The organism is Paenibacillus sp. IHB B 3415, from assembly GCF_000802655.2.
Lineage (GTDB): Bacteria > Bacillota > Bacilli > Paenibacillales > Paenibacillaceae > Paenibacillus_AQ > Paenibacillus_AQ phytohabitans.
Window position 1 is genome coordinate 1 of sequence record NZ_JUEI01000075.1, and the last position, 57,671, is coordinate 57,671.

Annotated in this window: 50 protein-coding genes and 1 riboswitch (1 of these 51 running past the window's edge); of the genes, 36 read left to right on the forward strand and 14 right to left on the reverse strand. The window is 52.4% G+C overall.

Annotation, left to right across the window (positions count from 1 at the left end; all coding sequences use genetic code 11):
• From yunB to QW71_RS28075, 12 genes are all read left to right on the forward strand, one after another.
• The coding region (yunB, locus tag QW71_RS28010; RefSeq protein WP_373604795.1) for a sporulation protein YunB at positions 1 to 959 on the forward strand (959 nt) is incomplete at its 5' end.
• A 597-nt stretch (positions 960 to 1,556) separates the two neighbouring features.
• Positions 1,557 to 3,152 (forward strand): response regulator, encoded by a 1,596-nt coding sequence (locus QW71_RS28015; protein ID WP_039307159.1) that lies wholly within the window; start codon positions 1,557 to 1,559, stop codon positions 3,150 to 3,152.
• Complete coding sequence (locus tag QW71_RS28020; protein WP_039307161.1) at positions 3,149 to 4,915, forward strand: sensor histidine kinase; 1,767 nt, start codon at positions 3,149 to 3,151, stop codon at positions 4,913 to 4,915. The genes QW71_RS28015 and QW71_RS28020 overlap by 4 nt, the downstream gene beginning before the upstream one ends.
• Positions 4,916 to 5,043: 128 nt before the next feature.
• Positions 5,044 to 6,447 (forward strand): sugar ABC transporter substrate-binding protein, encoded by a 1,404-nt coding sequence (locus tag QW71_RS28025; RefSeq protein WP_052770358.1) that lies wholly within the window; start codon positions 5,044 to 5,046, stop codon positions 6,445 to 6,447.
• Positions 6,448 to 6,532: 85 nt separating this feature from the next.
• Entirely contained in the window at positions 6,533 to 7,420 is an 888-nt protein-coding gene (locus tag QW71_RS28030) for a carbohydrate ABC transporter permease (protein ID WP_039307163.1), read from the forward strand.
• A gap of 56 nt (positions 7,421 to 7,476) precedes the next feature.
• Positions 7,477 to 8,247 (forward strand): carbohydrate ABC transporter permease, encoded by a 771-nt coding sequence (locus QW71_RS28035; RefSeq protein WP_052770361.1) that lies wholly within the window; start codon positions 7,477 to 7,479, stop codon positions 8,245 to 8,247.
• 18 nt (positions 8,248 to 8,265) lie between these two features.
• A complete protein-coding gene (locus QW71_RS28040; protein WP_039307167.1) occupies positions 8,266 to 10,107 on the forward strand; it encodes a glycoside hydrolase family 127 protein in 1,842 nt (613 codons plus the stop codon).
• A 33-nt stretch (positions 10,108 to 10,140) separates the two neighbouring features.
• Positions 10,141 to 11,031: a glycoside hydrolase family 43 protein gene (locus QW71_RS28045; protein WP_235441573.1), complete on the forward strand. Its 891-nt coding sequence runs from the start codon at positions 10,141 to 10,143 to the stop codon at positions 11,029 to 11,031.
• 113 nt (positions 11,032 to 11,144) lie between these two features.
• Positions 11,145 to 12,683, forward strand: a complete 1,539-nt coding sequence (locus QW71_RS28050) for a glycosyltransferase family 2 protein (RefSeq protein WP_039307169.1) — start codon at positions 11,145 to 11,147, stop codon at positions 12,681 to 12,683.
• The gene (locus tag QW71_RS28055; protein ID WP_039307171.1) at positions 12,680 to 14,020 is read left to right on the forward strand and encodes a hypothetical protein; all 1,341 of its coding nucleotides are present in this window, start codon (positions 12,680 to 12,682) and stop codon (positions 14,018 to 14,020) included. Before QW71_RS28050 ends, QW71_RS28055 begins: the two co-directional genes overlap by 4 nt.
• Positions 14,001 to 14,735, forward strand: a complete 735-nt coding sequence (locus tag QW71_RS28060) for a glycosyltransferase (RefSeq protein ID WP_235441574.1) — start codon at positions 14,001 to 14,003, stop codon at positions 14,733 to 14,735. The genes QW71_RS28055 and QW71_RS28060 overlap by 20 nt, the downstream gene beginning before the upstream one ends.
• 1,613 nt (positions 14,736 to 16,348) lie before the next feature.
• The gene (locus QW71_RS28075) at positions 16,349 to 17,017 is read left to right on the forward strand and encodes a carboxylesterase (protein ID WP_083442758.1); all 669 of its coding nucleotides are present in this window, start codon (positions 16,349 to 16,351) and stop codon (positions 17,015 to 17,017) included.
• A gap of 342 nt (positions 17,018 to 17,359) precedes the next feature.
• Here QW71_RS28075 and QW71_RS28080 read toward each other — a convergent pair whose 3' ends face one another.
• Positions 17,360 to 18,376 carry a LacI family DNA-binding transcriptional regulator gene (locus QW71_RS28080; protein ID WP_039307178.1) on the reverse strand — a complete coding sequence of 339 codons (1,017 nt, stop codon included), beginning with the start codon at positions 18,374 to 18,376 and terminating at the stop codon, positions 17,360 to 17,362.
• A gap of 118 nt (positions 18,377 to 18,494) precedes the next feature.
• Between QW71_RS28080 and QW71_RS28085 the strand changes: the two genes are divergently transcribed.
• The gene (locus tag QW71_RS28085; RefSeq protein ID WP_039307179.1) at positions 18,495 to 20,195 is read left to right on the forward strand and encodes an alpha amylase N-terminal ig-like domain-containing protein; all 1,701 of its coding nucleotides are present in this window, start codon (positions 18,495 to 18,497) and stop codon (positions 20,193 to 20,195) included.
• Positions 20,196 to 20,220: 25 nt separating this feature from the next.
• Here the strand turns inward: QW71_RS28085 and QW71_RS28090 are convergent, their stop codons facing one another.
• A complete protein-coding gene (locus tag QW71_RS28090) occupies positions 20,221 to 21,336 on the reverse strand; it encodes a M23 family metallopeptidase (protein WP_039307181.1) in 1,116 nt (371 codons plus the stop codon).
• 223 nt (positions 21,337 to 21,559) lie between these two features.
• On the opposite strand from QW71_RS28090, the gene lipA reads away from it, so the two are divergent.
• Together lipA and QW71_RS37390 are read left to right on the forward strand one after the other, a co-directional pair.
• The gene (gene lipA, locus QW71_RS28095) at positions 21,560 to 22,465 is read left to right on the forward strand and encodes a lipoyl synthase (RefSeq protein ID WP_039307183.1); all 906 of its coding nucleotides are present in this window, start codon (positions 21,560 to 21,562) and stop codon (positions 22,463 to 22,465) included.
• Positions 22,466 to 22,798: 333 nt separating this feature from the next.
• On the forward strand, positions 22,799 to 23,575 hold the full coding sequence (locus QW71_RS37390) for a YutD family protein (RefSeq protein WP_152679881.1): 777 nt from the start codon (positions 22,799 to 22,801) through the stop codon (positions 23,573 to 23,575).
• Positions 23,576 to 23,740: 165 nt separating this feature from the next.
• On the opposite strand, the gene QW71_RS28105 is transcribed toward QW71_RS37390, so the two are convergent.
• From QW71_RS28105 to ylbJ, 4 genes are all read right to left on the reverse strand, one after another.
• The gene (locus tag QW71_RS28105) at positions 23,741 to 25,192 is read right to left on the reverse strand and encodes a S41 family peptidase (protein ID WP_039307184.1); all 1,452 of its coding nucleotides are present in this window, start codon (positions 25,190 to 25,192) and stop codon (positions 23,741 to 23,743) included.
• 34 nt (positions 25,193 to 25,226) lie between these two features.
• Positions 25,227 to 26,408, reverse strand: coding sequence for a copper amine oxidase N-terminal domain-containing protein (locus QW71_RS38320; protein WP_083442761.1), 1,182 nt, complete (start codon positions 26,406 to 26,408; stop codon positions 25,227 to 25,229).
• Positions 26,409 to 26,624: 216 nt separating this feature from the next.
• Entirely contained in the window at positions 26,625 to 27,422 is a 798-nt protein-coding gene (locus tag QW71_RS28115) for an NAD kinase (protein WP_039307186.1), read from the reverse strand.
• 79 nt (positions 27,423 to 27,501) lie between these two features.
• Positions 27,502 to 28,752, reverse strand: coding sequence for a sporulation integral membrane protein YlbJ (gene ylbJ / locus QW71_RS28120; protein WP_039307188.1), 1,251 nt, complete (start codon positions 28,750 to 28,752; stop codon positions 27,502 to 27,504).
• Between the two features lie 428 nt (positions 28,753 to 29,180).
• On the opposite strand from ylbJ, the gene QW71_RS28125 reads away from it, so the two are divergent.
• Positions 29,181 to 29,564 (forward strand): globin, encoded by a 384-nt coding sequence (locus QW71_RS28125; RefSeq protein WP_039307190.1) that lies wholly within the window; start codon positions 29,181 to 29,183, stop codon positions 29,562 to 29,564.
• Between the two features lie 27 nt (positions 29,565 to 29,591).
• A complete protein-coding gene (locus QW71_RS28130; RefSeq protein ID WP_039307192.1) occupies positions 29,592 to 30,296 on the forward strand; it encodes a DUF2225 domain-containing protein in 705 nt (234 codons plus the stop codon).
• 122 nt (positions 30,297 to 30,418) lie between these two features.
• Here the strand turns inward: QW71_RS28130 and QW71_RS28135 are convergent, their stop codons facing one another.
• Both QW71_RS28135 and QW71_RS39345 read right to left on the reverse strand, forming a co-directional pair.
• The gene (locus QW71_RS28135; RefSeq protein ID WP_039307194.1) at positions 30,419 to 30,649 is read right to left on the reverse strand and encodes a hypothetical protein; all 231 of its coding nucleotides are present in this window, start codon (positions 30,647 to 30,649) and stop codon (positions 30,419 to 30,421) included.
• The gene (locus QW71_RS39345) at positions 30,646 to 30,801 is read right to left on the reverse strand and encodes a YycC family protein (protein WP_076248154.1); all 156 of its coding nucleotides are present in this window, start codon (positions 30,799 to 30,801) and stop codon (positions 30,646 to 30,648) included. Before QW71_RS39345 ends, QW71_RS28135 begins: the two co-directional genes overlap by 4 nt.
• A gap of 104 nt (positions 30,802 to 30,905) precedes the next feature.
• On the opposite strand from QW71_RS39345, the gene QW71_RS28140 reads away from it, so the two are divergent.
• Together QW71_RS28140 and QW71_RS28145 are read left to right on the forward strand one after the other, a co-directional pair.
• Positions 30,906 to 32,705, forward strand: coding sequence for a M3 family oligoendopeptidase (locus tag QW71_RS28140; protein WP_039307195.1), 1,800 nt, complete (start codon positions 30,906 to 30,908; stop codon positions 32,703 to 32,705).
• Between the two features lie 385 nt (positions 32,706 to 33,090).
• The gene (locus QW71_RS28145; protein ID WP_039307198.1) at positions 33,091 to 33,501 is read left to right on the forward strand and encodes a hypothetical protein; all 411 of its coding nucleotides are present in this window, start codon (positions 33,091 to 33,093) and stop codon (positions 33,499 to 33,501) included.
• Between the two features lie 117 nt (positions 33,502 to 33,618).
• On the opposite strand, the gene QW71_RS28150 is transcribed toward QW71_RS28145, so the two are convergent.
• Positions 33,619 to 33,852: an alpha/beta-type small acid-soluble spore protein gene (locus QW71_RS28150; RefSeq protein ID WP_039307200.1), complete on the reverse strand. Its 234-nt coding sequence runs from the start codon at positions 33,850 to 33,852 to the stop codon at positions 33,619 to 33,621.
• Positions 33,853 to 33,953: 101 nt separating this feature from the next.
• Positions 33,954 to 34,925, reverse strand: a complete 972-nt coding sequence (locus QW71_RS28155; protein ID WP_039307202.1) for an aldose 1-epimerase — start codon at positions 34,923 to 34,925, stop codon at positions 33,954 to 33,956.
• A 441-nt stretch (positions 34,926 to 35,366) separates the two neighbouring features.
• Between QW71_RS28155 and trpS the strand changes: the two genes are divergently transcribed.
• Positions 35,367 to 36,356: a tryptophan--tRNA ligase gene (trpS, locus tag QW71_RS28160; RefSeq protein ID WP_039307203.1), complete on the forward strand. Its 990-nt coding sequence runs from the start codon at positions 35,367 to 35,369 to the stop codon at positions 36,354 to 36,356.
• Here trpS and QW71_RS28165 read toward each other — a convergent pair.
• Positions 36,353 to 36,544, reverse strand: coding sequence for a hypothetical protein (locus QW71_RS28165; RefSeq protein ID WP_039307205.1), 192 nt, complete (start codon positions 36,542 to 36,544; stop codon positions 36,353 to 36,355). The two genes, trpS and QW71_RS28165, sit on opposite strands and share 4 nt — an antisense overlap.
• Before the next feature lie 573 nt (positions 36,545 to 37,117).
• The gene (locus tag QW71_RS28170; RefSeq protein WP_039307207.1) at positions 37,118 to 38,122 is read right to left on the reverse strand and encodes a metal-dependent hydrolase; all 1,005 of its coding nucleotides are present in this window, start codon (positions 38,120 to 38,122) and stop codon (positions 37,118 to 37,120) included.
• 258 nt (positions 38,123 to 38,380) lie between these two features.
• Here QW71_RS28170 and cyoE point away from each other — a divergent pair, with 258 nt between their 5' ends.
• Both cyoE and QW71_RS28180 read left to right on the forward strand, forming a co-directional pair.
• A complete protein-coding gene (cyoE, locus tag QW71_RS28175; protein ID WP_039307208.1) occupies positions 38,381 to 39,313 on the forward strand; it encodes a heme o synthase in 933 nt (310 codons plus the stop codon).
• A 56-nt stretch (positions 39,314 to 39,369) separates the two neighbouring features.
• Complete coding sequence (locus QW71_RS28180) at positions 39,370 to 39,987, forward strand: SCO family protein (RefSeq protein ID WP_152679882.1); 618 nt, start codon at positions 39,370 to 39,372, stop codon at positions 39,985 to 39,987.
• Positions 39,988 to 40,081: 94 nt separating this feature from the next.
• On the opposite strand, the gene QW71_RS28185 is transcribed toward QW71_RS28180, so the two are convergent.
• Positions 40,082 to 40,432, reverse strand: coding sequence for a DNA primase (locus tag QW71_RS28185; protein ID WP_039307212.1), 351 nt, complete (start codon positions 40,430 to 40,432; stop codon positions 40,082 to 40,084).
• Positions 40,433 to 40,613: 181 nt separating this feature from the next.
• Positions 40,614 to 41,789: an MFS transporter gene (locus QW71_RS28190; RefSeq protein WP_039307214.1), complete on the reverse strand. Its 1,176-nt coding sequence runs from the start codon at positions 41,787 to 41,789 to the stop codon at positions 40,614 to 40,616.
• 256 nt (positions 41,790 to 42,045) lie between these two features.
• Between QW71_RS28190 and QW71_RS28195 the strand changes: the two genes are divergently transcribed.
• From QW71_RS28195 to QW71_RS28260, 14 genes are all read left to right on the forward strand, one after another.
• Positions 42,046 to 42,489, forward strand: a complete 444-nt coding sequence (locus QW71_RS28195) for a hypothetical protein (RefSeq protein ID WP_039307216.1) — start codon at positions 42,046 to 42,048, stop codon at positions 42,487 to 42,489.
• Between the two features lie 51 nt (positions 42,490 to 42,540).
• Positions 42,541 to 43,683 carry a transglutaminase domain-containing protein gene (locus tag QW71_RS28200; RefSeq protein ID WP_039307218.1) on the forward strand — a complete coding sequence of 381 codons (1,143 nt, stop codon included), beginning with the start codon at positions 42,541 to 42,543 and terminating at the stop codon, positions 43,681 to 43,683.
• Positions 43,684 to 43,794: 111 nt separating this feature from the next.
• Positions 43,795 to 45,876, forward strand: a complete 2,082-nt coding sequence (locus QW71_RS28205; RefSeq protein WP_039307220.1) for a penicillin-binding protein 2 — start codon at positions 43,795 to 43,797, stop codon at positions 45,874 to 45,876.
• Between the two features lie 92 nt (positions 45,877 to 45,968).
• Positions 45,969 to 48,059, forward strand: coding sequence for a penicillin-binding protein 2 (locus tag QW71_RS28210; protein ID WP_039307222.1), 2,091 nt, complete (start codon positions 45,969 to 45,971; stop codon positions 48,057 to 48,059).
• A 75-nt stretch (positions 48,060 to 48,134) separates the two neighbouring features.
• Positions 48,135 to 48,914, forward strand: a complete 780-nt coding sequence (locus tag QW71_RS28215) for a Cof-type HAD-IIB family hydrolase (protein ID WP_039307224.1) — start codon at positions 48,135 to 48,137, stop codon at positions 48,912 to 48,914.
• Positions 48,915 to 48,951: 37 nt separating this feature from the next.
• Positions 48,952 to 49,437, forward strand: a complete 486-nt coding sequence (locus tag QW71_RS28220; protein WP_039307226.1) for a DUF456 domain-containing protein — start codon at positions 48,952 to 48,954, stop codon at positions 49,435 to 49,437.
• A 26-nt stretch (positions 49,438 to 49,463) separates the two neighbouring features.
• On the forward strand, positions 49,464 to 51,092 hold the full coding sequence (locus tag QW71_RS28225) for a polysaccharide biosynthesis protein (RefSeq protein ID WP_039307228.1): 1,629 nt from the start codon (positions 49,464 to 49,466) through the stop codon (positions 51,090 to 51,092).
• Positions 51,093 to 51,204: 112 nt separating this feature from the next.
• A complete protein-coding gene (locus tag QW71_RS28230) occupies positions 51,205 to 51,549 on the forward strand; it encodes a thioredoxin family protein (RefSeq protein WP_039307230.1) in 345 nt (114 codons plus the stop codon).
• 113 nt (positions 51,550 to 51,662) lie between these two features.
• Positions 51,663 to 52,595, forward strand: coding sequence for a heme A synthase (locus QW71_RS28235; protein ID WP_152679883.1), 933 nt, complete (start codon positions 51,663 to 51,665; stop codon positions 52,593 to 52,595).
• A gap of 56 nt (positions 52,596 to 52,651) precedes the next feature.
• Positions 52,652 to 54,424, forward strand: coding sequence for a UbiD family decarboxylase (locus QW71_RS28240; RefSeq protein WP_039307235.1), 1,773 nt, complete (start codon positions 52,652 to 52,654; stop codon positions 54,422 to 54,424).
• A 27-nt stretch (positions 54,425 to 54,451) separates the two neighbouring features.
• Positions 54,452 to 55,198: a Cthe_2314 family HEPN domain-containing protein gene (locus QW71_RS28245; RefSeq protein ID WP_039307236.1), complete on the forward strand. Its 747-nt coding sequence runs from the start codon at positions 54,452 to 54,454 to the stop codon at positions 55,196 to 55,198.
• A gap of 91 nt (positions 55,199 to 55,289) precedes the next feature.
• A riboswitch (SAM riboswitch) is annotated at positions 55,290 to 55,430 on the forward strand.
• Between the two features lie 98 nt (positions 55,431 to 55,528).
• Positions 55,529 to 56,545, forward strand: coding sequence for a methionine ABC transporter ATP-binding protein (locus QW71_RS28250; protein WP_039307237.1), 1,017 nt, complete (start codon positions 55,529 to 55,531; stop codon positions 56,543 to 56,545).
• Positions 56,545 to 57,213 (forward strand): methionine ABC transporter permease, encoded by a 669-nt coding sequence (locus tag QW71_RS28255; RefSeq protein ID WP_039307238.1) that lies wholly within the window; start codon positions 56,545 to 56,547, stop codon positions 57,211 to 57,213. Before QW71_RS28250 ends, QW71_RS28255 begins: the two co-directional genes overlap by 1 nt.
• Before the next feature lie 57 nt (positions 57,214 to 57,270).
• A protein-coding gene (locus QW71_RS28260; RefSeq protein ID WP_039307239.1) for a MetQ/NlpA family ABC transporter substrate-binding protein crosses the window boundary here: on the forward strand, positions 57,271 to 57,671 show its 5' portion. 478 nt of this gene lie beyond the right edge of the window; 401 of the gene's 879 nt are visible here — the first part of the coding sequence; its start codon is at positions 57,271 to 57,273; the stop codon falls past the right edge of the window.

Consider the following 57,671-nt stretch of genomic DNA (forward strand, 5'->3'; position numbering starts at 1 on the left):
GGGCAGGCACTCCGGGCTACCGTGTCTGGCGCAAAGCCAGCCGGAGCGGGGGATTCAGCCTGTTCCGCGGCCGGGAGCGGAAGAAGCAGGAGGCCGGAACGGGAAAAGGACGGAAGCCGCGCCGCCGGGGCAGATTCTGGATCATCCTGAGCCTGCTGCTGATTCTGGCTGTGCTTCAGGGGCTGCGTTATGTCGAGCAGCATTTGAAGCCGCCGATCCTCCATCTGGCGCAGATCCGGGTGAAGCAAATCGCTACGGAATCCATTAACAAGGCGATTACTTCCCAGGTTGCGGACGGCGGGAACGCGGAAGCGCTGATTGACTGGAAGACGGATAAGAACGGTAAAATATCCGGGTTCATGCTCAACTATAAGGAGCATATGCGGATTACTTCACAGGCGGCCGAAGTCATCCAGTCCACGCTGCAGGAGCTGCATAACCAGACGGAGCATATTCCGCTGGGCCAGGCGCTGGGCAGTCCGCTGATTGCTTCATTTGGGCCGGATATTCCTATCAAAATTGAACCGCAGGGCGCGGTAAAGGTGGAGCTGAACACACGGCAGCAAAATGCCGGCATCAACATGATTCTCGTTGAAGTCTTTATTCATATTGTGACCGAGGTAGCGGTCGTCATTCCGTTTGATATGGAGCCGCAGGTCGTGGATACAGAAATTCCTGTCTCCTACCTGATGGTTGTCGGCGATGTCCCGATGTACTATTACGACAATCAGGGCCAGCCTGTCGGCGAGAACGGCAGCAGCGCGCCGGGAATAGCTATTCCCGCACCTTCACTGAACACGGAGAAGAACGGAACTGGCGTAGACGGCACAGTACCTGATGAAAGCGGCTCAGGCGGAAATACGAACAGCGGAGAGAATAACACACCGGCCGGGAGCGGCAACTCTGCGCCTAGCACAAACGCCGGGAATGCCGGGGCCAATGCGGGCGGCGGAGAGTAACGGGATATATGATGGGTAGAACAAATAAGTGGAAAAACTCCATTTGCTGTTGGCAGAATCTCTGATTCCGGTGACTTAGTTGGAAAAACGGCACTTAATTTCAGCCGGATTCGCTGACGGCGGGGATATAGACAGAATTAAGTGTCATAAATCCAATTAATTTCTGTAAGGCAAGCAAACCGGAATGATTAAGTGGAGGAAATCCAACTGCTGTACCTCGGAGGGTTCAGGGACAGCGATAATGCGGGCCTTCGGGCCGTTGAAGCGATAATGAAAAAGACTATTAACCGCAACCCAAGAAGAAGAGCCGCCACAGAATGGGCGGCTCTTCTGTATTTGCTCGAACAGGAACGTTAGCCTCTCTTAACGTGGCATAGAAACGTGAAACCCTCGTACCACATTGCTGTTTACGTGACAGGAACGTTAGCTGCTCTTAACGTGGCGTAGAAACAGCTTCTCTCCCGGACTCCGTGCACGCTCCCAATAATATTCCACCAAACCAATATTAATGCACTATGAATAAGCCGGAACGGCTTTTATAATTAGGGCAAAGATGCGGCTGATATGTAATTCAAACCAATTCGGGGGCTGAGCATAGTGAGAATATTGATCGTGGATGATGAGCCCAGACATCTCAGAGGGATGGTCAATCTGATTGGGCGGCTGCGTCCGGAGGACCAGGTGGTGGTGGCGAAGGATGGCTTGTCGGCCATGGAACTGGTGAAAGCCCACGGACCGGAAGCCATATTGACGGATATCCGCATGCCTGGCATGGATGGACTTGAATTTCTGGAACGGCTTAAGGTAGAAGGCATTAAAACCAGGGTTGTAATGGTATCCGCTTACAATCTGTTCGAGTATGCGCAGAAGGCGGTTCGTCACGGCGCTTTTGATTACCTGTTGAAGCCGGTGGAGATTGAGAAAATTGCGGATGTCTTAAGCCGGATCGACCTTCAGCTGACAGCGGAAAGGCAGCAGTACCGCGAAGAGGAAGAGCTGCAGCACCGCCTGAAGATGGCTTCTTCCGCCTACCTGAGCCGGTTGATACTGTCCTGGCTGAACGGCAGTGCGGCCCCGGAGGAGCTGGAGGAGCTGAACCGTTATGAGTGGCTGCGGGAGAGCGGTGTGGCTGTGTATTCGGAGCTGCAGCACCGCCGGGACAGCGGGGAACAGCAGGACAGCGGCTCCTTCGTCCGCTCTCTGGAGCAGGCCTGGTCTGAGTGGGGGGAGGCCATAACCGTTCCCTTAAGCGGGATGATGGAGGACGGCGTTCAGGCGGCCGTGACCTTGATCGCGCTGGAAGCGCTTCCTCAAGGCAAGCGGGAGGAGGCCCGCTTCATCGCCCAGTCATTGGCGGCTGAGTGGGCGCATGCGGGACAGCTTGTCCACGGGGTTGGGCCGCAATGCCATTCCCTGCTTACCGAAGCGCCGCGGTCGTATCTTGCAGCCAGGACGGCCAACAGCTACAATTTCTACGATTTCCGGCAGGGATTGCTTTTTGCGGATGAGCTTATTTCAACACCCGGGGCTGGAGCTCCTGACTGGGGCAGGCTGTATGATGCTTTGAAAATGGACGATGCAACCCTTGTTCAGGAGGTCTGCGCTGAGACCGTCTATCAGCTCGCGGATGCCGGACAGGCCAGTCCCATGCTGCTGAAGGAGCAAGCCTCGCTGATGCTGCTGCAGATCCGGAGTGACCATCAGGATATTCTGGACAAAAAGACGGGGCAGATGCTGACCGATACAGCCACGCTGCTGATCCGTTCATGCAGTTCCTATCAGGAATTAATGACCAAACTTAACCATGCTCTCCGGGAAGCGCATCTAGCCCTGGCCTTATCCAGACAGGATAAGAGTGAGGTGGTCATCGCGGAATGCCTGGGCTGGATACAGGGGCATACGAAAGAGAACCTTACACTGGAACGGGCAGCCGAGCATTTCCACTTTAACCCCTCCTATTTCAGTACGCTGATCAAGAGCAGGACGGGAAAGACCTTCTCTGAGCATGTGACGGCGGTCCGTATGAAGCGGGCCAAAGAGCTGCTTGCAGCGGAGCAGTTCAGAGTATACGAAATTTCCCTGGAATGCGGATTTCAGGATACGAAATATTTTTGCCGTGTATTCAAGAAATATCATGGCATGTCGCCAAAAGCTTATAAGCACGCACTTTCGCAAAGGAAACGGGAGGCATGAAGATTACCTTCCGTTACCGGCTGCTGGCAAGCTACATCTTGCTGATCGCGGTTCCCCTACTCGTACTCGGGGCATTGTTCTATCGGACCAGCCTGAAGATTATCACGGAGCAGGCTCAGAAGAATGTGTATGAGATTGTCAAAAAAAACAATGAAGTCATGGACACGAAGCTGCGGATCGTGGACCAGAACAGCATGTCCTTATTTCTCGATAAGGATCTGTTCCGGATTTTTAGCCATTTGGACCCCGCGAACCAAGTGGAGCTTTTTGCAGCTGACCGGCAGGTGACGGCAGTGCTCGGCAAAACCTTTTCCCAGAACCAGGATATCTATGCCTACCAGCTATGGACCTCATACTTTACCTTCGGACAAACGCTGCCGCAAGGAGACCCGGTTCAATCGGATATATACGATCTGGCCCGGCAGGCAGGGGGGAAGCTGGTGTGGATTCCTACCTATGATTTCGTATCTATGTTCAACCAGCCTTATCTGCAGGACGGGAATCTGGAGTTCCGTTATTTGTTCTCCGCCACACGCGTGCTTGATTTCACGTATCTCAGCAATACGAAGCTGGAGAAGATGGATGCCGGGGTGGAACGCCCTGTACTTGCCATTAGCTTCAAATCCGAGGTGCTTAAATCCTTGTATGAGGACAGCATACCGGGAAGCTCGCGCTATATGGTGCTCGATCCGCATGATAAGGTGGTCGCCAGCAGTGAGCCGGGGGCTGTTGCGCAGACCTATAAGGAGGCGTGGCTGGACGAGCTGCAGCAAGAGAAAAGCGGGGCGCGGAGAATGACGCTGGACGGTAAAGCGGTGATCGTCTGCTTTGACCGCTCGGAGGTTACCGGCTGGATGTCTGTCGTGTGGATTCCGGAAGCAGGGCTGGTGAGCAGCTTTTTGCCGGTGATCCGCGCTTCCATTACTGTCATGGCCGTTGTGATGGGGATTGTGGCGCTTATCCTCGCTTTTTTCATTGCCGGCAAAATTACCAAACCGATCAAGCGGCTGTTAAGCGCGATGAGATCGGTGGGCGAAGGAGATTTCCAGACCCGCGTGGATGTGGTGAGCAACGATGAGTTCGGCATTTTGACGCAGCGCTTTAACCGGATGAATGACCGGATCCATCTGCTCGTGACAGAGAATTACGAGACCAAGCTGAAGGAAAAGGAAGCCGAGATTCAGGCGCTGAACATGCAGATGCATCCGCATTTCCTGTACAATACCCTGAATGTGATGAACTGGACGGCGATTGAGAATGATCAGCAGGAGCTCAGCAAGATGCTTGTCTGCCTGTCCAATATGCTGCATTATACTTCGAGGAAGACATGGGGCGCCGTTCCTTTGTCCGAAGAAATGAACTGGATGAATAACTATTTCTATATTATGTCGATCCGGTTCGAGGACAAGTTCACTGTAGAGTATGATATGGACCCGCGGCTCTTCGAATACGATGTGCCACGGCTGCTGTTCCAGCCTTTTGTGGAAAATGCGATTCTTCATGGCTTCGATCAGACCGAATCGGGCGGCATCATCGGGATCCGCGGCTGGATTAACGGCAGAACCCGGCATTATGAGGTGGCCGACAACGGCCGTGGCATGAGCCAGGCGACTGTAAATGCGATTCTGCACCAGAAAGCATCTTCCGTGGGTATCAAGAATACCATTGACCGCATTCAGATGACCTATGGCGGCGAGTACGGAATCTCCATCTTCTCTTCTCCGGGAAAAGGTACAAAGGTGGCCATTACACTGCCGCTGTAAACCCAATCACAGTCCACCAATCCAAAGAGATTAGGGTTATGTAAGCGTTATCCTGTAATTTATAATAAAGGCATCATAGACTGCAGCTATGAACCCGTTGAACTTAGAAATCGAGAGGGGCTCGGAATATGTTGCTACCAAGAAAATCGGTCTTCATTACATTGGCTCTGATTCTGATGCTAGCCGCTGTGCTGTCTGCGTGTTCGAAGTCGGGTACAACAAGCCCTGAGACTTCCGCGCCTTCCGGAAATGCCGGATCGAAGGAGAACATTACGCTGCGGATGACTGTATGGGGATCACCGGAAGAAGTGGCTCCTTACAAAAAAGCCATCCAGAATTTCGAGGCCAAGCATACAAATGTCAAGGTTGAGCTTCAGCATATTGCCGCTGATTATGATACCAAGCTGACGACCATGGTCGCCGGAAATGATGTTCCGGATATCGCCATGATGGAATCGGGTACGATTGCCTTTCCGATGGCGGAGCAGGGCAAATTCTATAATCTCCAGGAATTTCTCGATACGGATGCCGACATCAGTCCGGATACGCTGGTTCCCAATATTACCTATTCACTGGAGCCGGGCAATGTAATTGGAATCGGACCAGGGCCGGAATCCTTCGGACTGTTCTACAATGAGGATATCTTCAAGGAAGCCGGAATAGAGCCTCCCCCGTCGAATGTGGCGGATGCCTGGACCTGGGATGAATTCGTCGAGGTCGCCAAGAAGCTGACTGTGGACACCAATGGCAAAACAGCAGCCGACCCGGACTTCGATCCCAAAAAAATTAAGCAATATGGCGCAAATCTCTCCACCTGGTGGGGGGTATACAGCAACTTTATCTATTCCAACGGCGGGGATTTCATCTCGGCGGATGGCAAGACCTTCGCGCTTAACCAGCCGGAGGCTGTCGAAGCCCTCCAGAAAATAGCCGATCTGATGAATGTGCACCACGTATCCCCTTCACCCGTGCAGTCGAAGAATATTCCGGCAACGAATGTAGCTCTCCAGACCAAGAAAGTAGCGATGACGGTGGACGGGCAATGGGCAAGCGCAGGGCTCGCCCAGTCGAAGTTCAACTTTAACGTCGGGGTCATGCCTGTAATGAAAGAGCCGGTAACCACCGTAGTCTGCGGCATGTTCTCCATCTTCAAATCCACCAAGCATCCACAGGAGACCTGGGAGCTGCTGAAGGCGCTGCTCGATCCTGAGGCTTCCATTGATATGCTTACAGCCGGAACATGGATGCCTTCTCCCAAGGACTGGTACACCGATCCGGCGCTGCTCGCCAAATGGACAGAGAATCTGGATGCCAGACCCTCCGGCTATAAAGAAGCCATCGTCGATGTAATCTTGACCAAAGGGCACCAGACGCCGACCGGCTATGTAAAGAATTTCAACAATATTATGGATCTGGTTAATCCCGCCCTGGATAAGGTATGGCTCGGCCAGCAAACCGCCCAGGAAGCGATGGACTCGATCGCCGTAAAGGCCCAGGCCCAAATTAAGGGACGCCGCGATATCAAGGAATAATCAACTGCGAAACTAGTAGCAGGGAGCGGCGTCCGAACCCTCGTTCGCCGTTCTTTTTGCCGAAATTTCGAGACTGGAGGCCGGTATGCGAAAGGGAATGTTCTATGGGCTGCTGTTCACCGCCCCCGCCATACTTGGGTTTGCCATTTTTACGCTGGGTCCCATGATCGCAAGCCTGGTGCTCAGCCTGACCAACTATAATGTGTTCAAGGATCAGACGTCTTTTGTCGGTCTGGATAATTTCGTGCGGCTGTTCTCAGGTGAGGATGAGCTGTTCTATAAATCGCTGGGAATCACCTTTTATTTCGTCGTGCTGCGTGTGCCTGCAGTTATTCTTATTTCTTTCGGCATCGCGCTTCTGCTCAATCTCAATGTAAAGGGAAGAGCCATCTTCCGTACGATTATCTATCTTCCGAGCATCGTTCCGGCGGTGGCCTCGGCCATGATCTGGATGTGGCTGCTCAATCCCGATCTGGGCCTCATCAATTCGCTGCTCAGCCGGCTGCATCTGCCGACCAGCGACTGGCTGTATGGGGAAAGCAGTGTCATCCCGTCAGTGGTTCTTACCACGCTATGGGGCATCGGCAGCACGGTGATTATTTTTCTCGCCGGACTTTCCGGCATCCCCCGGCAGTATTACGAAGCGATTGAGGTGGATGGAGGCGGCTGGTTCCGCAAGCTGAGCCACGTGACAGTTCCGATGGTCACCCCTACGATCTTTTTCAATACAATCATGACCATAATCGGCTCCTTCCAGGTCTTCAACGAAGCTTATATTCTGACGCAGGGCGGACCGAACAACCGGAGTCTTTTCTATGTATTTTATTTGTGGAGAACGGGCTTCCGGGATGCCGAGATGGGATATGCGTCTGCGCTGGCCTGGATCTTGTTCATCATCATTCTGTTCTTTACCTTTATCGTCTTCAGAACCTCGAAGTCATGGGTGTATTACGAAGGGGGGGACCGTGCTTGAGGCCATCGAAGCTTTCACTTACCGCAAGCTACGGAGCGCTTATCCTGATCTCTGCCATGTTCGTCATTCCGTTTGTCTGGCTGATCCGCAGCTCGCTGATGAATTTATCGCAGATTTTCACCATGCCTCCCGAATGGATACCGAAGCCGTTTCAGTGGAGCAATTTTCATAAGGCGCTTACGGTGCTGCCGTTCGATGTTTTCTTCAAGAACACACTGATCATTGTGGTTACGGTGCTTGTGGGAACCGTAATTACCAGCAGTATCGGGGCCTTCGGATTCTCACGGATTCAGTGGAAGGGCCGGGATACGGTGTTTGCCATCCTGATGACCAGCATGATGCTGCCGGCGGCGGTCACGATTATCCCGAGCTTTCTCGGCTGGCAGCTGATGGGTCTATACGATACGCTGTATCCGCTGATTGTACCCGCTTATTTCGGCGGCGGAATCTTCAATATCTTCCTGCTCCGGCAATTCTATCTGACGATCCCGCGCGATTTTGATGAAGCGGCTTTTGTGGACGGGGCGAATTACTGGCAAATCTATACCCGGCTCATCTTTCCTTTAAGCCGTTCCGCGATCATCGTGGTTGCCTTATTCAGCTTTCTGGCCTCCTGGAACGATTTCATGGGCCCGCTGATTTACCTGAAAAGCGATAGTCTCTTCACCCTTGCCCTGGGTCTGCAAATGTTCCAGGGTACCTACACCGCGCAGTGGGATCTGCTGATGGCGGCCTCGGCCACCGTCGTTCTGCCCTGCGTCATTGTGTTTCTGGCCGGGCAGCGTTACTTTCTGGAGGGCATTACCTTAACAGGATTAAAAGGATAAAGGAGGCGGGGAACGGAAATGGCAGAGCAACAAGCGAAGCTGCATGCCTGGCAGGGTGTGTCTTTTACGAGTATAACAATCAATGACAAGTTCTGGCGGCCGCGTCTGGAGGCGCTCCGGCAGACCACTCTGCTGGACTGCTTGTCCAAATGTGAGGATACGGGGCGCATCGGCAACTTCGCCAGGGCCGGGGGCCTAATGGAAGGGCATTACGAAGGCAAATATTATAATGACTCGGATGTCTACAAGGTGCTTGAAGGCATAGCCTATGCGCTGATGTCCAAGCGGGATGCGGCGCTGGAAGCTGAAGCCGACCGGATTATCGGGCTTATATCGGCAGCGCAGGAAGCGGATGGATACCTAAGTGCTTACTTTACACTGGAGCATCCGCAGGGCAAATGGACGGATATGGAGAAGCACGAGATGTATAACGGCGGCCATTTGATTGAGGCGGCGGTTGCCTATTATGAAGCGACCGGCAAGCGCGGGCTGCTGGAGGTGGCCTGCCGTCTGGCCGATCATTATGATGATGTGTTTGGTCCCGGCAAGCGGCACTGGGTGGAAGGGCATCAGGAGATCGAGCTGGCGCTGGTGAAGCTGTACCGCGTGACCAGGGCCGAGCGCTACTGGAAGCTTGCGCTGTGGCTGCTGGAGGAGCGCGGCCATGGACATGGCGCGGGCGCGATCTGGGACAATCCGGAATGGGGGCCGGCCTATTGCCAGGATGATGTTCCCGTCCGTGAGATTAAGCAGGTGACCGGGCATGCTGTCCGTGCCATGTATATGTACACGGCAATGGCGGATATTGTCCATGCTTCAGGGGATTCCGCTTATGCGGAGGCTCTGCACCGGGTCTGGAGCCACACGGTGGAGCGCAACATGTATGTAACGGGCGGCATTGGGCCATCCAGGCATAATGAAGGCTTCACCTTCGATTATGACCTGCCCAATGAAACAGCCTATTGCGAGACCTGTGCCGCCATTGCCATGGTGTTCTGGAATCACCGGATGAACCTGACGTTCGGAGACGGCAAATACGCCGATGTGGTAGAGCGTGAAATGTACAACGGCGCCTTGTCCGGAATATCCCTGTCCGGGGATAAGTACTTCTATGTCAATCCGCTTGCTTCACAGGGCGGGCATCATCGTGTCCCCTGGTTCGAAACCTCCTGCTGTCCGACCAATCTGGCCCGCTTCCTGCCTTCTCTGGGCCAATACGTCTATGCCATTACTGAAGATGGCCTGGCGGTCAATCAGTATATGAACAGCGAGGCGAAGCTTGTGCTGGGCAGCGGACTGGGTGTCGGTCTGAAGCTGAGCACCCTGTATCCCTGGAATGGCCGGATTGAGCTTGAGGTGAACCCTGCAGCAAGTGCCGGCTTCAGTATCCGGCTGCGTGTGCCGGAATGGTGCAGGGGATACCGGCTGGAGGCCGGCGGCGTCAGCATCAGTGGAGCCGAAGCTTTGACGGATCAGGGGTATCTGGTGCTGAACCGGCACTGGTCGCCGGGAGATACGGTTGTGCTTGAGCTAGATATGCCTGTGAATCTTGTGCGGGCCAAGCCGGAAGTGGAGGCGGACAGAGGGAGGGTTGCCGTTCAGCGGGGACCCGTGGTGTACTGTCTGGAGCAGACGGATCATCCTGGATTGTCCTATGATGCCTGCTCCATTCCGCCCCGGGCGAAGTTCCGGGTGGAACACCTGCCGGGGCTGCTGGGCGGGGTGACGGTGCTGCAGAGCCGGGATGAAGAGGGCAGACCGCTCCGGTTCATTCCCTATTACGCCTGGGACAACAGAGAGTCCGGCTTCATGCAGGTCTGGATCCGGGAACAGGAAGAGAACGGACTATACAGCTGTTAATTTGCAGATTGCGGAGAAAGGAGGGAGGTTCGCTTGCGAGGAATTACGAACCCGATCGTGCCGGGCTGGTATGCAGACCCCGAAGCCAGGACCTATCACGGCAGGCATTATATTTATGCCACCAGATCATTTACGGAATATACACGGCAGATGAATCTGGATGCCTTCAGCTCCGAGGACCTGATCGATTGGAAGGTCCATGAGAGCATTATTGAAATGGATGATTTCCCCTGGATCTGGAGAGCGGTATGGGCTCCGACCCAGATCGAGCATAACGGCCGGTATTATATTGTCTTTGCCTCGAACGATATCCAGAAGGACGGTGAAGCAGGAGGGCTGGAGATTGCCGTTGCGGATGCTCCCGAAGGCCCTTACAGGGGGTACCTCCAAAGGCAGCTGATCGGTGAGTTCATTCACGGCGCCCAGCCCATCGATGCTCATCTGTTCAAGGATGATGACAGTGCAATCTATCTCTATTACGGGGGCTGGGGGCATTGCAACGTGTGCCGGATGAATGAGGAAATGACGGGCTTCGTGCCTTTCCCGGACGGTCAATTGATCCGGTCCGTTACCCCGCCGGGTTATGTGGAGGGACCGTGCATGATCAGGAAGGACGGTCTTTATTATCTGATGTGGTCGCAGGGAGGGTGGACCAACGGGACCTACCGGGTGGCCTACGGTGTAAGCGATAATCCGCTGGGGCCATTCGATAACAAAGGGACCATACTGGAGAGGCAGGAGCCTCTAGCGGAAGGCCCCGGCCATCACGGATATTTACATCTTCCTGACCGTGATGAATGGCTGATCGTCTATCACCGGAGACTTATCGGAGACCCGGAGCCGGGCAACCGTATGTTATGTATTGACCGAATGGAATTCGATGCCGGCGGAATCAGGCCGGTAGTGATGACAGGCGGGTGGTAAGCGCTAGTTAACTTACCATTTGTCCGCTGAATACGGCAGATGCAGGGATACCTGCCCTATCCCGCTCATACACTATAGACAGCGCAGTTATGACTAATGGAGTGTGAGTCTGGATGTCCTATGAAGCGATGGATGCAATCCATACAATTAAAACCATGAATACTGTAAAAGCTGTCAGCTCGGAACGTCTGGCCGGAAGATACAGCTATCTGGAACGGGAAGGGCTGCTTCCGCTGCCGGTGCAGGGAGGAGTTACGCTTGTGGTAGAGCTTCGGCATACGCAGTGGTCGGCAGAGTGCCTGCGGCTGCTGCTCCGGCACTCCGGTTCTTCCGCGCGGCTGATTGCCGTTCCGATGACTGCTGAATTTCCGCTGCAATGGTTGTCAGAGCAGTTCTCAGGGGAGCCGAATCTGGTGTTTCTCCCCTTTGCCGCCGGGAATTATAGGGTGAATGAGGCCTTGGCTTATGCTGAGACCTCTTTTGCCGTTCTGCTGGAGGACCGTGTGATGGTGTCTCCCGGCTGGCTTGGGAATCTGCTATGGCCGCCTATTGATGATCCAGCGGTGGGCGTGGTGGCTCCACGTTCCGCCAGTGAATGGGGCGAGGGGCAGGAACGGCTGCATTTTGCCGGATACTCTGAACTGTCAGCTTATGCAGCCCACATCCTGGACAAACGGCAAGGGGAATGGAGGTATGCGGAGGTACTGGGCGGTTCCTGTCTGCTTATAGCAAGAGAGCTGCTGCTGAGGGTAGGAGGCTTCGATTCATCACTAGTGGAGCGCAGGCTGATCATTGCAGACTGGTGTCTGCGGGCCCGGATGCAGGGGGCAAGTCTTGCACTCAGTGATCCGGTATATGTGCATGTCCTTCACCCGCTGGAGGAAGGCGCTGTGATTAACGCAGGCAATGCGTCCTCTGCAGCGGGGGAGCGGGCATACCGCCGGAAATGGAATCTGCAGGGCAGTCCTGCTGATGCGGTTCTGCTCCAGATTCCCGGTGATCTGTCCGCTTGTCTGCCGCAGCCGGCAATTCCGCTGGGCCGGCATACGGCGGAGACGCCCCTTGTGACCACTGTTGTCTATTTCGAAGAAAACTGGACGGCAGCCGATTCGCGTGAGCGGCAGCAGACGCTGCAGGAAGGCCAAAGCTACAGCAATATCCGCTGGGTATGGGTCCGGGACAGCTGGAGCCAGTCTTTTCCCGAATTCCCGGTGCATGAGCGTGACGCTGTGATCACCGTGCATGGCGAGAAGCCCTGGCTGCATGCGCTGGAGAATATCTCGGCTCTCTATGGCAGCGAAGTCATTGTCTACTTATCCGCCTCTGCGGCATATGACGGCCGTTACATCGAGAAGCTGGTGGAAGTCCTGCAGCATAGCCGGGCGGATATTGTAGTCAGTGCGGACTATGCAGCGGAAGACCCCGGGCAGCGGCCTGGGGCAGGCGGGACAACGCAGCATCTTCCACTTGAACGCATCGCACACAGAAGCGGAATTACGCCCGGTAGGATCATGAAGCGGGAGGGCTTCTTCCGCAGTCTGGCGCTTATTCCTGATCCGGATCTGTCGGTGGGCTATGCTGGTGAGCTGGCAGGCGGCCGGGATAAGCTTCATACGTCAGCCCCCGGCGGGGAGGGGGAGGGACACTTATGAACTATATCGTGCTTAGCCGTGTTTCCTGGGAGGATTATGAGTATAAAAGAATGCTGGAGCTGCTCCCGGACCGTGGTGAAGTCTGTTTTGCCGGGCGGATGACGCCTGCCCAGCAGCGGAGCAGCGGGATCAGGTCGGTAACGCTGGCGGAAATGTACAGTCTGAATGCCGAAGAATATACGCTGCTTGTCTCTTCGCCTTATTGGCTCCCGGATGTGCTGGCGCTGCAGCCTGCTTATACTGTAGCCCTGCTGGAACTTTGTCCGGAAGGGGAGGATAGTATTCTCTGGGACAAATACAGTGCGCTGCTCGCGGCGAAGGCCGATCTGGCGGGAACCACGTCAGAACGGATATATCTGGAGCAGAATCTGCGCCGGAAGGGGATAGTGTATCTCAGCGGAGACCAGCCCTTATCCTACGGACTGCTCCGCCGGGAGGAGCAGTTGTTCTTCCTGTCCGATTACGAAGCGATCTGGAACAGGGCGCTTACGGAATTGTGGCAGCCGTCTGTTGATCCGGAGGAGGAGTCCGGCTGGCTGGATATCCAGCGCAGGCACCGCACCGCATTCTATATATCCATGTGCGCCAAGATGCCTCTCCAGCCTTCGGTGCACTATTTAGCCGCTTCTTATTTATATTTGCGGGGAGATGAGGCCGCTTCGCTGTATCTGGCCCAATCCTTCGAGCTGATGCTGCTGCATGATTATACGGATTGTTTGCATTCGCATTACCGTTTCTTCTCGGCGATCGAAGCGAGGAAAGGCAATCTGGAGCTTGCCGTCCGGCAATACGAAATCACGGCGTTTACGGCCGGGGAAAGGGCGAAGGCTGCGCAGATGAGACAGTGGCTGAGTGGCGGCGAGGCGGAGCATGAGCTGCTCCGGGCAGAGATTTTCACAGTAAATGAGGATGGTGCGGCGGCAAATGAGATTCTAAGCCGGTTATCCGGGCCGGAAGCCCGGCAGCGGCTGCTGCTGAATTATATCGGGACCTTTCAGTGGGAGAAGGCGCTTCAGCTCTATGAGGAAATGGAGGCGGACGGGACGGCCGCTGCAGAGAATACTGGGCTGGGCGGATTTGCAGGAATAGCAGGGACTCCTGAGATTCAGGGGCTTGCAGGGGGCCCCTCTCACGCGTTTGAGGGTGCAGTGCAGCTTCCTGTGATTGAAGGGACACTGCATTTGCTGTATGGCCGGCGGCATGACGCTATTCGAAGCTTCCTTCGTTCGGCGGGAGCGGACCAGGGAGCCAGACAGCTGTTTGCGGAAATGGCCGATATGGAAGAAGCCGTACAAGGCTTGAGAGGGAGGGTAATGGATGGCGAAGAGCATGCATGAACCGCTGCGCAAGACATCCGGCAACCGCCTGACGGCGATGATGCAGGTGCGTAATGAAACCGGCCGTTATCTGGAGCAGGTGCTGGAAGAGCTGAGCGAATTTGTCGACGATATCGTAATAGTGGATGACGGCAGCACGGATGGTACGGTACGGCTGTGCAACTCTTTTGACAAGGTTAGCAAGCTGGTGACATTGGAGCACTCCATCTTCGGCCGTGAATGGGAGCTGCGCAAGACACTCTGGGATCTGGCGGTATCTACCGGCCCGGATTGGCTGCTGTCCATAGATGCGGATGAATTCTATGAAGACCGGGCCAAGCAGGAAATGCGGCGTTTAATCGATCAGGACGCTTACGACTGGGTAGGGTTCAGGCTGTTTGATTTCTGGGGCGGCACGACCCATTACCGGGAAGATGAGCACTGGAATATCCACACGAAGCATACGCGTACGCTGGTCCGCTATCTGCCCGGCTTCTATTATTACACCCCGCGGATGGATCATCATGTCCCCCGGCTGGCGTTGTCCTATGCGGTCCTGCCGGGCTTCCTGGCCGAGCTGCGGGTGAAGCACTATGGCTGGGCACTGGAACCCGAGGAGCTGCGCCGCAAATACGACCGCTACATGGAGCTTGACCCCGAAGGGAAATGGGGAAGCCTTGAACAGTACCGCTCCATTCTGGATGAGCATCCCCGGCTGGTGGAGTGGAGGGAGTAGGGTGGTATAGTCCGGAAGGAAATGGGTAGCTATATAGGAAGCACTAAAGAAACTAACGACAAGCAAAAAGAAGCGAAGGGGAAATTTGGAACTGTAGGAGCGATAGCGACCGCCTTTGTCACCGGATTTCTACCGCGAAAAAGCGGTTATTCAAGAAATCTGGGGACAACAGCGGCCGAAAGTCCAAATGTTCACCGCAGTGACGAATATGCTTCAAGTTCAAATCTAAGGGGAAATTTGGAACTGTAGGAGCGATAGCGACCGCCTTTGTCACCGGATTTCTACCGCGAAAAAGCGGTTATTCAAGAAATCTGGGGACAACAGCGGCCGAAAGTCCAAATGTTCACCGCAGTGACGAATATGCTTCAAGTTCAAATCTTAAGTGCGCCTTATCTAACTGAGGATCTAACTGAAGATCTAACTGTATGCTTAACTGTATATCTATATTGGCTGAACTTAAGGTTTCATCATATATAACTTATCCTTCACCCTGCAAATATCCGGACTTCCGGGCGGCTGCTGTTGCCGCAGGAATTCCCTGATTCATCCGCCCGCTTTCTGTGGCAGAAAGCGGGTGATTTTTTATAAAATCCTGCACATAATACAACATTCCTCCCAGAAAATCGGCCTAAATCCAAAATTGTTGTATAAAATGCAGAATTTTACCTTTTTCAAGCGGCTTAGCAGGATTATTCTTGCATTTCGTACAACAATTCTCCCAAACACCGGGTTATCTATGAATCGAAGTTGCAAAACGTACAACATTTAGGTCTGCGGTGCTTAGTAAGAGGTCTCCATTCTGCCGGAAATGAATTAAATGGTATTTAATTACATATTATGTTCGTCCCACAGTCATTGAGCGGTATTATAAATATATGGTTGGTGACTAAACTGGGGCCGTATATCTAACTTCAAATTTAACTTTACAACCAACCTATATCCGGGGAGTTAGTTCTATGCTTTTACACAAACTTCTTGATGTTACCCTGGGAGCAGCGGGCGGAGGGTGGGAGATAGAAATACCTTGGTTGTGCTGGAAATTGGTTGTGCTGGAAATGGACGATGTGGGGAATCGGCGATAGAAATACCTTTGTTTGCGCTGGAAGTGTGCGGCGGGTGGGAAATGAGTAATATTACCGGGCTTGCTCTCAAATGATGAAATGCATCCATTCTGCTGTATAAAGTGCAAGCAGAATGGATTGAAGCGGCTGATTATCTGATTTCGTTCTATCTGTCAGTTTTGAAATCAGCTGAGGACAGCAAATGTAGAGTAAGATTGAGTTTGCTAAGATCCATATAGTGATACTTGTAAAATATAGAGTTTTGCTGAGAATTATAGAGTGTTACTGAGGCCCATAGAGTATTTACTCCGGCTTTTACCAGAAGTATCATCGTTCCGCCTAACAATGCAATCAGCATCAATGTAACCTCCTCAAGTGCTGCGGTCGGAACCATTATCTCTGCGCTGAGTCTGACCTGGTGGGAGAGATAACCGCTGTTTTGCAGTCGGTTAATAGCAGGAATAGGGAGTAAACCTTGACTTCAGCTCTGTTAAGGTTTATTTTTCTATAAATGGATAAAATGGATATTAATAAGGGGTGAAATGAGGATAAATGATGGATAGCTGCTTGTTTATACACGGCTTCACCGGAGGCGAATATGAGATTGCTCCATTGTCCCAGTTTCTCGGAGCGCATGATTGCCTGTCCAGAACGTTTACGTTACAAGGACACGGGGGCAGCCGGAGTGATCTGCTCCAGTCGGACCGCCAGGGTTGGCGGCAAAGCGCCGAGGATGAGCTGAGTACATTGCTTAACCGGACAGAGGGTGTACATCTGATAGGTTTTTCTACAGGGGCGCTGATTGCTTCCCATCTATCGGTTCAATATAAGGCCAGGATCAAATCACTGACTTTGCTGTCCACCCCTGTGTTTCCGCTGAATCCGGTCCAGATCCTGCGGACGCTGGGGCAGCCGGCGATGATCAGGAATTACATCCGTAAATGGGGCTCCACTCCCGCGAAGGCCACAAGAGAATTTCAGCGTCTGGTCCGCGAGAGCTTTGATATCTATCCGCAGATGGATCTGCCAACCCTGATTGTGCAGGGCAAGCGGGATCATCTGGTGAAATTCAAAAGTGCAGGTTATCTGGAGCAGACCATCCCCTCCGGCCGCAAGCAGGTGCTGATTATGGAAAAGAGCGGGCATATGGTCTGCCACAGCGAGGAGAGTCCGGCGATGATGAGGGAAGTGCTGCAGTTTATCCGCAGCTCCGGTCATTAATTCAGGGAAGGTAGACGGACAAGCCGAAGAGCCCCTTTCACAATTCAGTGGAAGGGGCTCTTCGGCTTGCAGTTCTTATTGTATGATTTCACATTGACATTGCCTATAGCGCGTGTTAATTTCAATTGGACAAGCCGAAGAGCCCCTTTCACAATTCAGTGGAAGGGGCTCTTCGGCTTGCAGTTCTTATTGTATGATTTCACATTGACATTGCCTATAGCGCGTGTTAATTTCAATTCAGGGAAACCGGTTTCCCGTGAGTGTGGCCGGTATAGCCCAGCCAAGTGCAGTCGGGTTATTTATTCGGACGAATTGCCTCATTTAATCAATTCAGTCCGCAGACTACCTACTGCTTCGCAGGGAAGACAACCTTGGAATCAGCACTGGCTCCAGCAGCTGTCCGCTCACGGTATTGACTGGGGTGCCAAGCTTGTCCATTAATAACCGTCCTGCAGAGACCCCCAGCTGGAAGGTATCCATATTGAGTGAAGTTAGCGGAGGTGTGGTATAGGGGGACAGCGGATATTCATCGAACGTGGCGATGCCCAGCTGCGCCGGAATCTGAACATTCAGTTCCCGGGCAGCCTGGAGCACTCCAAAAGCAGAGAAGTTACTCATGCAGACAATAGCATCGGGAGGTTCAGTGCTTTGCAGCAGCTGCATAGCCGCGTCATAGCCATCCTCCTCGGCCGCTCTGCCATTGATAATCCGGTCGCTGCGCACCGGAAGCCCCGCCTGCTGAAGCGTGGCCCTATAACCGGCAATACGCCGCAGGAACAGAGGCTCGTTCTGTTCTCCGCCAATAAAAGCAACAGAGGAATACCCCTGCTCCAGCAGATGCCCAGTCAGCACAGTTCCTCCAAGCTCATTGTCACAATCGACCCATGTCCCAGGAGGATTAATTTCACCGATCGAGATATAGGGGAACTCCAGCCTGTTAAGCTCTGCGCATAGCTCAGGAGTCAGCACTGAAGTGTTGGCAATGATACCGTCCACCCGCTTATTCAGCACCAGTCTGTGCAGGAAATGCCCCTCAGCCTGATCATGCTGAATGTTGGCAATGGTCAGCTCATATTTCAGAGGTCCGATGACGCTCTCCACCCCGCCGATAATGTTATAAAAGAACTGATTCAGAAATTCGCTTTCCTTAGACATATCGATCAGGATTGCGACCGTATTACTGCTTTGTCTGGCAAGTCCGGTGGCAATACTGCTGGGAGTATAGTTCATCTGTTTAATAATATCCCTGACCCGGGTTTTCGTTTCCTCGGATATTTTGGGAGAGTCATTCATTACCTTGGATACGGTGGATTTGGCAACCCCTGCCGCCTGGGCAATATCCTTAATCGTAACTTTCATAGCGATCCCTCTCGGTCATAACGGTATTTGTATTCCATAACAGTGAACTCGTTCTACCTGCCATAATAACACAGATTGTGCAAGCTACTCTATGCAGTACCAAAGGAGACTGAACCTGATGTCCAAGCATTTGTTTCTATACCATACGGCCGAAGACCCTTTCGCTTTCCCGGCAGGTCCCGGCACCCTTAAATTACGTTTATTTGTGCAGAGCGGACAGTCGCTCAGCTGTACCGTTATCCATTCCGACCGCTACGATTCACCCGGCAGCGAGCTTCCGCAGGAGATGGAGCGGACCGGTTCTGCCGGGGCATATGACATTCATGAGGCGGTACTCCGGACGGAGACCGGCAAATGCCGGTATCAGTTCCATATCAAGAATCCCGCAGGGGAAAATGTATGGTATGGAGAGAGGGGAATGTCGGAGAACCGGGAGCAGGCAGGGGCTTTTCAATATGCATATATTCACCGCCCGCAGGCAACCCTGCTGCCTTCCTGGACTGCAGATGCGATTGTTTATCAGATTTATCCCAGCAGCTACAACCAGGGGACGTTACAAGGTATTGCGGACAAAATCCCCTATTTGCACGGGCTGGGTGTGACCGCCATTTATATGACTCCGATCTTCGAATCGCCTTCTGAGCATAAATACAATACATCGGATTATTACAAGGTGGACCCGGGCTTTGGTACGATGGAGGATCTGAAAATGCTGGTTGATACAGCACACCGACACGGGATGAAGGTTCTGCTCGATGCGGTATTCAATCATGCCGGGGATACGTTCTTTGCCTTCAAGGATGTGATGGAGCGGGGAGAGGCATCGCCGTATAAAGACTGGTTCTATATCCGTTCTTTCCCTGTACGCCAGGCGCCGGTTCCTAGCTATGAGACCTTCGCCAAAGCGGAAGCCAGCATGCCGAAGCTGAATATGGATCATCCGGATGTAGCCGATTATATGATGGAGGTAGCCAAGTATTGGGTACAGGAGGCGGGAATCGACGGCTGGAGGCTGGATGTGGCCAATGAAGTGACCCCGGCCTTTTGGCCGAGGTTCCGCCGGGAATTGAAGGCTGAGTTCCCCGAGCTCCTGCTGATTGGTGAGATTATGCATGCTTCCGGACCGTGGCTCCGGGGAGACCAGTTCGACGGCGGGATGAACTACGTGCTGCGGGATGCGGTGCTGGAGTTTTTTGCCGGACAATCTGCGGGCCCGGTCCGCTTCATGGAACAGGTGCTTCACCAGGAAGCCCTTTACAATGATCAGGCTAATTCAGCTATGTTCCAGCTGCTGGGAAGTCATGACACTTTGCGTTTTCTGACTGCCTGCAAGCAGGGAGGCAGGGGCTGGGACCGTGAATCCACAAGCCTAAGCCGGATGAAGCTGGCTGTATTTTTCCAGATGACCTATATAGGTCTGCCCATGATTTATTACGGCGATGAAGTTGGAATGGAAGGGGCTACGGATCCCCACTGCCGGCAGCCAATGGTCTGGGAGGCTCAGGATCAGAATATCCTGCTGCAGGAATGGTACAAACAGCTGATCTCTCTGAGAAAAGAACATGAAGTGCTGCGGACAGGCGGATTCCGCCCGTGGTTTACAGACGAACCCCGCAATGTCCTAGGTTATGTGCGGCGCAGTGAACAGGACCGGATGGGCCTTATTATCAATAATTCTCCTAATGCGTACCAGCTTGAGCTGTGCAATTACCGCCCGGACAAAACTGTGCTGGTTGATCTGTTGAGCGGACTCACCATCCGCACCGATAAGCGGATGCTTGTGGAGATTGAGCCGTTTGGCTGTCTGATGCTTCATTAAATGAAGATCTCCATGAAGCAGAGGCTCATTTCTTGTTTTTGCTTTTTTTGAGCTGCCGGAATTCCTGGTTCTCCCACTGTTTGAGCAGCGGATAGGGATCGAAGGCCCATTCGGTAATTCCGCGGTCACGGTAGATCCCGTAATGCAGATGGGGCGGGAATTTGCCCTGGGTGCCCGGACTGCCGTATCCGGAGCTGCCCACCCAGCCGATGGTCTGGCCCGGAATCACAATATCCCCCCGGGATAAGGACTTCTCATAACCCATCAAATGAGCGTAATAATGGTAGCGGTTCTCGATATCCCGAATGCCGATCCGCCAGCCGCCGTACCGGTTCCAGCCCTTGGTCTCCACCACTCCGAAGCAGGTGCTGCGGACGGTCAAGCCATGCGGTGCGAACAAATCCGTCCCTTCGTGGACGCGCGCCCCGCCCCAGCTCCGGCCTGTTCCCCAGGTGCTGCGGTAGGCGTAGTTCGTACCTATCGGCAGCGGGAAGGCGCTGCCTGACAAGTCAAGCCGCCCGAAATGCTCATACAGCTTGGCAAACTGGGCTATCCGCTGAGCTGCACGGCCGTTATGGTAATACTCCCAGACGCCGATGCTGAAGTCGCTGGCCGATCTGCCGTACTTAAGCAGATGCTCTGCCATGCTATAGAGCACATCAATATCATTCCCGGGATCGGCAATGCCGTCTCCCGTGCCGTCACGGCCGAAGCCGCCGAAGAAGGTGATGGATTCCGGGAACTTATCCTCCTGATTAGGGTTCAGGGGTCCGGACCATACGGGTGCAGGGATGGAGATACCGGTGAGCCGGGCCGGAGCTGCTGCGGGGTCTGCTTCTGACGCCGCAGGGCTTTTTTTCTTTTTGGCGACAGACCGTTCATATTGATCAATCGCAGCGAACCGGAACCAGGGAATTCCGGTTGCTGCACTCATCTGTTCATAGAGCCCTTTGCGGGCAGCGGCGGCGGCTTCTTTGCTGTCTCCGGCTACGGGACCGCTGGACGTCAGCTCCGGCAGCTTATGATAACGGGCAGCGTGGGCGGGGGTACTCATAGCAGGGCTGCTGCCCCAGAGCAAGGCGGCTGCCGACATGCATATAAGGGTTCTACGGGTGTTATAACTTCTGAATAGGGCAGGCATAATCTCAACCTCCTGTGTTCCGGACGCTTAGTTATCTATACATCCTCATGAAATGGCACCTTGCAGGTGCTTTTCTTTAGATTGAAGCAAAAGCGTTATTTTTATCCGTTACCTCCCAAAGGTTCACAAAAACAGGCAAATGACTATTCCACATGCTATAATATGAGGCAGCAACTTTTAACTATGAAAATGACATTCAGATCGAAAGCGGGGTTTCATCATTTTGACTAATAGAACAGCCAAACAGCCCAAGCCAGACTGGATCAAAATCAAGTTAACCACCGGTGAAGATTATCAGGAAATTAAGGGCATGATGCGTTCCAAGACGTTACATACCGTATGTGAAGAAGCGCGCTGTCCGAATATTTATGAATGCTGGGCGAACCGTACGGCAACCTTCATGATTCTGGGTGATATTTGCACACGGGCTTGCCGTTTCTGCGCTGTAAATACAGGATTGCCGACTGAACTCGATCTGCTCGAACCCGAACGTGTGGCTGAAGCTGCAGAAGGGATGATGCTTAAGCATTGTGTGGTTACCAGCGTGGCCCGCGATGATCTTAAGGATGGGGGCGCGCAGATTTTTGCCGAGACGGTGGCCGCGATTCGTAAGCGTCTTCCTCTGTGCAGCGTAGAGGTGCTGATTCCTGATTTTCTGGGAGACCGCGGGAGTCTGGAGATCGTGATGAACAGCAATCCGGATATTCTGAATCACAACATTGAGACCGTGGAACGTATGTCGGACCGTGTCCGGGCCAGAGCCAAATACCGCCGTTCCCTGGAGCTGCTGCGCCGTGCGAAGGAGATTAAGCCGGATATTCCAACGAAATCGAGCATTATGCTTGGGGTCGGCGAGGAGTGGGACGAAATTCTGCAGGCGATGGATGACCTGAGAGCGGCAGATTGTGATATATTGACATTAGGACAATATCTTCAGCCTTCGCCGAAACATCTGAACGTGGAGAAGTATTATCCGCCGGAAGAATTCGCTATGCTGAAGGAAGAGGGAATGAAGCGCGGCTTCAGCCATGTGGAGGCGGGTCCGCTGGTGCGCAGCTCCTATCATGCGCATGATCAGGTGAAGTCTGCTGCGGTTGCGCGTGAGGCGCGTTCGGTTTCCCAGGCTTAAGTGGGGCCTTTGGTTTATCTCGTGCTTTATCTTGTGTGCGTTCTATAATGTTTAGTCTTTACCAAAATTTGCTGTGCAAATTTGCCTCGTGACGGAGTCACAAGGGGTAGGTTTAAATGCTTTTTTAAAGTATTAGCTTTAAATTGGCTCTATGCTTTAGCCTTAAGGTTATGGCTTCAGGTTTCAGTTGTTAAGAAGGGGAAAGGACCAATGGCGCGTTAGCGGCGAGGTCCTGGGGTGTACGGTTGCACCACCCCTCCGCGTTGATGGAGTCATGGAATGACCGCTTATCAACGCCCCCAACCCTCTCATAGAAAGGCAGGCGACACACGCTTGATCGTTATAGGTGGAAAAGGTTACGAGCTCATGCTCGATCATAAGGACGGCTGGAACCCGGAAGCATTTCGCGGAAGGTACAGCGAGGTGCTGGACCGCTACGATTATATTATCGGCGACTGGGGGTACAGCCAATTGCGTCTGAAGGGCTTCTACCGGGATAATCACCCTAAGGTGAACCGGGATACGGCTATTTCAGGCATGGTGGATTATATTAATGAATACTGTAATTTTGGCTGTGCGTATTTTGTGCTGCACAAGCTGAAGGAAGCTCCGCAGGAGGGAACCTTCAAGGATATTCTGATTAAGGAAGTTCCTGAACCGGGAACGGAGGAAGAACTGGAGCAGGAGGCTGCCGAGTCGGCAGGGAATGTGAAAGATCACCGCGAATCCCCGTCTAAGGGAGGGAACCGGGACAAGGATAATGCAGGCGGTTCGGGCCGGGAGCATGCTGCCAAAGACAGACCTGTGCGTGAGCACCAGAGCCGGAATCACCGCAACAAGGAGCAAGGCAAGAAGAACCATAAAGAGTTCCAGGGCAGAGGCCAGCAGGGCAATCAGGGTGGCAATCAAGGCAACTCACATAATCAAAAGCAGAACAAAGAGAACAAAGAGAACAAAGAGAACAGAGAGAACAATCCCAACAGACAGAGCAACCAGAACAAGCAGGATAACCCAAGCAACCAGAACAAGCAGGATAACCCAAGCAATCAAAACAATCAAAACAAACAGGATCACCAGAGCAGCCAGAATCCGAATAACAGCCAAGGGTAGCAACGCCTGTTCACGGGGCGGTTATTCTTCAGGTTTTCTCCGGTGTTTCGGTGCATTCTCCCGCAGTGTCGCTTAGGCGCTGCCGATAACTTAAAGAGTCCCTTCAGCCACATGGCTGGAGGGACTCTTTCGATGTCAGTGCTGTATTTTAGCTATGAAGTCCAATTATTTAACCGATAATTTCAGCTGTTTCTGGGCAGCGTTGTAGCTCCACGTAAGCAGCGGGAACTTTTTCTTGAAGGCACCCAGCTCGATGAAGGTTTCGCCGTCCTGGTATAGCGCCTCTTTGGCGGCCAGGGTGAATCCGGAACTTTTGCCGGCTCCGGTCGTAATCAGCACCTTCTTGTTCTTCGCGTCCCAGGTTACTTCACTCTCTACAAGCGCGGACAGTACGCGGGAGGAGGCATAGACTTTATCCCCCTGCTTGATCAGACCGACATTTCCGGCAAAAGCAGCACCGTTGATATCGAGAATATGATTGTCACCGGAGGCTGTGATTCCAGTCAGTCCGGCGATTTGCAGAGCGGTGATCAGCTGGGCCGTTTTGCCCTTGATCTCAATATCAGGAGCGAGTCCGATGTGGTTGAAATCCTCCTTGCTTGGAGTCAGATACTTCATCGTTGTCAGCTTCAGCTCGCCGCCGTCCGACATGGGAATCAGACTCTGAATCCGCGCCTTGCCGTAAGAACGGGTACCAACGATTGTAGCCAGTTTGTTGTCGCGAAGTGCCCCGGTCAAAGCTTCGGAAGCACTGGCGGTGTATTCATTGGTCAGTACAACAACGGGAACGCCGATTTTGCTGCCGCTTGTGATCGTTACAGGTGTCAGTACGCCGCTCTGATCGGAGGTGTACATCATAATACCGGCATCCATAAACTTGGCGGCAATATTCTGGGCGCTATCCATGTAGCCGCCTGTATTGTCACGCAGATCGAGCACCAGTGACTTCATTCCGGCTGCCCGCATTTTATCCAGCGCTGTGGAGAACTCTTCGTCAGCGGTCTGTGTGAAGCCGTTGATGGCAATATAGGCAACCTTGGACCCGATAATTGTGCTGGTAACGGATGTTGTGGTAATTTCACTGCGGGTAACGCTGTAGGATTTGCTAACGCCGTTCCGCTGGATCAGCAGAGAGACCTTCGTGCCGGACGCGCCGGCAAGCTCATCGCCTGCCGTATCATCTACCCTTACACCGTTGACCTTAAGAATGATATCCCCGCGTTTCAAACCGGCTTTCTCTGCGGGGGAACCGCTCATCACTTCTTCAATGTAGAGTTCTTTGGGCGTATATACGAGCCGGACGCCGATGCCGACATATTCCAGATCAACCGCGTGGCCGAAGTCCGCGGCTTCCGCCTGATCGAAATATTGGCTGTAGGGATCATCCAGCGTACTTACCATGCCGTCAATCGCACCACGGATAAGCGTATCCTGATCAATACCCTCCACATTGTAGTACTCAAGATACTCCATAATTTCATTGATGATATCCGTTTTGGAGGATTGCACTGCTTCAGTGGAAGCAGCAGCGTCTGCGGCCGAAGCGGCAGGAGCCCAAGCGATGGATAAAGCCAAGCAGCCGCTGAGGACTGCAGTAAGGATTTTGGCTGATTTCATAAGTTCATACATCCTTTTGATATATTTTGAAATTCTAGGATTGCGCACTATCAAAGCTGATGTGATAAGTGTCGTCAATGGTCCATGCGCCGCTTTCCGATTTGCTCAGAATGAAGATGAGGGACTGGGTGTAGCTCTCTCCCGATTCACCGTCTTTAATAGATACTTCCGTGTAAACCGCAGCTTCGTCGGCCGCATAATAGTAGATATTCGCATTCGTCAGCGAGTAGCCGAGATCATAGGAATCGAAAAGATCCTGCAGATCCGCTGCACTGGCAGCGTCATATTCCTCACCGTAAGAGGTCATTAATGCCATGGTTCCATCAACATTCTGGGTAGTCATATTCTGATAATATTTGCTGAGATTATCCTTGATTACTGTGGCGTCACCCTGTGGAAGCACCGCCTGCTTCATGCCTTGTTCGCGTGTAAGCAGCACAGTGGATTCCTGTACCTCCATTCCGGAGATTCTCCAGGACCCGTCCTTACGGACCAGTGTGTACAAATATTCGAACTGCTCATCCGGGATATAATAACCGCCGGTTCTAACCGAGCTTTCGACAGTGTAGACAGTAGCCTCGTCTCCGGCAAGACTCAGAATCTTAAGGCTTGTAATGGTATTCTTGAGGTCGTACAGCTCGAACAGGGAATTCATATCCGTTACAGATTCCATATTGTCGGATTCGGAATCTACCAGGGAGTAGAAGCTGATGGCTTTTTCTTCATTATAATATTTATTGGATAATTGAATGAGTGCTGTAATATCCTTCTCATCGCTGGAGGAGGATTGCGGTACGGTAATTTTCACGCTCCGGCTGGCTGAATCCCAGACGGCTGTTCCGCCGGTGGCTTCAGCTATGAAACGCAGCGGTATGTAAGTTGTACCTGCCGTGGATACCGGAGCAACCGTAAGCTGCTTGACCGTACCGTTGACAGTAGCACGTTTGCTGCCGACCTTAAGGCTGATATTCAGGCCTGTCCCTGTCCCTGTAACTGTTCCTGTCTTGGAATCCCATAGCACCTGCAGCCCGAGCTTCTCGAATATAACCCGGAAAGGCACCAGCACCGTATTATCCTTCAGATAAGGGGTTCCGGCGGTGAAGGTAAGATTGCTGTTGTTTATGTAGACTTTGATAGGTTTTTCTGCTGCAAAAGCGGGAACGGCCAGTACGAGGGCCAGCAGGCTCACGCCAATGAGGGATAGTAGTTTTTTCAATAGATTCTCTCCTTTTAATTAGCAAACTTTGTAAAATAGGTTCATTATACCATTTGAAAATTCCCTCTGTCCATTTCTTATGAAGATGCTCCGCAGGTAGCTGGACTCCGGGCAGGCGGCATGATAAAGCCGGAGAGGCGGGGCATCTCCGGCTGTAAGAGCAATGGAAAGCAGACGTATCATTTGGTTCGGATATCGTTCTATTCCCCAGAAATCCTACACTAGAAACGCTTCACGGACACGGTTCCAGAAAGGGAAAGGGCGGTACCGGGCAAAACTGATTTTTTTGTCGGACACCTGGCAACGTACAGAGATCAGATCATCCACAGGAATATTGTTATGGTCCACGGTCAGCAGCAGACGCTGATCCTTGCGCGAGAAAATATCGCAGTGATGATGCTTGGGCAGCAGCAGCGGCGAACCCATCGTGCGGAATACCCGGTTATTAATCGAAGCAATCTCCGAAATCTGCAGCGCCTCAATCGTGGGATGCACCATGGCGCCTCCCAGACTTTTGTTATAGGCGGTACTGCCGGAGGGGGTAGAGATGCAAATACCGTCACCGCGGAACATTTCGAAGGTTACGTCGTTAATATCAATCTGGATGACAACCGTTCCGTCTACGCCTTTAAGTGTGAATTCGTTCAGGGCAATATGCGAGCTTGAACCGGACTTCTTGTGAATTTCCAGTTCAAGGAGCGGATACTGCACCATGCGTGGATTATGCGGCCCAATATCTCCGCACATATAATCAATCAGGGTCGGCAGCTCTTCAGCTTGCCAGTCCGCATAGAAGCCCAGATGCCCGGTATGCACACCGACAAAAGCCAAATTAGGAATCTGGTCGATAAACGTATGAAAAGCATGCAGCATGGTGCCGTCGCCGCCAATCGATATCACAATTTCCGGAGACTTGGCATCCAGCTCCAAATCCCGCTCCGCCGCCAGCTTGTGAAATTGCTCCGCTAGTTGGATGGACAATTCATCTCCGCGGTCCAGAACATAATATCTCAAGATGTACAGGCTCCTTTGTATGATTCAGTCATACACCGATCATAATCAATCTTGACCCGGAACACAATATTTGAATCTTTTAAAAACGCCGCAGACTGCCCGCCAGCAGCATCAGCAGCGACAGCACAAGCATGCAGGCCAGCAGCAGGCAGAGCAGGCTGATGCTGCTGATCAGGGCCGAATCCGGTGAAGCCAGGCCGAAGGCAACGGGCAGTGCGCCCCACTGTCCGGCCAGTCCTGAGCTGACCACCGGCTTCCAGAGCAGAAGAACAAGTCCGGCAGAGAGCAGGGCATGCACTAACCGTGCGGCCATAAAGGGAAGGTAACGCAGTCCGGTGCCATTCAGTATACTGGCTACCTGGGCGTGAACGGATAATCCGCCCCAGGAGAGGATGAACGCTGCAGCGGCCACCTTGAACTGCAGCGGAATTCCTGCAGCCGCTTCTCCGGCCGAGCGGGCGCCGAGTGTCACCTCGAATAACCCGCTGACCAGAGCGGCCGAGAGCCCCGGCGGGAATCCGGCCAGGGACAGCAGCTGGCCGGTGGTACTGAACAGCATGGACATAATTCCGGCGCGGGCAAGCAGCTCCATCAGCACATTGAAGAATACTACCAGCCCCCCAACGACAATAATAAGCTGAAGCGAGGACTGGATGGCGTTCCTAAGCAGTTCGCCGAGACTTCGGCCGTCTTTGCGGCGGGCTTCAGCCATGGCATTCATCGCGGTGCGCAGTCTGCCGTAACTTGGTCCTGACGGGGCTGCAGATGAGGGGGCTGCGGGCGTAGTGGGAGCTGTCCCGGAGTCCCCGGGTCTGCTGCGGCCATGAAATGACATCAGCAGGCCGACGATGAATCCGCCCCCGTAATGGGCAAGGGCGAGGATAAGCCCGAGGGAGGCATCATGGAAGAACCCGACGGATACGGCGCCAAGCAGGAAAATGGGGTCTGAGGAGGTGGTGAAGGCCACCAGCCGTTCCCCTTCCACCTTGCTGATCATTCCCTGCTCCCGCAGCTTGGCGGTTAATTTGGCGCCGACGGGATATCCTGACACATATCCCATGGCAGCCACGAATCCGCCGCTGCCGGGTATATTGAAGAGCGGGCGCATAAGCGGATCAAGCAGCGCCCCGAAGAGATGGACGATGCCAAAGCCCAGCATGATTTCGGAAATGACGAAGAAGGGGAACAATGAAGGAAACAGCACGTCCCACCAGACAGCCAGCCCGCGAAGTGCCGCATCCAGAGAGCTGGACGGATGGATCAGCATCAGCAGCATGCAGCCCGCCAGCAGGATACCGAGCAGCGGGCCGACAATTTTGTTCAGTGTCATCGATGGCACCTCCAATTCTATGCTTAGTTGTATGCCGGAAGTGGGACAAACAGCACAAAAATAACGAGGAAAGCGGTTACATTTACCGGTGCTTTTTCACCGGAATTATGATATTATAAAATTAATTAATGCACATCTGATCAAGATTGATTTAAGGGATGGAGTGATGGTGATGAGTGTAGTTGCCGGAGTTCTTGTTTGTGCTTTTGTATATGTAATCCGGGTCTCTCTTGTCCCGCCTGGTGATGAAGAATTTAGAACTTACTGACTACAGTAGTTAACGAGCGCTGAACTTAGGTTTGGCGCCTTTTTTTGTGTTTTTTCCCTTAGGATGCATGTCTTAAGGCAGGGATAACTGTGGAGCTTATTTTTTGGTATAATAAAATAACTGCTTGTCAGATTAACAGGGAAGAAGGCTGAAGCCTCCAATGAATTCGAATGAGAGTCTGTTTGACAACCTGGGAGGTGCCGAGGGAGTTCATCGTCTGGTGGAAGTGTTCTACTCCAAGGTACAGCTCCACCCGCAGCTAGGTCCGTTATTTCCTGAAGATATTACTCCTGTACTGGAGAAGCAATATCAGTTTCTAAGCCAGTTTTTTGGTGGTCCTGCACTTTATTCGGAGCAGCACGGCCATCCCATGATGAGAGCCAGGCATATGCATATTCCCATCACTCCGGAACGGGCGGATGACTGGCTGAACTGCATGAAGGCCGCACTTGAAGAGACCGGTGTGGAAGAGCCCCTGCGTTCGTTCGTACTCAGCCGGCTGGCGGGTCCTGCGCATCATTTTGTCAATATGCCCCATGAATAAGAGCTGCTGTGAAAGGATGAGGGCGTTTTGCCGGAATTAATACCCCTGTATTCAATTAAAGTTGTATGCTGCAACTGCGAACATGAATTTTCAACATCCAGAGTACGTCCCAGTCTCAAAAAAGCCATCCGCCGTGATGCTGATTTCTGCTCGTATTACAAGGATGAGAATCCTGACTATTATGTTGTGCGTGTCTGTCCGAAGTGCGGCTTCGCATCCACGGAGAATTCAGCAGACAAACTGGTGGAATGGCAGCGCAAATCTTTTGAAGCGCAGGTGGGCAGACGCTGGGTAACCCGTGACTTCGGGGACAAGCGCAGCTGGGAGGTAGCTCTGGAGACTTACAAGCTGGCTCTGATCTGCGCACAAAGCATCAAGGACAAGGAACGGATCATTGCAAGTCTGCTGCACCATATTGCCTGGCTATACCGCTATCAAGGGGATACGGTACAGGAGCAGCGTTTCTTGCGTTACTCGCTTAATGAGTATGTGAAGGTGTTCGAGAATGATTCCTCGGGAGGAAATGATGCCCGTCTGATGTATCTGATCGGGGAGCTTAACCGCCGTGTCGGTGATTTCGCTGTGGCTGTGAGGTGGTTCTCCCGCGTGATAAATGACCAGAGAATTTCAGATGCGGCTATGATCCGCGCTTCACGTGAACAGTGGGCTATTCTGCGGGAGCAGATGCGCGGAGAAGAGATTGATCCGGACGGGCTTCCGTCGGCTACATAGAGAACCGCACTTGGATTTTGAATGTCGGTCCGGAGTCATCCGGACACCAAAAAGGCGTAGAAGAGAAAACTCCTCATACGCCTGTATTTGGTGACTGAAGCGGGGGAACTGTCTTCCGCTGCTTAGCGGACAGCCCGGTCGAACAGCAGATAGTCCCCGTCATTGTCGATGACCGTGGGGCTGGCACTGCAGCAGGGGAAGACCAGCAGCTTTTTTTTGCCGTCACGCACGATTTGCAGCTCTTTGGGCTTCATAGGCAGAAGAACATTCTCCTGGTCGCAGAACGGGCAGTATTGCACGTACATGTCTCCCAGAATAATATCATAAGGCCAGGTATGGCTAAAGGGAATCATTCCTTGTCCTGCTCTGTACTTGCTTTCTTGGATAGTTCGGCGATTTTTTGCAGCAGGATATGTTGAGGCATATGCATCAGGTGTTCCAGCGGAACGCCGAGTTGTTTGGATAACGTAATGGCCGTTTCCGGCGAAATTTGCAGTGGCTTCACAAGGGTGGCCTCCTTAACATTGGTGGACTATCGTAATTCACTTTACCATGGCTGCAGCACAAATACAAAGAAAACCAATATGAACAAAGGAACGGTGAGAATACATGAAACAGCCTTTATCATTGACATGGGAACTGGAATCCATTTTCCCTGGAGGTTCGGCTTCCCCCCAGTTTGAGAGTTTTTTGAACCATCTGGAAGAAGACATTGAAAGCTTGCGCCGGCAGGTCGCTGCGGCAGTTGCGCCAACCGATGCTGCTTCTACGGAGTCGCTGGACGGTGTGATCGAACTGCTGCAGAGCTGTGCCGGACGCCTCACGCAGGCTGCAGAATTCACCGGCTGTCTGGGAGCCCAGAATCAGCAGGACAAAGGGGCTGTAAGGCTGTCGTCCAAGGTAACTGGCATGCGGGCGGGATTTGAGGGCGTCAGCTCTTCATTCGACAATGTGCTGCGCCAGACTCCGGACGGGGTATGGGCTGAATGGATGGCCCGGCCGGAGATTGCCCCGCTGAACTTCGTGCTCAGCGAGAGCCGTGATCAGGCCCGTGAGAAGATGAGTCCGGAGCTTGAGAGCCTTGCGCTTGAACTGGCAGTTGACGGATACCATGGCTGGAGCGAGCATTACGAAACGATCGTGAGCCGGGTCCAGATTCCTTTTGAGGATGAAGAAGGCATGAAGCTGCTGTCTGCCGGCCAAGCCTTCAACAAGCTGGATGACGAGGACCCTGAAGTCCGCAGCACCATGTTCCGCAAATGGGAAGAGGCCTGGGCCGGTGCTGCTGATTATTGTGCCGATACCCTTAACCATCTGGCCGGATTCCGCCTGAAGCTGTATAAGGGCCGGGGCTGGGAGGATGTGCTGAAGGAGCCGCTTGGCATTAACCGTATGACGCGGGAATCGCTCGATGTGATGTGGGAGGTTATTACGAAGAACAAGCCTGCGATTGTGTCCTACCTGCAGCGCAAGGCGAAGCTTCTTGGTCTGGAATCCTTGGCCTGGGTTGATGTGGAAGCGCCTGTCGGCAAGTCCTCCGGCAAAATCCCTTATGAACAAGCGGCAGCCGACATCGTTACCCAGTTCCGCAAATTCAGTCCGAAGCTGGCGGACTTCGCCGAACATGCTTTCGACAATGACTGGATTGAGGTCGAAGACCGTGCAGCCAAACGCCCCGGGGGATTCTGCGTATCATTCCCGGAGAGCAAAGAATCGCGCATCTTTATGACCTACAGCGGTACTCCGTCCAATGTATCTACGCTTGCGCATGAGCTCGGTCACGCCTATCATTCGTTCCTGCTGGATGACCAGCCGCTGTTCAATCAGAACTATGCCATGAACGTGGCTGAGACGGCCTCAACCTTCGCCGAAGTCATAGTGGCTGATGCACAGGTGAAATCTGCAGGCAATGCTGAAGAGAAGCTGGCGCTGCTTGAAGCGAAGATTCAGAACAGCGTGGCGTTCTTCATGAATATTCACGCCCGCTTCCTGTTTGAGACCCGCTTCTACGAGAAACGCAAAGAGGGTCTGGTGAATGCGGAAGAACTGTCTGCCCTGATGGAAGAAGCGCAGAAAGAGGCCTTCTGCGGTGTGCTCTCGGAGTACCACCCGCATTTCTGGGCCTCCAAGCTTCATTTCTATATCACGGATGTGCCGTTCTATAACTTCCCTTACACCGTCGGATATATGTTCAGTACCGGACTGTACCGGCTTGCGTTGCAGGAAGGCGCATCCTTTGCTGATAAATATGACAGCCTGCTGAAGGATACCGGAGTCATGACACTGGAGAATCTGGTGTCGAAGCATCTTGGCGTGGACTTGTCCAAGCCGGACTTCTGGCAGGGGGCCGCAGATTTGATTGCTGCAGATATTAATGAATTCCTGGAAATGACAGCGCATCTGGCCTAAGAATTTGTCGGAAATAAGGCGAATTGAATTTTTTGCAGTAAAACAATAGCTGTAGAATATGGTATGAATACGCAAAGCCCCTGGATACAGGGGTTTTTTAGTTGTGTTTTTGTCGAAAAAGGGCGATTAAAGGACGGATTTAGCTAATGATATTAAGAAATTTGCGCATACGTAGGGATAATAACCCAATTATGTTGAATAATGTTGTATGCGTTTAATTAGTGACCTATAATGTGCCTAAAGCCTTATATAAGGGCTGTTAGACTGATACTTTACTACTCTGTATTTTTACCCACACAAAACTTAAGCCATAGGTTACGAAGCGGCTTTTGTGAAGCTGAATCATGGAATTTGTATCACCCACAAAACTTCTAGGAGGATATGTATGTTGAGGACGGAACAACTATCGCTGGCAAGACAAATCGATCTGGTGTTTAAGGAACTGCAGGAAGAATTGTCAGGATTGACTTCCGGTATCGTATTTGTGCAAATCAGAAATAACGTCATCGGCAAGTTCGGCATCCGCCATAATCCGCTTGCCGGGCGCAGCGGGAGCTATGCAGCGGAGCCGGAAGGATTAACTGCGGGTCAGCAATCTTCTTTCCGGGTGATGGCTCTGGAGAGCCTGAAGTACAAGAAGCGCTGGACTCATGGTGAGATCAGCTATGAATTTGCCGTCCGCCAGGGGATGGTGGTGGTGGATGCGACACTGGAGTCTAATTACAATATGGCTAACCTGATGATCCGCTACCCCCGCAGTAACCATGGCGATGTCTCCGACCAGTCCTTTGGCTGATTACCGATTATATATATCTTTGCATATCCATATAAAAAGCCCCCCTGCGCGGGAGGGCTGTGAAGCTGCTCGGCCTAAGCTATGCGGCTTGGCCGGATACTTATGATGAGGCTGTTACTACGAACGACCGGACAGTTGTTGCTCTGCCAGTTGCACCAGACGTTTGGTGATGTATCCTCCCAAAGAACCGGTTTCGCGGGAAGTGTAGTTCCCATAATAACCGTCAGCCGGGATAGTTACTCCAAGCTCTTGTGCTGCTTCATATTTCAACTGCTGCAGCGCTGCATTCGCTTGAGGAACGACCAGGTTGTTAGAACGGCTACCACGACCTTGTTGACCTGCTTGACCCATGTTTGTTCACCTCCTTCGCCCGTTGTGAAGATAGTATGAGCGCTAGGGGGAGAATTCATGCACGAATTTCGAAGGTTTAGAGGCTGGTAATTATATGAAATTTACCCGCCGGGATAAATCATCTGCAAGCTGCTGCCGAGCACCAGTGTCTGGCCCGGTTCGAGCGTAACCATTCCGGTAAAGGAAGCGTCCTGCTGAAGATTCGGCGCATCAGGAAGCCAGGTGAGTGGTTCGATGCAGAGGAACTGGTCAGCTTCTCCTTTGGTATAGAGAACCCAGTGGCGGAAATGTTCCTTGTCCACAGAGTAGCGAAGTCCATAGCCGTCATCGCGCATCAGTAACGCTTCGGCAGGCTGATGATCATCCATCCTCAGGGCCGTATCCAGATTCTTGCCTTGGAGGTTCATATGGCTGTTAAGACTATCGAGTTCACCGAGCGGCAATAAATGCCCGCTAGGCAGGAGTTCATTATTTAGCTCATAAACGCTTTGGACAGGGAGAGTTACGCTCCAGCGTTCAGGTGTGCCGTCAAGCATAAACCATGTATGATAGCCGATACCAAATGGAATGCGTCTGCCGCCCAGATGGGTAACCTTGAGTGTCTGCATCAGGTCGGGCCCCTGCAGGCGGAATGTCATCTCAAGCTTCAGCGGCTCGGGAAATTGCCTGATCCACTCCGGATCATCCGTAGTTGTGAATTCGGTTGTTACCGCGCAGCCTTCTTCGTCTTCTTCAATGTCGCTGACACACCAGGCTTGGGTACGGTGCAGGCCGTGAATATGATGATCGCCTGAATTCCGGTCGAACTGATAGCTGGTGCCATCGAACGCGAACTGCCCGTCTCGGATACGGCCGGGCGGTACCAGAAGCGGAATGCCGAAGTGATAAGGTTTCTGAATATAAAAAGCCAAGTCGCTTTCATCAGGCTGGCGCAGGATTTGCCGCTCCTCCTTACGGTCCCATAAGGAAATTACATTGTTCCCCAGCCGGGGCAAAAGCGTGACTTCCAGCTCACGGCTATGCAAAATGTACGTATCATAACCGTTCCACTGCCCTTTGGTCACCTGTTTCATAAGAGATATGCTCCTTTGATAAACTGTAATCAGATCATACACGAATATCCTTATCATACCAGATTTATTCGGCGGTGGTTAGAGATTTGACAACTTCTCCGGCACGCTCTATGATGAAGGCAACAATGAATGACAACAACGTGATGACAGGGACAAGTAAGCATGGACTGTACCTTCAGAAAGCCGGTGGCTGATGTGAACCGGTGGTGCACCTCTGACCGAATGGCCCCTTGAGCGCCGCGATCGAACGGGCTGCATAAGCCTTCAGTAGACCGGCCGGCTCTTCCCCGTTAACGGAAGCTAAGGCTGCTTGCCTGTCCTTCAGGGATAACTTAGGAGCAGCGAATAAGGGTGGTACCACGGTCTCACGTCCCTTGCGGATGTGGGGCCTTTTTGCGTCCTGACGCAAACGGAATAAACAGATGATGGAGGATAAAGATCATGGCTAAAAAAGTATTATCGGGGATTCAGCCCAGCGGTTCGCTCACACTCGGAAATTATATCGGAGCGATCAAGAATTTCGTCAAGCTTCAAAGGGAATATGAATGTTACTTCATGGTGGTGGATCTGCATGCCATTACGGTTGCCCAAGACCCCGCTGCCCTTCGTGAGAATTCAGAATCGGTAGCTGCATTGTATCTGGCTGCAGGCATTGATCCTGCCATCTCCCATGTCTACATGCAGTCCCACGTGCCTCAGCATGCTGAGCTGGGATGGATTCTGACGACACTGACTGCTATGGGTGAGCTGGAACGAATGACGCAGTTTAAGGATAAATCGGCCGGCAAAGAATCCGTAGGAGCCGGATTATTCGTATATCCATCGCTGATGGCTGCAGATATCCTGGTCTACAACGCCGATCTGGTACCGGTGGGTGAAGACCAGAAGCAGCATCTGGAGCTGACCCGCGACTTGGCGGGGCGCTTCAATCACCGGTTCGGTGATTTCTTCACTATTCCTGAGCCGTATATTCCTGAAGTCGGAGCGCGGATTATGTCTCTGGATGACGGGACCAAAAAAATGAGCAAAAGCGACCCCAATGCCGGCAGCAGAATCGGTCTGCTCGATCCGCCGGATGTCATCCGCAAAAAGATCAGCCGCGCAACCACGGATTCAGGACGCGAAGTGGTATTTGATCCGGCCAATAAGCCTGAGATCAGCAACCTGATGAGTATTTATGCCGAATGCTCAGGAATGAGCCTTCAGCAGATAGCGGACAAGTATGAAGGGCAAATGTACGGCGGCTTCAAAAAAGATCTTGGCGAAGTAATCGTCGCCCTGCTTGAACCCATCCAGCAGAGATACCATGAGATCCGCAGCTCAGGCACACTTGGCGATATTCTGGCTCAAGGTGCCGAAAGCGCGCGCAGCAGTGCTGCCCGGACACTGGAAGGCGTGAAGGAACGGATGGGCTTCCTGCCGTACCGTTAAGAGGAGGGCAGTTTGCGCTCGGCCTTGCGTCTCAGCCGGGCTTTGATGATGAAGCCCCAGCCGATATTGAACACGCACAGGGCACCGAGCAGCAGCGCCAGCCAGATGTTATAGCTGATTGAAATGGAAGCTGCCGTAAGTATGAGAATTGAAGAGCAGGCGAACCACAGTGACAGACCTTTACCCATATGTTCCAGCCTTCCTTTCTGCTGCAATAGCGGTGGAGTGAGTCCCGGAGTGCTTTCTGCACCCCGGGATTTTTCAATTCATATCATTAAGTAAGAAGTATAAACTGTAACCGCTTTATTGTGATTGTGCCTTATGCGGTCCGGGGCGTCAAGAGGCGGCAAGAGAATTAGACCTCAGGAAGATTTAACCTGCTGGATAAGCTTAGCTTGAGATATGTATGTTTATCTTAGACTTCCCCTCTGCAATTTTAGAACCAGTAAAGGTCCGATGACGGAATCCTGCACAGAATACAACATTTCCTTTATTAAATCGCCCCTAATCGAAAATTGTTGCACAAAAGGCATCATTTTCCTACTTCATAGCCGCTAAGCGGGGGAATTCCTGTATTTCATACAACAATTCTTAAAGTTACCCCAGTATCTAAGGCTCAGAGTTGCATTATATACAACATTCTCAGCATCCCGGCCTGACCATACAGGGTGAACTTAAACTCATTGCCCGTATAAATTAAAAAGATGGCATCCGCATGGGCGGATGCCATCCATCTTCAGGATATAGCCTTGTTTACGCTGCTAGGTCTTAACTGTCCCCGGATCAATGGCGAAGCGCTCATCGAGCTTCTCACTGCTGAGCCAGCCTACATAAGTATTCAGCGGATGATACTGGTTGTCCATGACCAGTACTGCAACAAACGGGAATTGCTTACGGTGTAAATAACGAACATCCCCCCAGCGTACAATATAACCAGAGGGCAGCTCTTCGACCTCGGCGACAGCGTAAGAGGTAAAGTACAGAAAAGCCTGAATATCCGGATGGGACTTCGAATGTTCCACAGCGGGGTGAGTGGAGCAAACCGCATGCTTGAACCATTCCAGCTTGCCATTGCTCAGCAGTCCGACGTAGTAGCTGCCATCCGGCTTGGCTTTGACCACGTTCCAGCGTGTAGGCGAAATCGTAGGGATGACAAAGTACCGGTCACCAGCATTATGGTGCACATCCTTGTTCTTGATGTTGCGTGTGATACGCGCATGTACGAGCGTCCGCCAGATGTAATACAAGACGATGCTTGCGTATAGGGTAATGAACAAGGGCGCCGGAGGCACAATCCCGCTAATCCAGAGAATGATCGCTGCCGCATGGCTGCCGAAGATGAACGGATCGAAGATGTGGATAATATTCCAGGCAATCCATTTCTCGGTGAACGGGCGTGCCGCCTGGGTCCCATAGGTGTTGAACAGATCCGAGAACACATGGATGGCAACGCCGATGAAGCTCCAAAGCGCAATATGGCTTAAGGCATGGAGATCCGTTAATCCGAAGACCGGACCTATGACCACTGTGATCAGAGCCGGCCATAACAGTAAAAAGGGCAGGGAATGGGTGATTCCCCTGTGATTGCGGATATAAACTGCGTTGTCCTTCAGCCGCAGCGCAGTATCGGCATCCGGTGCCTGAGAAGCGAGTACAGTAGCGACCATCACGGCACCGGCAAGTGTACCATTCGCGGCGACTGAAGGATCAACGAACGACAGACCGGCGAGTCCCAGTCCCATAACAAAATGTGTAGCGGTATCCATTGGCCAGATCTCCTTTGTACGGAAGTTCTCTATTAATAACTACCCAATTTAGCGTCCAGTTATTTAGGGGGGAGGAAATAAATATTGTCACGTAATTGTCGAATTGATGAACATCATGGTCAATGATTGTCAAAGTCTTTCCCAGTTTGCTATGATAAAGTTAATAGCGGAGCGAGTAATATTATCCAGGGTACAGTCGAACGGTTACTCAGGCTCCGGCGGAACGTTAAGAAGTCCTTAGAAGGAGGAACACCATACGTGGACAATCAATTGAGATATCAAGCTTCTTCCGATTCCGCATCAATGTCTGCCAAGTCTCCACCCGAAGGTGCAAGCTGGCGCGACTTCATTACGGTGACGAAACCCGGTATTATCCGTTCCAATCTGATCGCTGCTTTTGCAGGCTACTGGGTAGCTTCAGGCTGGGATGTACAGTATGGGCGATTAATCCTTACCCTGCTTGGCACAATGCTGGTAATGGCCTCTGCCTGTGTTTTCAATAATTATTTCGACCGGGATCTGGATATGAAGATGGAAAGAACCCGTGAGCGGGGCTTGCCTACAGGCAGGCTGAAGCCTCAGACAGTGCTGCTGTACGGCATTGGGCTGGGTATTGCCGGCCTGGCTGTGCTGTTTGCTTTTTGCGGAGTACTGGCCGGACTGTTTGGCATCGTCGGCATGTTCGTATATGTTGTAGTGTATACCCTTTGGCTCAAAAGAACATCTACCTGGAGCACTTCCGTGGGAGCCATCTCCGGTGCCATGCCGCCTGTAATCGGTTATGTGGCTGTTACCGGAACCGTAGACCTTGGTGCCTGGCTGCTGTTCGCCATGCTCTTCCTGTGGCAGCCGCCCCACTTCTGGGCACTCGGTATCCGCCGCAAAGAGGAGTACAGGGCCGCAGGATTCCCGCTGCTTCCAGTGGTCAAAGGGACACGCCGCACCAAGTTCCAGATGATCCCTTATGTGGCACTGCTGCTGCCTATTCCTGTACTGATGTACATGTATGACTATGCAGGAATATTTTATCTCATTGTATCGTCAGCTTTGTCGCTGGCCTGGCTCTATTTAACCTTAACCGGATTTAAGGCGAAGGATGATGATGCCTGGGCCAAGAAAAATTTCTTCTTCTCCATTAACTATCTGACCATAAGTCTGATTGTGCTGGTATTGAATACGATCCACGGTTAAATTTTAGATACACACGGTGGAAGTACGGATTCTTATGATGAATGGGGAGGGGTCCTGTGCAGACCTTGAAACGCTATAAATGGACCTGGCTGATGCTGCTGGCGGCGGTAATTATGGCTGTCTATCTGGTAGTGAATTCGCTCAGCTTCGGAGACAAGAAGCTGCCGGTGATCGGGGAGGTACAGGACTTCTCTCTGGAGAATGTGGATGGACAGCAGGTGAGCCTGGCGGATACAGCAGGCAAAGCAAGGCTGGTCTATTTCTTCTTCACCGAATGCCCGGATGTGTGTCCTATTACTACTTACATGCTGTCACAGACGCAGGATCTGCTGGTGAAGGATGGCAGCTTCGGCAAGGATATTGAATTTGTCTCCATTTCCTTTGACCCGGAGAACGACACACGTGAAGCGATCAAGGCATTTGGCGACAAGTTTCATGCCGATTATAACGGCTGGTATTTCCTGCGCGGGGATCAGGAGCAGGTGCGCAAGCTGGCGGCTGAATCATTCAAGGTTCTGATCTACGGCAACAGTAAGGATGATTTCGCCCATGCCAACCTTATTGGTCTGGTAGACCGGACCAACCGCCTCAGGGGATTATACGATGCCGGGGATACGGAGAATGTGACTCCGGAGTTTCTGGCCGAATCGGTTAAGAAGCTGGCCCGTGAATAGAATTGCCCGAATAAACCAAACGCCTTGCCGGACTCCTTCCATTTAAGGAGGGACCGGCAAGGCGTTTTTGGTGTTGAACTATAGACCAGAGCAGCTAGTTGTTACTGAACGGCTGCGGATAGAGAATATATTCCTCAAGGCCGGCTTTTTCGAGCTGGGTGATGCTGTACTCGTCAGGAGTGCCTTCGACACCGGCATAACCCCGCCGGGTATACATATGCACCGCATCGGGAAAGGCATCGCGCAGTACGCCGCGGATTTTTTTGCCGGAGCTGTCATTGTCCATATACAGGTATACTTCTCCATCACCGACAGTGCGGCGCAGGGATTCCAGCTTGAGAGTGTTCAAGGTGCCGAAAGTGCACAGAATGTCGACCTCCGGCGCGAGCAGCCGTCTCAGCCGGCTGCGGTCATTCTTGCCTTCGACAATAATGGTAATAGACATAGGTGCTCACTCCCGGATCGTAGTTGGTTATGACGATATTGTACCTAAGCTTCGCCAATTTTAACAGTTCAAAGAGCAATATGTATTCATTCCCCGGGAAATGTCGTAAAAACAAACGCCATCCAACAAACAATCACCCGGCAGGAAAAATGCGGGTGATTGCTGGCGAATGCGGCTGGAATCAGGCGGCATGGCTGTTCAAACCCGGAGAATAGGCAGCGGGACTGCCGGATCTTCCGGGGGGAAGCAGCAGAAGGGCTGTCATCAGGAGCACGAAGGCAATGAAGTAAGGGGAGACATAGTCCCGCAGCTGTCCGGCGGCTACCGGCCCGGCAAATGCCCCCAGCGACATGGCGATGGATTGCAGCGAGAAGGTACGGCCCATCCGGCCTGCACCGCCCAGACTGATGAACAGGGAAGCCATGGCCGGGAATAACACACCCTTTGCTGCACCGAGTATGAATAGAACGATTCCGGCCGGGATGCTGCGGAAGGCGGCCAGACTGAAGAAGCAGATTGCCATTCCCAGCAGGGCGGCAGCAATGCGGATGCCAGGTGCCAGCCGGTTCAGGAAGAACAGGCTGAGGGTCAGTAGTGCCCCCAGGCTGAGCAGCGACAGCAGAATTCCGGTCGAAATCATTCCGCCGCTTCCTTGAGACAGCGGAAGTTCAAAGAAGAGTACCCCTTGGGAACAGGATACGAAAAAGGGCAGCAGATAGTAGCGCTTAGAGACTGGAATATCGGCTGACAGTGGATTCGCCGCTTTCTCCTGCGGCAGCGGCAGAGCGGGTTTGTGTACAGCCAGTGCAGGAGAATGCTTCGGGACACTGAAGAAGGCCATCACACCAGTCAGGATCAGCAGCCAGCCCAGCGTGCTGAAGGTGCCGGAATAGCCGGCCTTGGCCACGATAAACGCACCGGCCGCCGGTGAGACCACAGAGGCCAGCGTGTGGATGATCCCGTGGCCTGACATGTACTTGCCCTGGGTAGCCGGGTCAGAGGAGAGGGAGGCCAGTAGGGTCATGCAGGCAGGCGAGAGGAAGGCCAGCGCGAAGCCGCTTGCTGCGCGCAGCAGCAGCAGATGCCAGGGCAGCTGGGCATGGGCCTGCAGCAGCAGAATTAGCCCGGCTGCTGTAAGGGCAAAGACGATGTAACGGCGGCTGCCGTTGCGGTCAACCAGTACACCGGCCAGCAGGTTGCCGGGGAGGTGGGTCAGCGAATACATCCCCATCATCCAGCCGATGAAGGCCGGCCCAGCTCCCAAAGACATGGCAAACGGCGTCAGAATGGGATACTGGGCATGCAAGTCAAAGAAGGCAAGGAACAGAAACAGATACAGCCACAGCGCGGTTTTCACGGGTAACACCTCCAGATTGGTGGCCAGCCGATGAGTAATGGAACGGAATTCACTTAGAAGAAACGGCCTACTTGTACTTTACGTGCGCCGGAGGGGGCTTATACCATTTTCTTGACCAAACGCTGTATGCGCTTCTGCAGCCCGGGAACCATGAATTATAAGAGGCATTCATGTATAATAATTATTATTAATAATATGTCTGACGGGACAGGAGTCCCGGAGTGGCGAAATTTGCGATAGGGGTGTTGTGAAATTGATGGATCCGGCAGTGTGGTCACAATTTATCAGAGAGAATTGGCTTGTTATCGTTATTGCGCTTGTCCTGCTGTTTGCAGTAATTAATCTCGTTAAGACTGTGCTGAAATGGGCAATTGTTATCATTATCGTTGCAGGCCTGTTCATCTACAGCGGGGTGACCATGGATCAGATAGGTAATGCTGTTAACAAAGTGGCGGACGGGACGGTCAGCACGCTGAAGAACGAAGCGCAGGAAGTTATGCTTAAGGAAGCGCAGGAGGCAGTGTATACCTCCGGCGGTGACGGTACTTTTACAATTACGACTCCGAATCTCGAAGTGAAGGGCTCCGCCGCAGAGGATAAGGTTGAAGTGATCTTCCGCGGGGTCAGTCTTGGAAAGTGGAGTGTAACAGATACTACCAAAACATTTATCGACGAAGCCCGGAAACAGGCCGGCAAATAAAAGTGCAGCTGAACCAAGGGCTAAATAGCCGCAGAAGGAGGAGCGAGAGAGATGCTAAACAGCTGGATAGATAGTCTTAGTGAGGCCAATATCATCTCGATCGTCCTGCTGGTGGTCGTGCTGTTCTCAGTGCTGCAGGGATGGGGCCGGGGCTTCAAAAGAGCGGCCGGAGGGCTGTTCGGACTGCTCGGCTCAGGAATAATGGCGATCGCGGCCCTGATCATGGCGGTTCCGGCCGCTGTATACCTCTCGCCACTAGCCGGGGAGTGGGCATCAGGCGTTGTTCTCCCTGACATCCGGCTGAGCCAGTGGCAGCAGGTGTATTACACAGCCGTATCGGTGCTGGCGAACTCTCCGCTTGTGCGGTTCCTGCTCCTGCTCCTTCTGTCCTACAGTCTGATCCGCCTAATGCTGGGTCTGCTGTTCCTGCTCCTGCCTTTCCGGCTGCCGCGCTTTTCTTCAAGGACTACAGGGAAGATTACGGGGGCCAGCCGTCTGAGCGGTGCCGTTCTCGGCTTCGCTGCAGGGCTTGCCCGCGCACTTGTCCTGGTCTTCGCGCTCTACATCGGCGTAGGGCTGAATCCGGACAGCGGCTTCAGCCGCTACGTGGAGTCCTCGCCGATCTACAGCCAGAGTGCGGCAGCGGTATTTGAGCCGCTGGCCGGTGAACAGGTCCGGGGTAAGCTTCCCGTGCTGACCAAGGCGGTAGCCGCCGAGATGAATGATATTTTGCGGCGCAAATATGAAGTGATTGACCATGATATCTCCGCGGACATCGCCGGTGCAGCCGCAGATATTGCCGGACAGGCTGACGGGGATGAAGAGAAGGCCAAGCTGCTCTATGATTGGATTGGCTCACGCATCACCTATGACTATACCAAGGCAGAGAACTATGAGCAGAAACGGATCTGGCATGAGCAGACTCCGCAGGATACCTTTGATACCCGGCTGGGGGTATGTATAGATTATGCCCGCCTCTATGCCATGATGGCCCGTTCGCAGGGCCTTCAGGTGCGGGTTGTAACCGGCAGGGGCTATGACGGGCAGGGCGGTTATGGTCCCCATGCCTGGAATGAGGTCTATATCAGCAGCAGGGAAGCCTGGATTCCGCTGGATTCTACCTGGGCCAGCAGCGGTAACTGGTTCAATACCAAGGATTTCGATTCAACGCATATCAAGGAAAACATCCTCTGACAAGAAGCGGGAGCTCCTCCATCTATGGTACAATAACAGCGTGTAAGAAGAGCTCTGCCTGTGGACTGCCGGATATACGGTTTTGCATAACATACAAGGAGAGGACACGCTGTGAGATGGTTCGGTAAGCCGGGCTCCCGCCCGGATGGAGGTTCTGCCCGAAACTACCTGAGTTTACGCATAAATCTGTTTTTCTTCGGCACTTTTTTTATTTTCTGCATCATTATTATCCGTCTTGCAGGGCTGCAGTTTGTGGAGAGTCCTGAGCTTACTGAGGTCGAGGCCAGCCGGGAGACCAAGGATGTGCCGCTTGCGGCGATCCGGGGAATTATTCATGCTGCCGGCGGTGAGAAACTTGCCTATTCCACATCCATTCAGTCGTTATATATCACTTTAACCAAAGAATATACAGCCAAAGCCAAGAATAAGGACACCGGAGTATACGACTTCACTGCTCAAGCCAAGGCAAGGACGAAGTCACTGGTGGCGCGGCTCACGTCAGTTTTTAATGAATATGGTGATCCTTCCGCCAAAAAACTCTCGCAGGAGGATATCCTTGCTCTGCTGGATCTTGATTATAAGAAATCGCTTGGTTATGTCCCGCGTAAAATCAAGACGGGGCTGACGGTGAAGGAAATCGCTCATTTCATGGAGAACAAGGAAAGCTATCCTGGGGTAGCTGTTGTGGAAGAAAGCGTCCGCCATTATGACAAGGATACAGTGGCAGTTCAGACGGTAGGCTATATGAAGCTGTTCCGTTCTACAGAGGACTATAATATATACAAGAATATCCGTAATGCCATGAAACAAACGGGTGCTGATCCCGGCCTGACTTACAGGGAAGATGAATTTGTCGGTATCTACGGTCTCGAACAACAATACCAGCGCGAGCTTAGGGGCAAAAATGGTTATCAGACCCTCTCCGTCAATCCGCAGAATATGGCCGAGGAAGTCATTGCATCTGTTCCGCCTGTCAAAGGCAATGATGTCTGGATGACGATCAATAAAAACGTGCAAATGAAGACAGAGCAGGCCATTATGGATCAGATCAGCTGGCTGCATACCAATCCGGTCCAAGGCAAATATCATCCGGATGCCCTAACCGGGTATGCGGTTGCGATGGAAGTGGATACAGGCAATGTAGTAGCCATGGCCAGTATGCCTGACTATGATACGAATGTCTGGAATGCCGAGAAGCTGCTGCCGGAAGTGTACGATAAGATCAAGGATAATTACCAGAACGGGACGATTAATGAGAATATCTCCGGCTTCTCAGGCAATGGGCTGAAGTCCTTGATTTTCCTGGGTTCCACGATCAAACCGTTAAGTGTGTTAATTGGTCTAAATGAAGGATTGTTCACCACCACCGATACGTATACGGACAAGGGAATCGCGTATTTCGGCAAAGATGACAGTTCCTCAGTGAGCAATTCCTCCGGTCACGTTCTGGGGCCGCTTGATCCGGCCAAGGCGATCCAGGAGTCATCCAATGCTTTTATGGTAGACTGGGTCGGCAATGCACTGTATAAGAAGTATCAGGGTGAAGGAATCGCGGTATGGGACAAGTATATGAAGGCCTTCGGACTTGGGGTGTCGACACAGAGTGGACTGCCGGGTGAGAGTGCCGGAGTTGCCGATTATATCAACACGAAGCAAGCGGGCTCTGTCCAGGCGGCGTTAGTCTTTGCCTCCTTCGGTCAGAAAGGTAAATATACCGCACTGCAGCTTGCCCAGTATACAGCGACGCTTGCCAATGAAGGGGAACGGATCAAGCCGCAGCTGGTCAGCAGGATTACAGATGCCGAAGGCCATACGGTTAAGGAATTCGGACGGGAAGTTCTGGACAAAATTACGTTTGATCCTTCGTACTGGAAGGAGATCAAGCAGGGGATGAACACGTCGGTCAAGGTGTTTGACGGATTCCCGTATGACTTTGCCCGCAAGACAGGGACCTCTGAAATGGATGCGTACGGTGCGGTCCGTGACAACGGAGTCTTCATTGCTTATGCTCCGCGCGAGCATCCCAAGCTTGCTGTAGCGGTGATTATTCCGGAAGGCGGCTTTGGATCGAACAGTGCTGCACCGGTGGCCCGCAAAATATTTGAAGCCTATGACTCAGAATACGGGCTCGATGGAGTCCCCAAAAAAAATCTTCCGCCAATAGCGCAGGAACAAGAGTCAACTGTGAACTAAGAGGTTTATATTATTTTTCCCGCTGAAACGGTGCTGTCCTTATTAAGGACGGCCAAGCCGTTTCCACTTGAGATGTAGAGGAGTGAAAAACTGTGAGTGTTTTCCGAAAGCAGGCCTCTCCCCCGGACGAGAAGGACAGCAAGAGTTCGCTTGGCCTGCGGCTCAACGTGTTTTTCTTCAGCACGTTTGCAATTTTTTGTGTAATTATTATCCGTCTGGCTGTTGTGCAGTTTGTGGAAGGACCTAAGCTGACCGAGGTGGAGACCAGCCGGGATACCAAAAGTGTACCGCTGGCGTCCATCCGTGGTGCGATTCGCGCAGCCGGAGGAGAAGAAATTGCCTATTCGACCTCCGTTCAATCGCTGTATATCACCCTGACGAAGGAATATACGGCCAAAGCCGTGGATAAGGAAACCGGAATCAGTGCACTGAAGCCGGAATCTAGAGCTAACGCCTATGCGCTGGCAACCCGGCTGGTCGAGGAATTCGATAAACATGGTGATCCGGACGGCGAGAAGCTGACGGTGAATAATGTGATTACTTCATTGGATTTATATTTCAAAAAATATTCGGGTTATATGGCCCGCAAGATCAAATCCGGTCTTACCACCCAGGAAGTTGCTTATTTCATGGAGCATAAAAGCGAGTTCCCCGGTCTTGAGATTGTTGAAGAAGGCGTGCGGCATTATGACAAGGACACGGTTGCTGTGCAGACAGTCGGGTATATCAAGCCGTTCAAATCGTCCAGTACACTTAATATCTATAAGAACATACAGAACGCAATGAAGAAGATCGATGCCGATCCCGGTCTGAACTATAAAGATGATGAGTTTGTCGGCTTTGACGGTCTGGAGCTGCAATATCAGCGGGAGCTGCGCGGCAAGAATGGTTATCAGGTCATTTCAGTGAATCCGCAGAATATGGCCGAGAAGGTTGAAGAGGTTGTGCCGCCGGTCAAGGGTAATGATGTCTGGATGACGATTAATAAGAACGTCCAGCTCAAGACGGAAGAGGCCATTACGGAGCAGATCAGCTGGCTGCACAGTCATGCCGTACAGGGCAAAACCCACCCCGATGCACTCACGGGTTATGCGGTAGCCATGGAAGTGGATACAGGCAATATTGTTGCCATGGCCAGTATGCCGGATTATGATACCAATGTCTGGACGGCGGAGAAGCTGGATTCCGATACTTGGAATAAAATTATGGGTAACTATCAGAATGGGACGATTACTCCGTATTCTTCAGGGATGTCGGGCCATGGATTCGGTTCTACCGTATTACTGGGTTCAACCATTAAGCCGCTGAGTGTGCTTGTGGGCTTGAACGAAGGATTCTTCAGCACCTCTTACCGATATAATGATAAAGGGATCGCCTATTTCGGTAAGGATGACAAATCCTCCGTACGCAATTCCTCCGGACATGTCTACGGTCCAATGGACCCGGCCAAAGCGATTGAGGATTCCTCCAACGTATTCATGGTGGATATGGTCGGCAAGAAGCTTTATGAGCAATATAAGGGCAAGGGGATTGAAGTTTGGGATAAGTATATGAAGGAGTTCGGCCTCGGCGTCTCCACACAGAGCGGGCTTCCGAATGAGTATCTGGGACAGATTAACTATACCGATACCAAGGCAGCGGGCAGTGCGCAAGCCGCACTGGTCTATGCCTCCTTCGGGCAGCAGGGCCGTTATACGGTGCTGCAGCTGGCACAGTACGCTTCCACGCTTGCCAATGAAGGTGTGCGCATCAAGCCGCAGCTGGTCAGCAAGATCACCGACTCTGAAGGCAATGTGGTCAAACAGTTTGAGCGCGAGGTGCTGGATGAAGTAACGACCTTTGACCCGTCCTTCTGGAAAGAAATCAAACAGGGCATGAACAGTAAGGTTACTGCATTCACTGATTTCCCTTATGATTTTGCCCGTAAGACAGGTACCTCCCAGCAGCTCGGTAAAGGTGAATTGCGTGATAACGGGGTATTTATTGCTTTTGCCCCGCGTAATAATCCTAAGTTAGCAGTTGCCGTGGTCATCCCTGAAGGCGGGTTTGGCTCCAACAGTGCCGCGCCGGTCGCGCGTAAAATATTCGATGCGTATGACTGGGAGTACGGGCTGGATGGCAACCCGAAGAAAAATGTAAAAACTGCAGATCCGGCCAACGGAGATGCCGTAAACACAAACTGACGAACTGCCGTAGCCTGATTGACAAATACACAGCTGCTCCCGACCGGGAGACATACAAGAATGGAGGGGTGGCAAATGACTGCCAAATACCGCCTGCTTGCATTGGATATGGATGGAACCCTACTGAATGATGAACAGAAAATTACCCCCAAAACGGTGGAATGGATCAAAAAAGCGATGAATGCCGGCGTACATGTCTGCCTGTCTACCGGACGTTCGTCCCGGAGTGCGATGCCTTATGCCGTGCAGCTAGGCCTGGAGACTCCAATGATTATGGTAAACGGAAGTGAAGTATGGCGCGCACCGGGGGAGCTGTACCGCCGGTCCCTGATGGATGTGGAACTGGTCAAACAGATGCATAAGATTGCCGAAGAGTTCGATATCTGGTTCTGGGCATATTCCGTGGATGAAGTATACAACCGCGACACCTGGGACGGCGAAATTGACAGCAGGGAATGGCTGAAATTCGGTTATTCTACTGAGGATAATGATATCCGCCATAAGCTGCTGATGCGTCTGCAGGAGCTGGGCGGGCTGGAGATCACCAATTCCTCGCCGTTCAATCTGGAGATTAATCCGCTTGGCGTTAACAAGGCATCCGGCATTCTGGAAGTCTGCAAGCTGCTTGGCATTAACATGTCCCAGGTTGTAGCCGTCGGCGACAGTCTGAATGATCTGGCGGCCATTCAGCAGGCCGGATTCGGCGTAGCGATGGGCAATGCCCAGGAGACCGTTAAGCAGGAAGCCGATGCTGTTGTGGCTACGAACAATGATGACGGGATCGCGGAAGTGATCGAGAAGTATATTCTTGCGGAGGCCGGAACCTCGGCCGGTAGAATTTCTAAGCAGGCTTAGCTTACTTATCCTATCAAAACTTGAGGAGTTGAAGGAATTGACGATCCTGGGTTGGATTCTGATCATTGCTTTGTTTGCAGTAGGGCTGGCAGGAGCGGTATATCCAATCCTGCCGGGCGCGCTGGCGATTTATCTGGCCTTCTTCGTATACGGCTGGTTCTTTTCCTTCCACTCCTTCGGTGCCTGGTTCTGGATTATCCAGACACTGATTGTGGTGGTTCTGTTCGTTGCCGATTATGTAGTCGGGGCCTGGGGTGTCAAAAAGTTCGGCGGCTCACGGGCGTCCGTCATCGGCAGCACGATCGGCTTGATTATTGGCCCCTTTCTTATTCCGGCCTTTGGTCTGCTGATCGGTCCGTTCCTCGGGGCCTTTGCCGGTGAGCTGATTGCTGGCTCTAAGCCCGGCAAGGCGGTCAAGGTCAGCTTCGGCTCCTTGCTGGGGCTATTCAGCAGTACCGTAGTCAAAATCATTTTGCAGATTGTTATGGTCGTCCTCTTCTTTATCTGGATCGGACGGTATTAAATTTATTGTGAAGAAGGCGAAACAGCTTGTCCACCAAGAAAGAATCTTTTGTTAAAGGCACGCTTATTCTGGCTGCGGCCGCACTTGTGGCCCGCATCCTTGGACTTGCCCAGCGGGTTCCGCTGGAACATCTATTCAATGATATAGGGAATGCATCCTTTACACAGGCTAACAATGTGTATCTCCTGCTCCTTCCGCTGGCGACCGCAGGAATACCCAGCACGCTGAGCAAAATGGTATCTGAGCGTTATGCTCTGAACCGGCCGCATGAAGCACAGCAGGTATACCGTGCCGCCCTTATTTTTGCAGCTGTTGTAGGTGTTGTAATGAGTACAATACTGTACATAGCCGCTCCGTATTACGCGGAGTACACCAAAGTTCCTGAGAGTACGCTGGCAATCCGGGCGATTGCCCCGGCGCTGCTGCTGTTCCCCGCAATCGCGATGATGCGCGGTTATTTCCAGGGGCGCAATAATATGATGGCCGGAGGTATCTCGCAGATTATTGAGCAGATTGCCCGGGTATCTACGGCAATTCTGCTGGCTTTTATTCTGCTGCGCCAAGGCTACAGCAACACATGGATGGCTGCGGGCGCTTCTTTCGGCAGTGTACTCGGGAGCGTCGGCGCTTTCGGTGTCATGCTGTATTATGCGGTAAAAATGCGCCGCAGCGAGGAGCAGATTGCTCTTTATGAATCGAATGAGGCGCGCCTTCCGTTACTTGGAATTTATAAAGATATTTTCAAGCTGTCCATTCCAATTGTATTATCTTCGATCACAGTACCTGTTGTGAACTTTATCGATACTTCCTTTATTGTACCGCTGCTCAGCGGCCGGATCGGAATGGAGGAAGCTACCCGGGCTCTGGGGATCTTCGGCAGCCGTGCACAGAGTATAGCGGGTATTCCGCCGGTGTTGTCTATCGCGCTTAGTACTTCGCTCATTCCGATTATTTCAGCGGCGTACGCCCGCAAAGATGAACAGCATCTGAAACGCCAGGTTACCCTGGCCATGCGTATTTCCATTCTTACCGGCACACCGATTGTACTCTCTCTCGTTGTGGCGGCATATTCTGTCAATGGACTGATCTTCAGCAGTCTGGACGGCAGCGGGATTGTAGCGATGCTGACGCTGGGCACTATTTTTCAAATAACTATGATGACTACGAACTCTATTCTGCTCGGGATGGGCAAATCGCGGATTTCGATGTATTATGTGCTTGCCGGGATTATCGTGAAGTTCGCCTCCAACTTCCTGTTCAGCCAACTGTTCGGCATCTATGGCATCATCGGCTCTACGGCCCTGTGCTTCATTGTCATTACGCTGCTTAATCTGCGGATGCTCAAAAAGATCATTCCCTTCGAAATTCTCGGCAAACGCTGGGGCGGATTCTCAATCGCTGTACTCGCATCGGCCGGAATCGGCTATGGCCTCAATGAAGCGGGGATTATGCTGACTCATCTGATGCCGGCACGACTGGCATTCCTGATTACATGTCTGGTTGTTGGAGCTGCCGTGGTTATCGTTTATCTGGTACTGTTGATTGTTCTGGGCGTACTGAGCAGCCAGGAAATCGCTGGTTACCCGCGTCCGCTGCGCAAACTGCTGAATCCTCTAATGAAGCTGCAGCCGGCGCATGTGCGTGCAAACGAATAAAGCTGTGATCATTGTCTTGTTTTGTCTTTTTTTATTTGACTTATTCCGTACATTTTGCTTCACTTAGAGAAGAATCATGGGTAACGGTTAAATGAGAAAGGATGGATAATAGATGGACAAAATTAGTTCTCCTGCTGAGTTTCAGGTGTCAATACAATCTCCGCGCTTAACTGTGGCGGTATTCAAGGCGGATTGGTGCTCGGATTGCAAATTCATTGATCCGTTCATGCCGGATGTGGAACAGAAATATAGTGACCGCCTTACACTCGTTGAAGTGGATGTCGATGCAGTAGGCGACGTTAGCCAGGAACAGAATATTCTGGGCATTCCGAGCTTTGTCGCGTATACCGATGGACGGGAACTGGTCAGATTCGTGAATAAGCTTCGTAAGTCCCGTGAGGAAATTGAGAATTTCCTGAATACGGCGCTGGATGTTTACCTTAGTATCCACAAGTAATGAAGCAGCACCGCTTTCGCCCTACCCGAGCAGAAGCGGTGTTTTTTTTCTGGAATTGTCTGCGGGCGCAATCATTATACTAATTCATTCCTATAAAAATGCGGGTGATAACATTGACGACCCTTCAATTAAAATGGCTTAGCTATATAACCTGCCTCGTTATGTTTCTGGCGCTGCTCGGCGGAGCTGTGGTTACCAAGACGGGTTCGGGACTGGAATGCGGGAATGAATGGCCGCTGTGTCACGGAAAGCTGATTCCGGCTTATACCGTAGGCTCCCTCATTGAATATACCCATCGTCTGTTCAGCGGACTTGCGGGTCTAATGTCACTGGCTTCCATGTTTGCGTTCTGGCGTTACGCCCGTAAGCGCAGGGATCTGCTTACCTATGCCTTGTTAACCCTTATATTCGTAGTGGTGCAAGGCGGAATGGGAGCGCTTGCGGTAATTAAGTCGCAGTCTGCTGCAGTGATGGCTTTACATATGGGATTCTCGCTGATTGCGTTCGCCAGCTCACTGATGCTTGCGCTTGGAGCCAGACGGATCTACCTTTCTGGGGAAGAAAATAGCACTGCAGAACCGAAAGTTAGCAGGGGCTTCCGTAACTTAACCTGGTTTACTGCGTTATATTCTTATATGGTCGTGTATATTGGAGCTTATGTAAGCCATACCGATTCGCAGGGGGGCTGTTCAGGCTGGCCGCTGTGCAATGGGGAATGGATTCCGGAGCTGTCTGGCGGGGTGGGCATTGTATTCATACACCGGGTTGCAGCGGCGCTGCTGTTCCTGCTGATTGCTATTCTGGGACATCTGGCTTTCTGGAAATACAAAGAGCTGCCGGAGCTGAGGGCTCTGGGTGTTGCCGCAGTGCTGCTCTGCCTGATGCAGGTATTCAGTGGAGCTGCTGTGGTTCATACGCTGTATAATGAACGACTGTACATATTTACCGCGTTGTCGCATATTTTGCTGATTGCCGGCTTGTTTGGGGTTTTATGTTATATGAGTGTCCGTGTCTGGCAGTTAAGCGGGACGGGCAAGAAGCGATAAGATTACCGTTAAGGGCAGGGGATAAGGTACGGGCCCGGTTCGAGGAGGAACGTTTAGTGGGATACGGTAATTTGCGACAATGGATCGAACAGCTGCGCAGGGACAAGGATCTTGCCGTGATTGATGCTCCGGTTGATCCGAATCTGGAGCTGGCCGAGATTCACCGCCGGGTGGCCGGTGAGGAGGGCCCGGCGCTGCTGTTTACAAATGTAAAAGGAACGCCGTTCCCGGTTGCAACCAATCTGTTCGGTACTGTCCGCCGGGTGAACAAGGCCTTCGGGACCCGCCCGGAGCAGTTATTGAAATCGATGACGGCAGCTATGGAAACGATGATTCCGCCATCAGCTGCCGGACTTTGGAGAGAAAAGGGTCTGCTGCTTGACCTGATCAGAGCAGGAACCAAAAATATACCGCAAGGTGAAGCACCGGTACTAGGGATCTGCCGCAGCAGTAATCCGCTACAGGAATTGCCCCGAATTACCAGCTGGCCTAAGGATGGAGGGCCGTTCATCACCCTTCCTCTGGTCTATACAGAGAGTATAACCAACCCCAAAGACCATAATCTCGGGATGTACCGGGTCCAGATTCACGATGACAGCACCACCGGCATTCATTGGCAAATCCATAAAGGGGGCGGCTTCCATCACCGCCAGGCTGAGCTGCTGGGGGAGACGCTTCCGGTCTCTGTCTTTATCGGCGGGCCTCCTGCCCTGATCGCGGCCGCTGTTGCCCCGGTTTCAGAGCGCCTTCCGGAATTGATGCTGGCATCCCTTATGCAGGGCGGGAAGCTTCCTATGGTGCAGGACCCACTGGGCGGTCACCGCATCCCATCAGAAGCCGAATTCTCCATCCGCGGGTGGGTGTCTCCGTTTGAGCGTAGACTGGAAGGCCCTTATGGCAGTCAATCCGGCTATTATTCGCTGCAGCATGATTTTCCAGTGATGCATGTGCAGCGGATGTGGCACCGCAAGGACGCGATTTTTCCGGCCACGATTACCGGCAAACCCCGCCAGGAGGATTATTATCTTAAGGATTATCTGCAGCGGCTGCTGGCTCCGGCCTATCCGTTAATGATGCCTTCCGTAAAAGCACTGTGGGCGTACTCGGAATCCGGCTCGAACGCCTTGGCGTCTGCGGTGGTGAGAGAGAGCTATCCGCGTGAGGGACTGGCTTCGGCCTTCCGTATCCTGGGGGAAGGGCAGCTCTCCTTAACGAAATTCCTGCTCCTGACGAATGAACCGGTTGAGCTTACGGATTTCCCCAAACTGCTGGAAACCGTGCTTGAACGCTTTAATCCGGCATCCGATCTGGTGATCTTCGCTAACACCTCCATGGATACCCTTGACTATACCGGCCGCAAGCTGAATCATGGCAGTAAGGCTGTGATGATGGGCACCGGCAACCCGGTGCGTGAGCTGCCCAGAACCTACACGGAGGGTCACCTTCCAGCAATCACCGGCGCCATGCCCTATTGCGGCGGATGTTTAGCTGTTTCCGGAGCATCCTATATAGAAGACCCTGAGCTTCCCGTCAGGCTGGCCGCTTCCTTCCAGGAGAAGGGTACAGCCTGGCCGCTGATTGTTCTGGTGGACGATGCTGCAGAAGCGGTGCGCACACAAACCTCCTTCCTGTGGACAGTGTTCACCCGGTTTAATCCGGCGGATGATATTTATGCGGAGACCCATGTACTGCGTAACGCAATCAGCTATTCCCTGCCGATTGTAATAGATGCCCGGATGAAGCCGGGGTACCCGGAGGAGCTGGTTCCGCATGAGGACACGGTTGAACTGGTGAACCGGAACTGGAACCGTTATTTCCCTCTTGTTTAGATCTTAAGTATTCTGAGGAGGACAAATATGCTGCGGACATTACTGGGAGAGCCGCCCCGCGAGAACAGCGGGGTACTGGCCGAAGCCATGGACAACATGGCGAAGGTCGCCTCCATGCTGCGCAAGGAGATGAACGCACATGAAGACCGTGACCATGAATACCGCAAGCTGGAGATATGGACACGCGGTCTGATCTCATCGCTGGACGAGCTGGAGCAGAGCTGGTTCGCCGCCGCCTTTTACCGGAAGTCGGTGGTTGCCGGTTATATGGATGATATGTCGCCCATGGAGCAGGGAGAGTACGCCAGGTATGTGTATTTTTATAAGGACGGCTTCATCCGGGTGTTCTCCCTGCTGGACAAGCTGGGTACGGTCTTGAACAGTCTATATGATCTGAATACAGGTAAAGTCAAAGCACATTTCTCTTACTTCACAGTGCTTCGCCAATTTCAGCTGCTTCACGCGCACAACCCGCTGGCCAATGAGCTGGAGAAGATCAGGAACTCTTACCGCGAACCCGTAGAGAATCTGCGCAAACGGCGCAATGCCGAGATTCACTACATGAACGCTGAGATGACGGATGATCTCTGGCAGCGCCATCAGGGGCTGCATGACAAAATCCAACTGGAGGATCTCGACAGCCATCTGGAGGATTTGAAGCAGAGCCTGGAGATGGTGTGCAAATCTTTGTCGGCTGCCTTCAGGTACAGCAATGAGCAGTGGCACAAGAATAAAGCTGCATCCAGCCAGCGTTCAGAGCACGGACAGCCGTAAAAACTTACCTTTGACAAAGAACCGGAAACTTAATATACTTATGCAAGTATTTACTTCTAACATGAAACGGCATATATAACTTCATACTATAATCTTATCGAGAGCGGCGGAGGGATAGGCCCGATGAAGCCCGGCAACCGATTTGTACACAGCATAGCCTAGCTGCTGCCTGCAAATGTCATGGTGCTAATTCCTACAATGCCGCTAGGTTTGCGGTCTTGGCAGATGAGACGGCATTGTTTACTTCACACACACGGCCTCTTCCGATCTGCACGGATCGTAAGAGGTCTTTTTTGTTATAAATTGCATGGAAGAAGGAGGACGGGGCGATTGATAGAGCTGAAAGATTTAACGAAAGTATACGGTAAAGGAAGCAAGGCCGCGATGGCGCTTTCCGGACTAAGCCTGTCGATTAAGAAGGGGGAGATATTCGGTGTGATCGGCCACTCCGGTGCCGGCAAAAGTACGCTGATCCGCTGCATTAATCTGCTGGAACGTCCGAGCGAGGGTGAAGTATGGGTGGATGGGGTGGAATTGACCGCACTCAGCCAGGGACAGCTGCAGGAGCAGCGGCGCAAGATCGGGATGATCTTTCAGCATTTCAATCTGCTCTCCTCCGCAACTGTCTATGACAATATCGCCTTTCCGCTGCGGCTTACCGGAACCTCCAAGACGGAGATTGAGCGGAAGGTTCAGGATCTGCTGGCTCTAGTCGGACTTGAGGAGCACCGGAACAAATATCCGGCTCAGCTGTCCGGAGGCCAGAAGCAGCGGGTCGGGATCGCCCGTGCTCTGGCGAGCGATCCTGATGTTCTGCTATGCGATGAAGCGACTTCAGCACTGGACCCGCAGACAACGGATTCAATTCTGCGCCTGCTGCTGGATATTAACCGGAAATTTCACTTGACCATTGTGCTGATTACGCATGAGATGCATGTCATTCAGAGCATTTGCGACCGGGTGGCTGTCATTCATGGGGGCGGGATTGTGGAGCAGGGCGACGTTGCCCAGGTTTTTCTGAAACCGAGGCATGAGGTTACGAAAGAATTCATCCGCAGTGAAACTCAGGCAGACGGACCGCTGCGGCAAGCGATTGATGCTGTACATGCCGGATATACTAAGGCGGTCAAAATTACTTTTCTTGGGCAAAAGACGTACGAATCGACCCTTTCCCATGTGGCGCAGGGAACCGGAGTTAATTTCGCCATTCTGCAGGGAACCATTTCTACTATCAAGGACGTCCCGTATGGTCAGCTGATCGTCCGGTTTGAAGGGCCATCCGATGCCGTGGAAGCAACACTTTCCGAGCTTGCGGCTGAAGGCCTTGATGTGGAGGTGATTTCTTAATGGGCGGACTGGATTTTAGCGCGATTAACTGGGAAGAAATGCTTGATGCCACGGTCGCAACACTAAAAATGTTAGCTTTTTCAGGAATATTCACAATTATCCTTGGTTTACCGCTCGGAATTGTGTTATATTTATGGGGCAAGTCTAATAACACTATTATCAGGGTTGTTTACTCGGTATTATCGTTCGTCGTAAATATTCTGCGTTCGGTTCCCTTTATTATTCTGATGGTTGCCCTGATTCCGTTCAGCAAGTCGATTATGGGTACCTCAATAGGTGTACTTGGAACGATTCCGGCGCTGGTGATCGGCGCGGCTCCATTCTTCGCCAGACTGGTAGAGACGGCACTGCGGGAGGTTGACCGGGGGATCATCGAAGCGGCGCAGGGTATGGGAGCATCCACGGGACAGATTGTAATGCGTGTGTTGCTGCCGGAGGCTCGTCCGGGTCTGCTGGCCGGTGTTACGATCACGATTGTTACCCTCGTCTCGTATACCGCAATGTCCGGGATGATAGGCGGCGGCGGTCTGGGTGACCTGGCGATCCGCTACGGCTATTACCGTTATGAGAAGGAAGTCATGATTATCTCGGTGGCCCTGATGGTTATTCTGGTGCAGCTGCTGCAAATGGCCGGTGACCGGCTGGTAAGACATTTTACACGGAAATAAGGTATGTCCATATAGAGCCTTATTCATACAAATTATTGATTAGAGGGGGATTTACAGATGAAAAAAGTACTGCTCACATTCTTCAGCTTGACCATGATATTGGTGCTTGCAGCTTGCGGCAACAATAACGCTGCGAATAACGCGGCAAACTCTGCGGCTACAACGGCGCCAACGGAAGCTGCTGCTGCAGAACCGACCACTGAACCTGCTGCAGAACCGGTAACCTTGGTCATTGGAGCTTCTCCTGTACCGCATGCGGAAATTCTGAAAGCTATTGCCCCGCTGCTTGAAGCACAAGGCATTACGCTTGAGATCAAAGAATTCACGGACTATATCCTTCCGAATACACAGCTTGCCGAGAAACAACTGGATGTGAACTTCTTCCAGCACAAGCCTTATCTGGATGACCAGAATGCCAAGAACGGCACGGATCTTGTATCTGTAACCGCGGTTCACGT

Bases quoted from the DNA above. Each gene is read 5' to 3' on its own strand.
- QW71_RS28030 (WP_039307163.1), top strand. From the start codon at position 6,533: ATGCGAAAGGGAATGTTCTATGGGCTGCTGTTCACCGCCCCCGCCATA.
- QW71_RS28085 (WP_039307179.1), top strand. From the start codon at position 18,495: ATGTCCAAGCATTTGTTTCTATACCATACGGCCGAAGACCCTTTCGCT.
- QW71_RS28145 (WP_039307198.1), top strand. From the start codon at position 33,091: ATGTTGAGGACGGAACAACTATCGCTGGCAAGACAAATCGATCTGGTG.
- QW71_RS28150 (WP_039307200.1), bottom strand. From the start codon at position 33,852: ATGGGTCAAGCAGGTCAACAAGGTCGTGGTAGCCGTTCTAACAACCTG.
- QW71_RS28135 (WP_039307194.1), bottom strand. From the start codon at position 30,649: ATGATTCCCTTTAGCCATACCTGGCCTTATGATATTATTCTGGGAGAC.
- QW71_RS28230 (WP_039307230.1), top strand. From the start codon at position 51,205: ATGGACAAAATTAGTTCTCCTGCTGAGTTTCAGGTGTCAATACAATCT.
- QW71_RS28025 (WP_052770358.1), top strand. From the start codon at position 5,044: ATGTTGCTACCAAGAAAATCGGTCTTCATTACATTGGCTCTGATTCTG.
- QW71_RS28105 (WP_039307184.1), bottom strand. From the start codon at position 25,192: ATGAAATCAGCCAAAATCCTTACTGCAGTCCTCAGCGGCTGCTTGGCT.
- QW71_RS28125 (WP_039307190.1), top strand. From the start codon at position 29,181: ATGAATTCGAATGAGAGTCTGTTTGACAACCTGGGAGGTGCCGAGGGA.
- QW71_RS28245 (WP_039307236.1), top strand. From the start codon at position 54,452: ATGCTGCGGACATTACTGGGAGAGCCGCCCCGCGAGAACAGCGGGGTA.
- QW71_RS28035 (WP_052770361.1), top strand. From the start codon at position 7,477: ATGTTCGTCATTCCGTTTGTCTGGCTGATCCGCAGCTCGCTGATGAAT.
- QW71_RS28090 (WP_039307181.1), bottom strand. From the start codon at position 21,336: ATGCCTGCCCTATTCAGAAGTTATAACACCCGTAGAACCCTTATATGC.
- QW71_RS28020 (WP_039307161.1), top strand. From the start codon at position 3,149: ATGAAGATTACCTTCCGTTACCGGCTGCTGGCAAGCTACATCTTGCTG.
- QW71_RS28170 (WP_039307207.1), bottom strand. From the start codon at position 38,122: ATGGATACCGCTACACATTTTGTTATGGGACTGGGACTCGCCGGTCTG.
- QW71_RS28195 (WP_039307216.1), top strand. From the start codon at position 42,046: ATGGATCCGGCAGTGTGGTCACAATTTATCAGAGAGAATTGGCTTGTT.
- QW71_RS28080 (WP_039307178.1), bottom strand. From the start codon at position 18,376: ATGAAAGTTACGATTAAGGATATTGCCCAGGCGGCAGGGGTTGCCAAA.
- QW71_RS28055 (WP_039307171.1), top strand. From the start codon at position 12,680: ATGAACTATATCGTGCTTAGCCGTGTTTCCTGGGAGGATTATGAGTAT.
- ylbJ (WP_039307188.1), bottom strand. From the start codon at position 28,752: ATGACACTGAACAAAATTGTCGGCCCGCTGCTCGGTATCCTGCTGGCG.
- QW71_RS28060 (WP_235441574.1), top strand. From the start codon at position 14,001: ATGGCGAAGAGCATGCATGAACCGCTGCGCAAGACATCCGGCAACCGC.
- QW71_RS28185 (WP_039307212.1), bottom strand. From the start codon at position 40,432: ATGTCTATTACCATTATTGTCGAAGGCAAGAATGACCGCAGCCGGCTG.
- QW71_RS28075 (WP_083442758.1), top strand. From the start codon at position 16,349: ATGATGGATAGCTGCTTGTTTATACACGGCTTCACCGGAGGCGAATAT.
- QW71_RS28200 (WP_039307218.1), top strand. From the start codon at position 42,541: ATGCTAAACAGCTGGATAGATAGTCTTAGTGAGGCCAATATCATCTCG.
- QW71_RS28140 (WP_039307195.1), top strand. From the start codon at position 30,906: ATGAAACAGCCTTTATCATTGACATGGGAACTGGAATCCATTTTCCCT.
- QW71_RS28255 (WP_039307238.1), top strand. From the start codon at position 56,545: ATGGGCGGACTGGATTTTAGCGCGATTAACTGGGAAGAAATGCTTGAT.
- QW71_RS28155 (WP_039307202.1), bottom strand. From the start codon at position 34,925: ATGAAACAGGTGACCAAAGGGCAGTGGAACGGTTATGATACGTACATT.
- QW71_RS28050 (WP_039307169.1), top strand. From the start codon at position 11,145: ATGTCCTATGAAGCGATGGATGCAATCCATACAATTAAAACCATGAAT.
- QW71_RS28165 (WP_039307205.1), bottom strand. From the start codon at position 36,544: ATGGGTAAAGGTCTGTCACTGTGGTTCGCCTGCTCTTCAATTCTCATA.
- QW71_RS28215 (WP_039307224.1), top strand. From the start codon at position 48,135: ATGACTGCCAAATACCGCCTGCTTGCATTGGATATGGATGGAACCCTA.
- trpS (WP_039307203.1), top strand. From the start codon at position 35,367: ATGGCTAAAAAAGTATTATCGGGGATTCAGCCCAGCGGTTCGCTCACA.
- QW71_RS28040 (WP_039307167.1), top strand. From the start codon at position 8,266: ATGGCAGAGCAACAAGCGAAGCTGCATGCCTGGCAGGGTGTGTCTTTT.